This is a genomic window from Vibrio sp. 10N.222.47.A9 (genome assembly GCF_963872585.1).
Classification (GTDB): Bacteria; Pseudomonadota; Gammaproteobacteria; order Enterobacterales; family Vibrionaceae; genus Vibrio; species Vibrio splendidus.
Genome location: NZ_CAWNBB010000013.1, coordinates 230,687 through 272,364 on the forward strand (window position 1 = coordinate 230,687; position 41,678 = coordinate 272,364).

The 41,678-nt window shown below is 44.5% G+C and carries 44 protein-coding genes and 1 pseudogene (1 of these 45 cut by a window edge); 17 read left to right on the forward strand and 28 right to left on the reverse strand.

The window, feature by feature from the left end; genetic code table 11:
* Nucleotides 1-1,629: the 5' portion of an alkyl sulfatase dimerization domain-containing protein gene (locus tag AACT19_RS02605; RefSeq protein ID WP_237296603.1), read on the reverse strand. It extends 399 nt beyond the left edge of the window; only the first 1,629 of its 2,028 coding nucleotides appear in the window; the start codon lies at nt 1,627-1,629; its stop codon lies beyond the left edge, outside the window.
* Nucleotides 1,630-1,866: 237 nt separating this feature from the next.
* On the reverse strand, nt 1,867-2,706 hold the full coding sequence (locus AACT19_RS02610) for a LysR family transcriptional regulator (RefSeq protein ID WP_009846071.1): 840 nt from the start codon (nt 2,704-2,706) through the stop codon (nt 1,867-1,869).
* A gap of 221 nt (nt 2,707-2,927) precedes the next feature.
* On the opposite strand from AACT19_RS02610, the gene AACT19_RS02615 reads away from it, so the two are divergent.
* The 3 genes from AACT19_RS02615 (at nt 2,928) to AACT19_RS02625 (ending at nt 4,330) form a co-directional block, all read left to right on the forward strand.
* Nucleotides 2,928-3,320 (forward strand): GFA family protein, encoded by a 393-nt coding sequence (locus AACT19_RS02615; RefSeq protein ID WP_076645047.1) that lies wholly within the window; start codon nt 2,928-2,930, stop codon nt 3,318-3,320.
* Nucleotides 3,321-3,349: 29 nt separating this feature from the next.
* Entirely contained in the window at nt 3,350-3,817 is a 468-nt protein-coding gene (locus AACT19_RS02620) for an OsmC family protein (RefSeq protein WP_076645049.1), read from the forward strand.
* Between the two features lie 168 nt (nt 3,818-3,985).
* Nucleotides 3,986-4,330 carry a ribosome recycling factor family protein gene (locus AACT19_RS02625; RefSeq protein WP_076645051.1) on the forward strand — a complete coding sequence of 115 codons (345 nt, stop codon included), beginning with the start codon at nt 3,986-3,988 and terminating at the stop codon, nt 4,328-4,330.
* Nucleotides 4,331-4,478: 148 nt separating this feature from the next.
* Here the strand turns inward: AACT19_RS02625 and AACT19_RS02630 are convergent, their stop codons facing one another.
* The 16 genes from AACT19_RS02630 to AACT19_RS02705 form a co-directional block, all read right to left on the reverse strand.
* Nucleotides 4,479-4,718: an RNA recognition motif domain-containing protein gene (locus tag AACT19_RS02630; RefSeq protein ID WP_017084996.1), complete on the reverse strand. Its 240-nt coding sequence runs from the start codon at nt 4,716-4,718 to the stop codon at nt 4,479-4,481.
* A gap of 112 nt (nt 4,719-4,830) precedes the next feature.
* On the reverse strand, nt 4,831-5,505 hold the full coding sequence (locus AACT19_RS02635) for an SDR family NAD(P)-dependent oxidoreductase (protein WP_076645053.1): 675 nt from the start codon (nt 5,503-5,505) through the stop codon (nt 4,831-4,833).
* A 238-nt stretch (nt 5,506-5,743) separates the two neighbouring features.
* On the reverse strand, nt 5,744-6,007 hold the full coding sequence (locus tag AACT19_RS02640) for a hypothetical protein (protein WP_004732701.1): 264 nt from the start codon (nt 6,005-6,007) through the stop codon (nt 5,744-5,746).
* Between the two features lie 330 nt (nt 6,008-6,337).
* Nucleotides 6,338-6,880 (reverse strand): DUF3833 domain-containing protein, encoded by a 543-nt coding sequence (locus AACT19_RS02645; RefSeq protein WP_017077073.1) that lies wholly within the window; start codon nt 6,878-6,880, stop codon nt 6,338-6,340.
* Nucleotides 6,877-7,464 (reverse strand): chalcone isomerase family protein, encoded by a 588-nt coding sequence (locus AACT19_RS02650; RefSeq protein WP_076645055.1) that lies wholly within the window; start codon nt 7,462-7,464, stop codon nt 6,877-6,879. Before AACT19_RS02650 ends, AACT19_RS02645 begins: the two co-directional genes overlap by 4 nt.
* Before the next feature lie 3 nt (nt 7,465-7,467).
* Nucleotides 7,468-7,989: a DUF2878 domain-containing protein gene (locus AACT19_RS02655; RefSeq protein ID WP_076645057.1), complete on the reverse strand. Its 522-nt coding sequence runs from the start codon at nt 7,987-7,989 to the stop codon at nt 7,468-7,470.
* Nucleotides 7,967-9,247: an SAM-dependent methyltransferase gene (locus AACT19_RS02660; protein WP_076645059.1), complete on the reverse strand. Its 1,281-nt coding sequence runs from the start codon at nt 9,245-9,247 to the stop codon at nt 7,967-7,969. Before AACT19_RS02660 ends, AACT19_RS02655 begins: the two co-directional genes overlap by 23 nt.
* Before the next feature lie 118 nt (nt 9,248-9,365).
* Nucleotides 9,366-10,172, reverse strand: a complete 807-nt coding sequence (locus tag AACT19_RS02665) for a DUF1365 domain-containing protein (protein ID WP_065206478.1) — start codon at nt 10,170-10,172, stop codon at nt 9,366-9,368.
* On the reverse strand, nt 10,169-11,440 hold the full coding sequence (locus AACT19_RS02670; protein WP_076645061.1) for an NAD(P)/FAD-dependent oxidoreductase: 1,272 nt from the start codon (nt 11,438-11,440) through the stop codon (nt 10,169-10,171). Before AACT19_RS02670 ends, AACT19_RS02665 begins: the two co-directional genes overlap by 4 nt.
* A 2-nt stretch (nt 11,441-11,442) precedes the next feature.
* Nucleotides 11,443-12,174: an SDR family NAD(P)-dependent oxidoreductase gene (locus AACT19_RS02675; protein ID WP_076645063.1), complete on the reverse strand. Its 732-nt coding sequence runs from the start codon at nt 12,172-12,174 to the stop codon at nt 11,443-11,445.
* Nucleotides 12,174-12,605 (reverse strand): nuclear transport factor 2 family protein, encoded by a 432-nt coding sequence (locus AACT19_RS02680; RefSeq protein WP_065583941.1) that lies wholly within the window; start codon nt 12,603-12,605, stop codon nt 12,174-12,176. The genes AACT19_RS02675 and AACT19_RS02680 overlap by 1 nt, the downstream gene beginning before the upstream one ends.
* Before the next feature lie 14 nt (nt 12,606-12,619).
* Nucleotides 12,620-14,065: a deoxyribodipyrimidine photo-lyase gene (phrB, locus tag AACT19_RS02685; RefSeq protein WP_076645065.1), complete on the reverse strand. Its 1,446-nt coding sequence runs from the start codon at nt 14,063-14,065 to the stop codon at nt 12,620-12,622.
* Complete coding sequence (locus tag AACT19_RS02690) at nt 14,062-15,009, reverse strand: YbgA family protein (RefSeq protein ID WP_017094205.1); 948 nt, start codon at nt 15,007-15,009, stop codon at nt 14,062-14,064. The genes phrB and AACT19_RS02690 overlap by 4 nt, the downstream gene beginning before the upstream one ends.
* A gap of 176 nt (nt 15,010-15,185) precedes the next feature.
* Nucleotides 15,186-15,896 (reverse strand): ChrR family anti-sigma-E factor, encoded by a 711-nt coding sequence (locus AACT19_RS02695; RefSeq protein ID WP_076645068.1) that lies wholly within the window; start codon nt 15,894-15,896, stop codon nt 15,186-15,188.
* Nucleotides 15,889-16,536, reverse strand: coding sequence for a sigma-70 family RNA polymerase sigma factor (locus AACT19_RS02700; protein WP_017077063.1), 648 nt, complete (start codon nt 16,534-16,536; stop codon nt 15,889-15,891). The genes AACT19_RS02695 and AACT19_RS02700 overlap by 8 nt, the downstream gene beginning before the upstream one ends.
* Before the next feature lie 110 nt (nt 16,537-16,646).
* On the reverse strand, nt 16,647-17,267 hold the full coding sequence (locus tag AACT19_RS02705) for an LON peptidase substrate-binding domain-containing protein (RefSeq protein WP_076645070.1): 621 nt from the start codon (nt 17,265-17,267) through the stop codon (nt 16,647-16,649).
* A 277-nt stretch (nt 17,268-17,544) separates the two neighbouring features.
* Between AACT19_RS02705 and AACT19_RS02710 the strand changes: the two genes are divergently transcribed.
* Nucleotides 17,545-17,931 (forward strand): tautomerase family protein, encoded by a 387-nt coding sequence (locus tag AACT19_RS02710; RefSeq protein ID WP_004732720.1) that lies wholly within the window; start codon nt 17,545-17,547, stop codon nt 17,929-17,931.
* A gap of 126 nt (nt 17,932-18,057) precedes the next feature.
* On the opposite strand, the gene AACT19_RS02715 is transcribed toward AACT19_RS02710, so the two are convergent.
* A complete protein-coding gene (locus AACT19_RS02715) occupies nt 18,058-18,855 on the reverse strand; it encodes a DUF4344 domain-containing metallopeptidase (protein ID WP_076645072.1) in 798 nt (265 codons plus the stop codon).
* A gap of 383 nt (nt 18,856-19,238) precedes the next feature.
* Here AACT19_RS02715 and AACT19_RS02720 point away from each other — a divergent pair, with 383 nt between their 5' ends.
* Nucleotides 19,239-19,595 carry a YibL family ribosome-associated protein gene (locus AACT19_RS02720; RefSeq protein ID WP_004732722.1) on the forward strand — a complete coding sequence of 119 codons (357 nt, stop codon included), beginning with the start codon at nt 19,239-19,241 and terminating at the stop codon, nt 19,593-19,595.
* A 316-nt stretch (nt 19,596-19,911) separates the two neighbouring features.
* Complete coding sequence (gene gltS / locus AACT19_RS02725; protein ID WP_004732723.1) at nt 19,912-21,138, forward strand: sodium/glutamate symporter; 1,227 nt, start codon at nt 19,912-19,914, stop codon at nt 21,136-21,138.
* Between the two features lie 99 nt (nt 21,139-21,237).
* Here gltS and norW read toward each other — a convergent pair whose 3' ends face one another.
* The 4 genes from norW to AACT19_RS02745 all read right to left on the reverse strand — a co-directional run bounded on the left by norW (nt 21,238) and on the right by AACT19_RS02745 (nt 26,091).
* Nucleotides 21,238-22,407, reverse strand: a complete 1,170-nt coding sequence (norW, locus tag AACT19_RS02730; RefSeq protein WP_076645074.1) for an NADH:flavorubredoxin reductase NorW — start codon at nt 22,405-22,407, stop codon at nt 21,238-21,240.
* 1 nt (nt 22,408) lies between these two features.
* Nucleotides 22,409-23,914: an anaerobic nitric oxide reductase flavorubredoxin gene (gene norV, locus AACT19_RS02735; RefSeq protein ID WP_076645076.1), complete on the reverse strand. Its 1,506-nt coding sequence runs from the start codon at nt 23,912-23,914 to the stop codon at nt 22,409-22,411.
* A 329-nt stretch (nt 23,915-24,243) separates the two neighbouring features.
* A complete protein-coding gene (locus AACT19_RS02740; RefSeq protein ID WP_004732726.1) occupies nt 24,244-24,900 on the reverse strand; it encodes an NAD(P)H-dependent oxidoreductase in 657 nt (218 codons plus the stop codon).
* A gap of 324 nt (nt 24,901-25,224) precedes the next feature.
* Nucleotides 25,225-26,091, reverse strand: a complete 867-nt coding sequence (locus AACT19_RS02745) for a hypothetical protein (RefSeq protein ID WP_017077056.1) — start codon at nt 26,089-26,091, stop codon at nt 25,225-25,227.
* Between the two features lie 570 nt (nt 26,092-26,661).
* Here AACT19_RS02745 and AACT19_RS02750 point away from each other — a divergent pair.
* From AACT19_RS02750 to AACT19_RS02760, 3 genes are all read left to right on the forward strand, one after another.
* Nucleotides 26,662-28,554 (forward strand): PTS mannitol transporter subunit IICBA, encoded by a 1,893-nt coding sequence (locus AACT19_RS02750; protein ID WP_076645079.1) that lies wholly within the window; start codon nt 26,662-26,664, stop codon nt 28,552-28,554.
* A 182-nt stretch (nt 28,555-28,736) separates the two neighbouring features.
* Nucleotides 28,737-29,885, forward strand: a complete 1,149-nt coding sequence (locus tag AACT19_RS02755; protein WP_017077054.1) for a mannitol-1-phosphate 5-dehydrogenase — start codon at nt 28,737-28,739, stop codon at nt 29,883-29,885.
* Nucleotides 29,886-29,935: 50 nt separating this feature from the next.
* Nucleotides 29,936-30,472, forward strand: a complete 537-nt coding sequence (locus AACT19_RS02760) for an MltR family transcriptional regulator (protein WP_207551950.1) — start codon at nt 29,936-29,938, stop codon at nt 30,470-30,472.
* Between the two features lie 259 nt (nt 30,473-30,731).
* Here the strand turns inward: AACT19_RS02760 and nagB are convergent, their stop codons facing one another.
* Together nagB and AACT19_RS02770 are read right to left on the reverse strand one after the other, a co-directional pair.
* Nucleotides 30,732-31,532 carry a glucosamine-6-phosphate deaminase gene (nagB, locus tag AACT19_RS02765; RefSeq protein WP_004732731.1) on the reverse strand — a complete coding sequence of 267 codons (801 nt, stop codon included), beginning with the start codon at nt 31,530-31,532 and terminating at the stop codon, nt 30,732-30,734.
* A gap of 568 nt (nt 31,533-32,100) precedes the next feature.
* Nucleotides 32,101-32,454 (reverse strand): DUF413 domain-containing protein, encoded by a 354-nt coding sequence (locus AACT19_RS02770; protein WP_009846107.1) that lies wholly within the window; start codon nt 32,452-32,454, stop codon nt 32,101-32,103.
* 156 nt (nt 32,455-32,610) lie between these two features.
* Between AACT19_RS02770 and AACT19_RS02775 the strand changes: the two genes are divergently transcribed.
* Entirely contained in the window at nt 32,611-33,501 is an 891-nt protein-coding gene (locus tag AACT19_RS02775) for a LysR family transcriptional regulator (protein WP_004732733.1), read from the forward strand.
* Nucleotides 33,502-33,713: 212 nt separating this feature from the next.
* Here the strand turns inward: AACT19_RS02775 and AACT19_RS02780 are convergent, their stop codons facing one another.
* Complete coding sequence (locus tag AACT19_RS02780) at nt 33,714-33,917, reverse strand: hypothetical protein (protein WP_004732734.1); 204 nt, start codon at nt 33,915-33,917, stop codon at nt 33,714-33,716.
* 236 nt (nt 33,918-34,153) lie between these two features.
* Between AACT19_RS02780 and AACT19_RS02785 the strand changes: the two genes are divergently transcribed.
* The 3 genes from AACT19_RS02785 to AACT19_RS02795 all read left to right on the forward strand — a co-directional run bounded on the left by AACT19_RS02785 (nt 34,154) and on the right by AACT19_RS02795 (nt 36,622).
* Nucleotides 34,154-35,530 carry an AlkA N-terminal domain-containing protein gene (locus AACT19_RS02785; protein ID WP_076645083.1) on the forward strand — a complete coding sequence of 459 codons (1,377 nt, stop codon included), beginning with the start codon at nt 34,154-34,156 and terminating at the stop codon, nt 35,528-35,530.
* 64 nt (nt 35,531-35,594) lie between these two features.
* Entirely contained in the window at nt 35,595-36,077 is a 483-nt protein-coding gene (locus AACT19_RS02790; RefSeq protein WP_076645085.1) for a methylated-DNA--[protein]-cysteine S-methyltransferase, read from the forward strand.
* 158 nt (nt 36,078-36,235) lie between these two features.
* Nucleotides 36,236-36,622 carry a hypothetical protein gene (locus AACT19_RS02795; protein WP_076645087.1) on the forward strand — a complete coding sequence of 129 codons (387 nt, stop codon included), beginning with the start codon at nt 36,236-36,238 and terminating at the stop codon, nt 36,620-36,622.
* 14 nt (nt 36,623-36,636) lie between these two features.
* Here the strand turns inward: AACT19_RS02795 and nhaD are convergent, their stop codons facing one another.
* Complete coding sequence (nhaD, locus tag AACT19_RS02800) at nt 36,637-38,076, reverse strand: sodium:proton antiporter NhaD (protein WP_065607865.1); 1,440 nt, start codon at nt 38,074-38,076, stop codon at nt 36,637-36,639.
* Nucleotides 38,077-38,374: 298 nt separating this feature from the next.
* Complete coding sequence (locus AACT19_RS02805) at nt 38,375-38,554, reverse strand: hypothetical protein (RefSeq protein ID WP_131825217.1); 180 nt, start codon at nt 38,552-38,554, stop codon at nt 38,375-38,377.
* Between the two features lie 525 nt (nt 38,555-39,079).
* On the opposite strand from AACT19_RS02805, the gene AACT19_RS02810 reads away from it, so the two are divergent.
* From AACT19_RS02810 to AACT19_RS02825, 4 genes and pseudogenes are all read left to right on the forward strand, one after another.
* On the forward strand, nt 39,080-39,817 hold the full coding sequence (locus tag AACT19_RS02810) for a nucleoside recognition domain-containing protein (RefSeq protein ID WP_017077048.1): 738 nt from the start codon (nt 39,080-39,082) through the stop codon (nt 39,815-39,817).
* Nucleotides 39,817-40,284, forward strand: coding sequence for a YjiG family protein (locus AACT19_RS02815; protein WP_004737023.1), 468 nt, complete (start codon nt 39,817-39,819; stop codon nt 40,282-40,284). The genes AACT19_RS02810 and AACT19_RS02815 overlap by 1 nt, the downstream gene beginning before the upstream one ends.
* A gap of 643 nt (nt 40,285-40,927) precedes the next feature.
* The gene (locus AACT19_RS02820; RefSeq protein ID WP_004732742.1) at nt 40,928-41,314 is read left to right on the forward strand and encodes an MAPEG family protein; all 387 of its coding nucleotides are present in this window, start codon (nt 40,928-40,930) and stop codon (nt 41,312-41,314) included.
* An 8-nt stretch (nt 41,315-41,322) separates the two neighbouring features.
* A pseudogene (locus AACT19_RS02825) lies at nt 41,323-41,678 on the forward strand (DNA mismatch repair protein); the annotation flags it as partial.

Genomic DNA, 41,678 nt, shown 5'->3' on the forward strand with positions numbered 1-41,678 from the left:
GCGAAGCTCTGCTGCACCTGTGAGTGCCCAGTGACGCCAACCCGGGGTCGATTGTTCCCAACCCCAACGCTCTAGCGCAACGGCTTTTTGTCCACGAGCATACATATCGTTGTGATCGACTCGGATAACATGCGTTAGGATCTGCATCGCTTCACCGTACTGTTGTTTCTCGATCATGCGATCCGCAGCCTTTCTAATGGCGTCTGAGCCACCCATCATATCAACGTAAAGTTGCGCCATGTCTTTGTGTGCAGGCTTCGCAAGCTCACTGGCATCACCATTGAACCAACCAACATTACCCGCATAGATATTGGCAACATTTTGATATTCTGAGCCACGCAACGGGCGAAGGTAATCGTGATCTTTGAGTTCTTCAGGCAGACGGATACTGTCCGAAAGCTCATGCATGGTATAGCCTTTGTTGATATGGCGAACCGTTTGATCTTGCATGTAGCGCAGTGAATCCGCGTAGGCTTTCATTACATCTTCAACACGCTCTTGGCTTACTGCAGAACGGCCGTGGTGTAGGGAAAGCGTTTTTGGCTGATAGCGGCGCATACGGTCTATAGAGTCTGCCCATTCAAGGCCGTCACGGTACTCGGTACCACGAATGGTGTAGAGGTTTGGAATGGTTTCACCTTGAATGGTATCGCCACCGACCATGTCTCCCGTTTCATGTACATAGAGTGCAACACCATCTGGCGCTTCTCCTGGGGTGTGGAAAAACTCCAATGTAAGGCCATCTACCTTCATGATCATCAGATCGTCGACTAAGATATTTGGCGCGAAGAAGGATTTGTTTTGTGATTGCATCACGATGTCTGCTGGGTAGCCAACACCTTGGTTTACCCCTTTATCGTAGTCATTGTTATGAGGGATAAAGGCACCAAATGCATACGCGGTTCGAATCGACTGTTGATTAAGATAAATGCCAGACTCTTCATTCATTTTCTTCTGGAAATCAACATGAGCGATGACATTAATTTTGCCAGATTCGAAGTCTTCACGCGTTGCTAGCCCCTCGGTGCCTGCCCATTGATCTGGGTGGTGGTGAGTATAGAAAATCGTATGAACCTCACGTTCGTCTCCAGTTGCGTCACGGTAAGCCGACAGCATGGCTTCACCGGTTTCAGCCGTTGAACCAGCGTCGATAATGATCAGTCCTTTGTCACCCTGAAGGAAGGTGATCGAAGCTCCCTCAAAGCCAAATGCGTTGTACATGCGGTCTGATAGCTTAAAGATCACAGGGTTGGTCATTGCTTCTTCCATCGCTGCTAACTCTGGATGAATTTTGCCTTCTTGCAGCGCCTTTTCCATGTTTTCTTTGTTGTATTCCGGCGTGAATAGAGGTTCACCTCGCCAGATTATTTCTGGGAATGACCCCGCTAGTTTTGTCGAGGCATTTTCAGATAAAGGGAAGTAACTTTGCTGCTCAGCAGACATGGTTGGAGAGAGAAACTCAATGCCATTAGCAAACGGGTCATAGTTATTAGAAAGCACAACATCGTACTCGCTCATATCGAATGAGTGGTCATGGTCGCCGTGAGTTAAACGCTCTGATGCGTGATGAGAGTGAGCCATCACATTGCAAGACGCTAAGATTGAGAGAGCAATAATGGTTTTTTTCATAGTGTTACCCTGGTTCTGTATTTCGTATGAATCAGACTCAGAATCCATCCTGTTTCGTCGTTCTTCAAAAGTTGAAGGATACGAGGGTGTGTAATAGGCCTCGTTGATGACGATATCTTAGGCAGTTTTTAAGCGGCGAACCATTGGGTAGTAACTATAAAACACATAGATTTTTTCTATGTAATTTGGTTTATTTTGCCTTTATTTACGAATTATCATTGCTTGCATAGTTTTTGTTTATTTCTTGGAAGGTGGCGTTAGATGCTTTTTGATGTGTTCTCGAACTTGAGCATGTCGCTGATCTTGAATACTGCGTTTGTGATAAATCATTTTCATTTCGTAGTTACGCAACGCAAATGGCGGTTCGAGGACTTTTAGCCCTAGCTCTTCTGCTAAATTAAACATGGACTCACTGACAATGCACACCGCGTCAGAGTTACGAGCGTTCAGCAGTAGATTCGATTGACCGGAAACTTCTCGAACCACGTTACGCTCAAATGCTTCTTCAGTTCGGGTTTCTAGTGCGCTTACATTTTTGTCTTTTAGGCGCAGCATGATGTGCTCGGCGTTTTTGAACTGCTCAAGGGAGATGGTATCGCCAATCGTTGGGTGGTCTTTACGACACGCAAGTGCGAGCTTTTGGGAGCCGATCGATTCGACAATAAAGGAGTGATCAGTAACAGAGATGTCGTCGACAACAATATCCACCTCTCCGGTTCTTAGTTTGTCCAAAATGCTGTATTCGATGGCGGGAGTTTCAACAAAGTAGACGCCTTCATAGCCAGGGAGTGCTTGCATGATCACTTCTGGGCAGCAGATTTTTAGCTTTCTCTCTTCTTCAAATACTGAGTCGAGCCGACCTAATATTTCTCGGCATTGCTCAGCAAGATAATGCGCATCTTCTGTCGGCTGAATTGAACGACTGGTGCGATAAAACATGATCTTTCCGCTCTGCTCTTCAAAGTTTTTTATCGCGGCGGTCATTGATGGCTGAGTCATATTCATATGTTCTGCTGCCTTAGAAATACTCTTGAAGTCATAGGCTGCGAGAAAGTGTTTAATCAGATTGAGATTCATATAGGTGTGCCCTGTAGAAAGAGATTAAATAGTTTGAATACGACTCAGTGATCGTTGTGTCGATGATGGTAGAGTCAGTGGTGCCGAGATTTAGCTTAAATTATGTGTTGAGAACATGCGCTATATATTTGTTGGAAAACACATTTTTTTACCAAAATAACAAATCAGGATATGATGGGCAAAAAGTAACCAGTAACCAGTAACTAGAACAAGGAGTGCTCATGAAACAGGTCGGAGATACGGTTATCAAACCTTTTCATAAGGCAACCTGCCATTGTGGTGCGGTTGAATTAGAGCTCAGCTTACCTAACGGGATAGAAAAACCACGTCGTTGTGATTGTTCTATCTGCCGTCGTAGAGGGGCAATTGTGGGTTCTTTGGCGTTGGATGGTATTAAGATTTTGAAAGGCGCTGAGCATCTTAAGCTTTATCAATTCAATACCAACACCGCGAAGCATTACTTCTGCTCAAACTGCGGTATCTATACCCATCACCAACGCCGCTCAAGCCCAAATGAATACGGTTTTAACATCGGTTGTTTGGAAGGGGTAAACCCGTTTGATATTGGTGATGTGGTGACCAATGATGGCGTTAATCATCCTGCTGACCGCTAAGTCGTTACACAATATAAAAGGAATTAATTATGTCTGAATATGGAGCGGTCATTCGCTGGCAAAAAGTGGAAGATGAAGCCTTTAGCGACAACCAATACAGTCGCGCTCATACGTGGGAGTTCGATGGTGGTATCACTGTACCTGCTTCGTCTTCTCCTCATGTTGTGCCACTGCCGTTTTCGGTGGAAGCGAATGTCGACCCAGAAGAAGCGTTTATCGCGGCGCTTTCTAGCTGCCATATGCTGACGTTTTTGGGCATTGCTGCAAAGCAGAAGTACGTGATCGACTCTTATGTGGATGATGCGATTGGTGTGCTGGAAGAAGATGAATCAGGCCGCTCGTCTATCACTAAGGTGACTCTGCGACCTGATATTGTGTTCTTAGGCACTAAGAAGCCAACTGCCAAACAGCTCGACAAACTGCATCATTTAGCGCACAAAAACTGCTTTATCGCGAACTCGGTCAAGACTGAGATTGTGGTAGAAACTAAAGCGTAAACAACACACGTTAACATCGAAAAACCGCGAGGCTGCTTAGTGCATCACTGGCGGTTTTTTTATGTCTGTGTAATCCTACGTACGGTTTTATTGAGTGACAGTTAGAAAGTACTGAGAGATAGGTAGCGATCTCTTGAATGGTTGGAATAGATTGGTTAGCAGAGAGTTATGTTTAGCGTCCCACTGAATAGTTTTGTACATCGTGTGAGTGATAAAAGCCAAGTGATGGCGCATGCTGCAGAATGTGGATGTCAGTTGAAACGAGTTCGTCGTTCGCGTAATTGGCTTTTGGTCGCTCAAGAGCATCAACTCGTTGAATTTAAAACGATGTTAACTCACGAAAAAGACGATTGGATAGCAATCGCTATCGACAAAGTGCTGCCTAAACCGGTGGTGTGTTTGGCATCTCTGTTGGCCGCGACACCTTCAATGACCGTCGCTCAATTGGTGATGGAATCTGGATGTTCAATGGCAGAAGCAAGGCGTGCCATTGATGAACATGAAGGGCTGTAGGCGTATTCGAATTGTGTGAAAAGAGAATCGCGAGCAGCAAAAAGCCCGTAACGATATTACGTTTTTCAGCGCAATATCGTTACGGGCTTTATCATCTGTGCTTGTGCTGCTTAAGCTAAGCCATGTGGCTTATAAAGCGTTTACTCGATTAAGAGTTAGCTACTTTTACACGAATCGTGTTGCTGCCAAGCTTTGACAAGTTCAGCTTGTTTAGTGCCGCTTTAGCTTCTTCGTGCTCTGGCATTTCAACAAATGCAAAGCCTTTAGATTCGCCAGTTTCTTGGTCTAAAACTAGGCTGCACTCTTTTACTGAGCCGAACTCAGAAAATAGAACACGGATGTCTTGCTCTGCAGTAGAGCGCGATAGGTTACGAACTAGAAGTTTCATAATAAACCTTGAATATGAATTTACGCTGAGCATTGTCGCACACTTTCGTGCTCACCCTCACAAATAATTAGCGGAATAGCTCGGTTTACCTGTTCGCTGCTCTCATTAGCCGTTAACCGCGGTTTATCGTGATATCTGACACATATCCATGCTCGGTACTGGTTAACGCCTGCTGCAGCATTTGAGCGGCTTCTTGTGCACTCATAAAGCTTGAGGTGTTCATGTCTTTACCGCTGGTATTCCAGAACTCGGTTGCCATCCCGCCGGGGTAAACTGCAACGATCTTCATCGGGTGACCTTTGAGTTCCAACCTGACCGATTCAATAAAGCCCTTAACGGCCCATTTGGCTGCGCAGTAAGTAGACTCTTCTGCTTTAGCGCCTTGAGCCGCGGTCGACATCACAACAGCAATGGTGACGGGTTGTTCTTTGTAGCGTTGAACAAGCTCGCGAATCAAAAAGATCGAAGACTCGATGTTGTTTTTCAGCATGTCGCTGATGGCGGCGGGATCTTGTTGTTCAATTTTACCGAAGTACCCACTGCCTGCGCTATGAACCACCAGCTTTGGTGTTTCAGGCAATGCATCCAATAACTCGCTCACTGATTGTGGATCACACAAGTCACAGGCTTGGCTAACAGTATTCGCTGGCAGGCTTTTTGCTAATTCAGCTAAACGTTGGGAGCTGCGGCCAGTGATCATTAAGCGCTGACGGCTGTTCGATGTGTTCGCATATTGCTTGGCTAAAGCTGCGCCTAAACCGCTGCTTGATCCGGTGATTAAAATCATGGTGACTCGGAATTGTTGAATTGAATCGAGATAGTAAGGCTTTGAATACCTGTTTGCTGAGATCTAAGACCAAGATGCAGAGATCCATGAGTAAGATCGATAAAACAGAGGTTTGAGAAAGTCGTAGGAAGATAGGAAGATAGGAAGATAACAAGAAAAGCAGAAAGGAAAAAATGCCTAAAGGTAAAGCGCGTAAAGGTAAAAGCGCCGGCATAGAGCCAGCGCTTTTGAAATCAGATTACTCTTCGTCGAACTGTTTGGTCGTGAATGAGTCTTCGATTCTGTTGAGTTCTTCTTGATCTTTCACTCGCTGTTCTTCTTGGCGAATGACTTTTGCTTCATTGAAGCGTTTCTTTTCCGACTTAGTCAGAAATTTTACAGCTTTCTTGTTGGTCAGTGCGTAAGCAACTACGTCTTCGCCTTTTTCTCTGCGGTCGTTTACACGTTGTGAGAAACGTTCATTGTCGCGAGCTTTACGCTCCGCTGAGGTCAACTTGCTCATGCTTTAAAGCCTTTTCAATTATTCATGGTAGGGAATCTACGCTTAGCGAAACAATGGGGAAGTGCTCTGAATTGGTGGAACTGTGTATCACATCCGCTCAACTGAGTTTAGCCCATTTGTATGCTGGTGGCGCATCTTAGCACAAAGGCTTGAGCATACAGGTATGCTATTCGAGAGATTAAACAGAACAACCCACAATTTTCTGTTGTGGGTTGAGATTGCATTGTGGGCTGAGATTGTTTGCGGGCTGAGATTATATGGTGGGCTGAAAGTGTCTTTTGGGGTAACGGTTACCGTTGATGAAAATGGGAACAGGAAAGAGTGGTTAAATTAAATCTTCTCGATATATAAGATCACTTCGCCTACTTTAAAACCAAATTTAGACATCTCAGTTTTGTTGAACAAGCGTTTGTCGTCCATCAAGAACATCCAGTCGTCTAGCACCACTTCATAGGTGCTGCCGTCGACTTCTATTTCTAAGTCGTATTTCCAATACAGAGCAGAACCTAGAGTCTCGCCATAAGCGGTACCGACTACATCATTAGCTGTGCCCGAATAGGTGTTTTCGCCGGTTTTTAACAGGTTCCAAACACGTGTTGAGCGCTCGCCATCAGCAAAAGAGAACCACTCTTTGATTTCTCCTTTGTCACCGTCCCAAGTCGCGACAAGCTTAGCGTCAAAACGGCGTAGTAGATTACCAGAACGGTCTAGTACCATGCCGTATGCCATTAGCTCGCCGTTGAAAAAGGTTTCAAGCTTGAGCTCTGGCGTAGTGTCTACGTGGTTTTCTAAACTTGCAGAGCCACAACCCGCTAGCCAAGTGAGTGAAAACAGTGCCAAAGCAAATTTTATTATTGTTGTTTTTGGATTCATTTGTTCAAACCTAATAGTTGTTTGCGTAGACCGGGCTCAGATGTGTTTTCAGATAACCAAATCGCGAGAAAGGCTTCACCAAATTGCTTGTCTTGGATGGTGCCGATGGGTTGCTCATCGAAATAGAAGCGACTTACGTTGTCTTCAGCAACTCGGATAGTCAGCGTGCTGCCTTCCTCAACGTTGGGCCACATTGCGTACAAAGGCTTCAACCAACGTTGGATATTGTTGTTGGAGTAACCAAGTTTGCTCCACTGGTCTTTGGTTGCGTCTACAAGGTCTTTGCTGTCAATTGCTCGGTAGTACTCAAGTTTCAAAGCACGCTCAGAGTTAGATGGAGTGGTGTAAAACTCTGCAGAATACAAAGTCCAAAACAAGTAACTCATTTCTCCTTGGCCACGCTTGTTTAAATCATCGACAGCAGAAGCTTTGGCAGTCCCGGTAAATAGGAGTGCTGCGCAAATGAGGGTTAGGGTGACTAAGCTAAATAGTCGGTTTCTTGATTGCTCGCTTGTTTGAGTGCGAACGCGACTAACATCGCTCTCAGATTTGAACGCTTGCGTAGGGTTGCGTGGAAAAGCCATAAGTCACCTCGTTGTTGCTATTTTGGGTTGTATTAAGTTGGAGTAAGCGGCCACCAGTAAGGGCAACAAAATCCCCCAACTTATTGCAAGGGCAGCTAACACCGATGCGTCTGGCCAAGTAGTCAGAAGGGCTCCTGCTTTGATGCCTCCCCAATAACTACTAGTACCTGCTACGAACCCTATGACAAACAAGATCACTTTCGAGCATTTTAAAAGCCAATTTAGGCTGTGGTTAAAACTGATTAAGAACATGATCCACAGGCAGACTAGCCACACTGGGAACCAAGATTGATTTGCAATTTCAGAGTCGACGGCAAACACGCCGAAGTGAAGTAAGAGGCTATCAAGCAACAGCCCCAATGGTAATAAAATGAGTATTTTCAGATCGCTACTGCGAGTAGGGGAGAGAAGGAAGTGAACGACCACAATCAGTGGCGCCACGAACGGGGCTTGCGCGGTAAAGAACGCGCTGCAAACCCAGGTCGCTTGAAACAGAACGAGATTAATAATCCAAAACCGTTTCATCTTTTGCTCCAAAGTAACGAGGTTTTCTAGCAACTAAGTGATGAGTACTGATCACGCGCTCTTTGAATGCACCTTCACAGTAGCAGAAGTAGAAGATCCACAAGCGCTTAAACTCTTCTGAATAGCCGAGAGAATCTAACTCTTCCCAACTGTTTTCAAAGGCAACATTCCAATCATTAAGCGTTCGAGCGTAGTGCAGGCCAATGTCATCAATTTCTTGAACCACAAGATCTGTACTGGTCGCAAGGTGTTGGGTCATCACTGAGACCGAAGGTAGGCAACCGCCTGGGAAAATGTACTTCTGAATAAAGTCGACGCCTTTGCGGTATTTGTCATAACGACTGTCGGCAATGGTAATTGCTTGAATCAGCATTTTGCCTGATGGTTTCAACAGAGAAGAACATTTCTCAAAGAAGGTCTGGAGATATTCATGGCCGACCGCCTCAATCATCTCGATAGAAACCAACTTGTCATACTCACCAGTGAGGTTGCGATAATCTTGTTTAAGCAGGGTGATTTTGTCGGTTAAGCCAAGCGCTTTTACTCTCTGTTCTGCAAGCGCGTGTTGAGCATCTGAGATTGTGGTAGTGGTGACATGGCATCCGTAGTGTTGCGCCATGAATATAGCTAAGCCACCCCAGCCTGTGCCTATCTCGACCACGTTATCTTTCTCTGACAGCTCTAATCGCTCACAGATGGTTTTCATTTTGTTTTGCTGAGCTTTGGATAGGGTTTCTGCTTCTTCGCTGTAGATAGCGGAAGAGTATTGCATCGAGCTGTCTAGGAAGCGCTCGTACAGTTCGTTGCCAATATCGTAGTGCGCAAGAATATTACGTTTAGAGCCTTGCTCGGTGTTAGCATTCTTACGACGCAGCAATAGATTTTTGATGCGAGAAATCCATTGCGTTTTATCGTCAAGCTCGTCGAGTTGAGATTGATTTCGAGCCATGATTTGAATCACTTTGGTGAGATCTGGGCTTGTCCATTTTCCATCAATGTAGGCCTCAGATGCGCCAATACTGCCGTCAATCACGACATCTCTAAAAAAGGTTGCATCGTGAATCACGATTCGACCTTTCAAGTCGGCTTCTCGATCGCCGAACACCGAATGCTGGTCGCGCTCAATAATCTCAAGCGTCGCGAATTGCAGGCTTTCTAGAACCTTAAAGATTAAAGCTCGATATTTACAGTTGCTTGAAACAGCAACGGCTTTAGCTTGTTGTTCAATGTTGTTGTTTTGTTTGGCAAGCTGTTCCATGTAAACCTCGCTGATAACTCATTCTAATATTTTGTGCCAACTAAGCTGGGTTGTGCCCCTTAGTTGGAGCGAACCCAAGCTTGGGTCGAGTTCTATTATTTAGTTGCTGTGAAGACACTTAAGATGTTGAGTCTGGATGCCCCACAAACGGTACTTTTTTCAGGAATAATTTGAGAGCCTGATAATAAATTCCCATCACGACTTTGATCGTCATCGCCGGAATCTTAAATACCGTTCGTCTAATGTTTGTCTTGGTTACTGACTGTTTCGTCAAGGCCAGTGTCGCATCGAAAAGCTTGTCGTCTCGGCGGCTTTCAATGTGGACCAAGGTGCGTTTCGCTGGTGGCTTAATCTTCCAAAAATAAGTCATATTCAAATCCATGAACGGCGAAACGTGAAACTCTTTCTTAACCTTTAATTCTTGGTGCATGTCGATCAGGTAGTAGTGTCTTTCTCGCCAAGGCGTGTTACTCACTTCAGCCAACATGTACTTACAATCTCCTGTTTCGTCGTAACAGAAGAAACAGTTGATTGGGCTGAAATAGATACCTAAACAGCGGCACTGAGCCAGCATCGTCACACGGTTTGAATCAGACCAAACCCCACCAAGTTTTTGCACTTTGGAAGCTATACGTTGTTTAAGTGATTTTGGTTCATCCGTGGTGGCATTTTCTTTTTTTTCAGCGAGATAATCCGATTCGACAAAGCGAATTGGGTTGTACCATCGAGTTCCGAACAGCGCACTACGCGCTGTGGTTTGGGGCAGTTCATCAAGATCTAACCCCATCATATACAGCTGATAGCTGAACTCATGAGTGATGTCGCCAAAGCGGCGGTGTCTGACGTTGCCCCAATAGATCCCGCTGAGCTCTTCACTCTTTTCGGATGCGATCTCCATTTCGGATGTCAGGGTTTGACTGTTCATAGCGCTGAACTCGTACTCAAATCTAAACCGAAGCGTTTGGTCACATCGAGTGCACTGTGGACACCGTCTTCATGGAACCCGTTATACCAGTATGCGCCGGCGAAGTGAGTCTGGTTTTTGCCACAGATCTGTTCGCGCTTGTGCTGAGCCTCTACTGTGTTCGAGTTAAGTACCGGGTGATGATAAACAAAGCTGCGAATGATTTTTTCTGGGTCGATGGCTTCGCTCTGATTCAAGGTGACGCAGAAGGTGTCCTGGCTTTCGATGCCTTGCAGAATGTTCATGTTGTAAGTCACACAAGCAGGTCGTTTACTGTCGCCATCCAACATGTAGTTCCAACTTGCCCATGCAAGCTTTCTGTCTGGTAACAATCGGGTATCAGTGTGCAGAACCACTTCATTGCGGCTGTATGGGATCTCGCCCAGTACCTGCTTCTCTTGCTCTGTTGCATCGCCGAGTAAACGTAACGCTTGGTCTGAGTGACAAGCAAAGATTACTTCGTCGAAGTCTTGTGTGCCGCCATCTTCAAATTCAATCGTGACTCCCGCTTCATGGCGAGTGACTTGTTTGATTGATGTGTTCAAAGCGACGGATTTGTTCAAGCGTGAAAGGATGATTTCAACGTAAGAGCGCGACCCTTTAGGAATTACATACCATTGTGGACGGTTCGCGATGTCGAGTAGCCCGTGGTTGTAGAAGAATTGAATGAAGAATTTAAGCTCAAATTCTTCCATTTCCTCTAAGCTTGTCGACCAAATTGCTGCGCCCATCGGTAGGATATAGTGCTGGCTGAAAAAATCGGAAAATTGATTATCGCGTAGGAAACTGCCAAGGGTAACGTCTGGTGTGAATTCATTGCTTTCAAACTGAGCCTTACACAGTTTGTTGAACTTGAGAATGTCTGACACTAAAGACCAGAACTGAGGTTTGAAAATATTGCTTCGCTGAGCAAACAACGAATTAATGCTGTGACCGTTGTACTCAAACTTAGTGGTGGTGTTGTGGACGCTGAAACTCATCTCGGTAGGTTGCCTTTCAACACCGAGTTGTACGAGTAGCTGATTGAAGTTTGGGTAGGTTCGATCGTTGAATACGATGAAACCTGTATCTATCGAAAACGCCGAGCCTTGATGTTCAATATCAACGGTCGCGGTGTGCCCCCCAACGTAATCATTCTTTTCGAATACTGTTACGTCGTGGTGCTTATCTAATATATGCGCGCAAGTGAGTCCAGAGATGCCTGAACCAATAATGGCGATTTTCTTCATTGTTATACCATCCTTGAAGCGAGTTTTTGCCAAACTGGAGTTGGAAGCATTCTTAGTAGCTTCATCAACATGATGAATCGTCTTGGGAAATCGATTTCACTCTTTCCTTGAGCGATACCATTTACGATTCGCTGAGTTGCGGCCTCACTACTAATAATCATAGGCATAGAGAACGTATTTCGCTCGGTTAATGGCGTTTCAACAAAGCCTGGGTGCACAATTGAGACATGAATGTTGTGCGTTGCCAGATCAACCGAAAGTGTTCTGCCTAAGTAGGTGAGGGCTGCCTTTGAAGCGCCATAAGCCTCGGCTCTTGGCAAAGGTAAAAAGCTGGCGCTGGAGCTTACTAAAACCAAACGGCCGCCCGGCTTAATGTTTTTTAGCCAAGCCTTAAGGGCGTAGCCAATTGAAATCAGGTTTATGTTGATGACGCGCTCGAAAAGCTCAGCATCAAAATTCACTGGGTCGTTGATGTATTCACAATCACCCGCATTTAAAATCAGCAGATCGAGCGGCTTGTCTTGGTCGAGCTCTGGGAAGTTGTGGTAATCGGTCAGATCGAAACAGAGCGGCGTAATGGATGAATGCGCGATGTCTGTCTCGTGAGAATCAACCAAGGCTTGCAGCTTGTCTGGGTTACGGCCACAAGCAATCACCTGATGCCCTTGTTGAGCGTAATCGATAGCGAGTGATTGGCCGATACCTGAGGTCGCGCCTGTGATCATAATACGCATTATTGGCTCGCTCTCTTTTTGATGGATTTGATGGCGCAGCCCAGAACTGGAATGTGTTCATACAACATAGAGCCGACATCAAGATAGTCTCTGTGATAGACCACTTGACCGTCGAGCATCTTAAGGTGGCTGTGTCCTTGCACTTCGATTGGCTTTTGCCCATTTAATTGCTTGTGAGCAAACTGCATCGTCCAGTAAACAGAAGCTTCGTCGTTCGCTTCGAAAGTGTGTTCGATATGAAAGTAACAGCTCGTTACCTGGGTGTAGAGGTTCTCGAAGTAGTGGGTAAGCGCCGAAATACCGCTGACATGATGCAGCGGATCTTGGAATTCAATATCAGGGTGATAAACCGTCTTAAGCACGTCGAAATTGTCGGTTCCGAGTTCTCGATACATGTTGAGAAAGTTATCAAGCCATAGAGAGTTATCCATAATATTCACTCTAATTATTTGAAGAAGGCTAAGGCTCTCAATCGTGCTTCTTTGTGCTCAACGATGGGTTGCCAGTATTCGCTGTCTATTCCGTTTTTAGCGATAAAGTCATGTGGGAAATGAACATGTTTATCTGGGATATTTTGCAGCTCTGGTATGTACTTACGAATAAAAATTCCTTTTGGATCAAACTTTTCACTCTGAGTGATTGGATTGAAAATTCGAAAGTAGGGTTGAGCATCACAGCCAGTACTTGAGGCCCACTGCCAGCCACCATTATTCGCGCTGAAATCACCATCGATAAGGTGCGACATAAAGAAACGCTCACCCCAACGCCAATCGATCAGCAGGTGCTTGGTTAGGAAGCTTGCCACCACCATTCTTAGCCTGTTGTGCATCCAGCCTGTCTCAACTAATTGACGCATTGCTGCATCAACCAATGGATATCCGGTTTTTCCTTCGCACCACGCCTTGAAGCTAGGGTTGTCGTGATACCAATCTAAGCCGTTGTATTTTTGTTGGAAGTTCGCACCTTTAACCAGTTTAGGATGATGGAACATCAAGTGCTTATAAAAATCTCGCCAAATCAATTCATTAAGCCAAGAAAAGGCTGGAAGTTGTGTATCAAACAACAAATCGGGTTGTTGCTGAATCAACTGAATCGCTAACCATCGTGGACTCACAGCGCCAATCGCCAAGTAAGGAGAAAGTCCAGATGTTCCCTTCACCGATGGAATATCTCGAAGGCGAGAATAGTCGTTAACTTTATTGGCTAAGAAATTGGGGATCACGCTCTCAAGCACGTCTTGGCTTAGTGGCCAACGCTCTGAATCGGTACGCGGAAAGTCGAAATCGTACTCGCCAGAAAAACCACTTAACGATTGTTTCAGTTGTGATGGATTCTGAAGCGAATCCGTTTCAGATGAACCTGCTTGCGCTGATCCTGTTGAATGCACTGGAGCGTGGCTGCAAATGATGCCTTTCGCTTGCACTTCTTTTAACCATGCGTTTTTGAAAGGTGTGAAAACCTTGAACATCTCACCTTGTTTATTCAGCACGCTACCTAATGGCAGAATCGTATCGCAGTCGGTTATTTTCAGATTTATACCAGTAGCGATTAAGCGTTTGTCACGTAACTGCTCGTCTACTTCAGGCTCAGAATTTGCGTAAACACACGTCGCATCAAGCTGTTTGTATAGATGAGTGAGTTGTACGGCTTGGTCGTCAAAATCGCGGGCTTTGAGGTGTAAAAGATCTATCCCGAACTCAGCGAGTTGGGATTCAAGTTGCTGCAGGTGACGATAGATTAAATCGGCTTTGATTGGCGCAAGGTGGTGTTGCTGCCATTGCTGTGGCGTTGAAATAAAAACGGCGATAGAGACGCCGTTTTCAACTGCAGAGACGATCGCTGGGTTATCGTGAATCCTCAGGTCTCGTCTTATCCATAGAATGTCGCTCAATATCCGTATCTCAGCTTAAGTTCTTGTGGGTGCGGGTTTAGGTAAACCTGTGATTCAAGGTACTCGTTTGGATATTCCATCAAGTAGTGGTTAATCAGTGTTAGTGGAACTAACAGAGGAACAAGACCTTCTCTGAATGATGAAATCTGATTGGTAAGCTCTTGCTTGTGCGCGCTACTCAATTGTTTCTTAAAGTAACCTTGCAAATGATGCAGAGTATTGGCGTGGCTACCACGGTTCGCGTGGTGAGATAATGCCGTCATCAAGCCTTCAATATATTGTTTTGCCAACTCATCGATTTCAAGATCGTTGCTTGCTAATAATTTCCCAAGTTTCTTATAGCCTTCAATGTGGTGACACATTACTAAGTACTTGTGAGCGCTGTGGAATTGAATCAGCTTGTGTTTAGTTACGCCTTCGTCAACAAGGTTGAGCCACTTCTGATAAGTGAAGACACGTGTCATGAAGTTTTCGCGTAAAATAGGGTCATTGAGGCGACCATTCTCTTCAACTGGAAGTAATGGGTTGCCTTCCATCACTTGTTTGGTGAACATGCCTACGCCTGTCGATTCAGAGCCGCGACCGTGGTGGTGGTACACTTTTACTCTTTCCATACCGCAGGTTGGGCTTTTTTGACACACAATGAATCCTGCGATGTGCTGGTTGCTCTTTGAATAGTTTTGTCCAAACTCGATCAGATCATTGGTCACATCACCAGAACCGTCAGGTCTAGAAACGTGAATGATATTGTCTTGCTGACGAACTTGGCGAATGGTTGGGCGAGGTGTTGGAAGACCCACTGCCATTTCTGGGCATACTGGTTCTAGTTCAACATAATCTGCAAGGTCATCTGTACAAAAACGAGAGCGTTTGTGACCTGTATCGAAACGTACCTTATGTCCTGCAACACAAGCACTAATGCCTATTTTAATTTTCTTTTCCATTGGCCAACTCCTTTGCTCTTGCTTTGAGCTATTTATTATATTTCAACATTGCTAATCGTACTTACAGAGCCGGGTGTGTTTTAAGTCTCAACACCGTTGATGTTTTAAGCCAGATGTATTTGACGATATACAGGATAACTTCATGCCATCCTGTATATTTATAGCGTGCAACTGGGTTAATAGATATATTTACCGAGTGGATTGAATAACTGGCTCACACCTTTTGTGAAGTAAAGCGCATCACTTGAAACAGTTAAACACACACAACCTTCTTTGGTGGCTGGTTGGTGAGTGTGGTCACCATCTAACCAGATGAAGTCGCCTTTGTTGTAGACGCCCATTTCATCTTCGAAACTGCCTTCTAAAAGAAGCGTAATCTCAAAGCCTTTGTGGGTGTGGCAAGGCACTTGTCCATCTTTGTCGATGTGCAGCAAGCTGGTGTGGTGTGCTTCGTCATCAAAATCGAGGCGCGCTCGCGAAATTTTGCCTAAGTTCATCCAGTCTTTTCTCGCCACTGAGTTCAACGCGCGAGGAATAGTGAACGTGGTGTCTGCAACCGTAACTTGCTGAACTTCGGGTGTCACTTCGATAACTTGAGATGAATCAGCAGTGATTTGAGCAATCGCATCAAAATCAAACTCCCCATCATCGGATAGGAACGCATCCATTTCGCTGTCAGAAAGTTGAAGCCCTGAGGTATCACTTTCAAAGGCAGATGTATCGCTTTCAAAGACTGAGTCAGCAGCTTGCGCCGTCAGCATGCTTACTTGTTGTTGGCAGTGTTCACACAGTTCTACATGGCTAGAGACAATCAAAGAAACTGAGTCTGCGAGTGTGCCATCGACAAAATCTTTCAAAATTGCGGCATTTGGGTGATGTTTAATCATGATCTTGTTCCCCCATGTGAACCTTAAGTTTAGCTAAAGCGAGTCTTAGACGTGATTTCACGGTTCCAAGTGGGACGCCAAGTTGTTGAGCGAGTTGCTCTTGTGACAACTCCTGAAAGTAAACGCCTTTGACAATCGTTTTCTGAGCCAAAGGCAACTTCTCTATTTGAGTCATTACATGGCGGCTCATCAAGTGATCACCAAACGGTAATTCATCGCTTTGAGATTCCGCGACCATTGCATCTATTGGCCAAATGTCGTCAGCGATGGTTTGCTCTGCTTTAGCTTTTACCTTACGTAGCATGTCGAAAGCAGCGTTTCGCATCACGGTGTAGACCCAAGTAGTCCCAGCGCCTTTCTCTTCGTTGTAGAGATGCGCTTTCTTCCAAACGTTAGTCATCGTGTCTTGGACTAGCTCGTTTGCAGCAGCTTCGCTGCCCAACTTGCTGATTCCAAAACGCTTGATCTTAGGTGCGAAGAACTTGAACAAACAGGTGAAGGCTTGTTTGTCTCGGTCTGAACCAACCAAAATCAACCAGCTTGAGAGCTCTGTAGGTACCTTATTTTCATTAGGTAGTTTGTTGTCGGGGATAATGACATGCTCCTTGCCGTTCCCTGAACTTCTGCTTTCGACTTGCATAGTACTTAACCATCATGCGAATTTGAGTGGCACTACGTGAAAGGAGAAGGTCGGGATCACTTTAATTTAAATTAATTTCCACTATACAAAATTATAGTGAAGAAAAGTGCTTATTGCCCCGTAATGATTTGATTCAAAAAAGGAACTAAAGAAGGAAAGCTAGCGGGTTCGGTAAATTCTGTTTTCTTTTCCAATGGGATAGGCATCATTTCGAGTAATCGCGCACAGATCCATCGTGGACTTTCGAAGTCTGGAGTGGGGTAGAGCGTTCTGATTGAATCGTGGTCTCGAAACAGCTGTACTAAGAATGCAGTAAATACGTTCGGTACTTTGCATTCTAGATCTGGCCAATGAGGTAACAACTTGAACTGGCTTTTTATCAGGTCATCGTCGTCTCGAAATGATCCGTGAAGCTGAACCAGTTGTTGGCCCTCGACATCGATTTCCAAAATTTGGTCGTCAGACATGTTGAAATCAACGATGGACACTTTGGTTCCCCAAGAACTGAGATGTTCAGAGTTGGTGCTGTCTTGGGTGGCAATAATGAACCCATCTCCTTGGGCCGCATGTGCAACCATAGCAAGATATTTTGGTTCAAAGATGCGTAGCCTCTGGCGACCTCCGGGCAGAAGGAATATCGGAAGGGGAAATACGGCGAGCTCGAGAGAAGACTCTATGAATGTCTCTGGTTCGGCGTCTGTCCGTGTGGTCTGGCTCGATGAATTCGGCACATAGCACTCCTTAGTTCAAATGTAATTTGAGAAGATATACGCGGAGTCGGTGGTGTTCGATCAATTGATTGTGGCTGTAGTTATTGGGTGATGAGCTACAGACACGAGCCAAAGCAGATGATTTTTTGTTGCACATGCTCATAAATTCATTGTTTTTACCTTCTTTCATACGCGTCATTAGGTAATATATGTACGAATAGTAAGCGGATGGGTAGTCGCCAGACGATGCTTCTATCTAACCTTCTTCTTTACCTGACATCGCATCAAAGGAATGGTCATGATTGTTATATATGGTATCAAAGAGTGCTTGAATCCAATTAAGTTGCAGCTCTCTAATGTGTTGCAACAGTGCTTAAACAGTGAAATGGGTTTACCCGATGACAAGCGAGCGCATCGATTTGTGCCATTGGAGCGAGATGATTTCTTTTATCCAGAAGGAAGAACAGAAGCCTATACCGTTATAGAGATCAATATGATGGAAGGTCGAGCGGTCAATACCAAGAAGCGCTTAATTAAGAAGATATTTTCTGAGATAGAGAAGCAGTTAGCTATCTCTCCTATTGATATCGAAATAACCATCAAGGAACAGCCTGCACACTGTTGGGGATTTCGAGGCATGACCGGTGATGAAGCGCAAGACCTGAAGTATAAAGTGAAGGTTTAAGGTCTCTGGTTTAAGGCCTCAGATATATTCCACTTCAAACATTGGATTTAAAGATTACTGAGAGCGGCTTTAGAAAAACACTAAGCCGCTTGTTATTGAAGAAGACCAATAGAGAAAGTTATACCATTAGCTCTCGTCGTTCTCTTTTAGGTAACGGTGCCAGTTGGCATTGATGACATCAAAGTGCTCCACACAGAACTCTCTCCTATCTTTCAAATAGTCGTTCTCCACTTCATTGAGCAAGTTATTGTAGGCATCAGGATCGCTGCCATACACCAAGCATAACGTGGAGAAGTAACGCTGTAGATCAAAGCTGTGCTCATCAATGTATTCACCCAAGTCGTAATACTCAGGGCGGTCTTCTGACTCGAAAGCGAACATGTCAGCTGCGCTGATTGCGGCATCACCTCCATGTTCTACATAGTTAAGTAAAAGCACTGTCGCGAGGTTATCAACGGCATCTTCCTCTTTGCCCAGTATGGCAATATTCTGGTCTTCGATATAAGCATGCCCAGCTTCGTGCAGTAGAGTATGAAGCAAGGTATCGATAGCACCAGTTTGCGCGGTCTTTCCATACTCTTTTTCGTATTGATTCTTTTCAAAGTAATTAAGCGACTCAGAGTAGAAGCTATACGGGATAAGCACTTGATGCGTTTGTGGATCGTAGAGTGGACCTTCTTCCCCGCCGTATTGAATGGTTAATGGCTTTTCAAACATGAAGAGTTGGTTTGACAGGTCAATCACAGTGTCATTGACGCCACTGTTTTGAATTTCACGTTTGAGCTGCTCTTCTTCAGTATTTTGTGGTGAAGAGAACTCAACGATCAGGTTATTTTGGGTTGTTTGTTCACTAGATGCATAAGTGGCGGCAAACACTGAGCTAAGGGCTAGGCTGTAGATCAGTGTTCGTTTCAATAATGTCATCGGCTATCCTTGTGATTATGCTGCGATTCAGGCTCGGTGTTAAGGTGATCCCCCTAAGTCATGTAACTCAAGTTACGCGATCCAAGTTATGTACCTTACGCTGTTTAAGCCGTTTAAGTTAATTGAGTTAATTACGGTGGTTAGATTACAAGTTTAGACTGAATTTTGAAGCATCGAGGACAGCAATTTTTGAAGTCGACACTCGCTGATTAATGAGTGACCCGCTTTGAGGTTCGGCTACAAAGAATTGGCGAGCTGAATGACCAGCGTTGATGTGATTCGTTTCTGTTGGTAATTGATAGATAAATTTCGGTTCAAGTGAACCCTTGTGCTATACTCCGCGCCCCAATCCGAATTGGCTTGTTAAATCTTAGGAAATTATTATGAGTGTTAAAAACGAACTTCAACAAATTAACAACCGTCTAGACAAATGTCGCAACAAGTTAGCGGCTGCTAAAACTCGTAATGATCGTCCTGTTGTTCGTCAATTTGAAGACGAGATTAAGAAGCTAACCAAGAAAATTGCTCAGTTGAAACACAAAGAAAGCTTCGATGTAAATCAAGAGCGTAAGTCTTTGGTTGATATGCCATTTAGCCGTGAGATTACAAAAGCTGAGCAAGCGGATATGGGTAAACTTAAGAAGTCTGTAAAAGGGCTCGTAATTGTTCACCCAATGACGAAGATCGGCAAAGAGCTTCGCATTGAGGTTATGACTGGTTACGCACCGAAAAAATTCTAATTACCAGTGATGGTGATGAAAGAGGAGCTAGTAATAGCTCCTTTTTGCTTTTTTAGGTATTAAAAAAGCAGAGTCAGCGGCAAGGATACTCACGCCGTTATCAACTTTTTGGAGGTGATTGTTGTCACAAATCCTTTTATCTCCTATAAAAGTTAACGTGTCACTAACATGGCACTAAGTGAACGCAGTAATGTGTTCGCTTTTCGAATCTACAATTTCTCTCCAGTTTGTATAAATATAGGTAGAGCAGCACAGATAATTACAGATAAAACTAGACTCATTAAGGAAGATGAGAACGTAAAAAAATAGAGGTTATATGAATCAATTAATTTCAATTGGACCACTAGAATCCTTCCTAATCGCGATTAGTGTTTTGTTTCTAGGTCATTTCGTCAATGCAAAGCTTCCGGTTCTCAAAAAGTACAATATTCCAGAGCCCATTGTCGGCGGCTTGATTGTCGCTTTTGCTATTACAGCCCTGCACTTTAACGGCCTTGATCTTGAGTTTTCCTTGCCCCTGCAGAACACGTTTATGTTGATGTTCTTTGCAACGGTCGGCCTTGCGGCTAACTACACGCAGCTGATAAAAGGTGGTGCTAAGGTATTCCTATTCTTAGGGGTGGCTTCGGTTTACATCATTATCCAAAACGGTGTAGGCGTAACACTTGCGACGGCACTAGGCCTTGAACCCTTAATGGGTTTGATTGCTGGATCTATCACGCTTTCGGGTGGTCACGGCACGGGCGCAGCTTGGTCTCAAACTTTTTCAGACACGTTTGGCATTGCCAATACTCTAGAAATCGCGATGGCTTCAGCGACGTTTGGTTTGATTATCGGTGGTATTATCGGTAGCCCAGTAGCACAAAAGCTGATTGATAAAAATCAGCTTGAATCTGAGTACGGCACTGGCACACAAACCCACGAGCGTTTTCCTGAACTTGTTACTTACAACGAGTATGAAGAAGACAAAGTAACAGCGAAGAAGGTGATTGAAGTATTGTTCATTCTTCTTATCTGTATCTCGGGGGCGAAATACCTAGAAGAGTGGGTGGCGACTTTTGAAATTTCTTGGTTGATGATTCCTGACTTCGTTTACGCGTTGTTTATCGGTGTGTTCATCACTAATGTTTTTGAAGTGACTAAGCTGCATAAAACCGACAGTGAAACGGTCGATATTCTTGGTACGGTGTCATTGTCACTGTTCCTAGCGATGGCGCTAATGAGCCTTAAGCTTTGGAATATCTTTGACCTTGCGATTCCGTTCTTGGTTATCCTTGCGGTTCAGGCTGTGGTGTTGGGTATCTTCTCTTACTTTGTGACGTTCAAAGTAATGGGTTCTAACTACGACGCAGCGGTTATGGCGGGTGGTCACTGTGGTTTCGGCCTAGGTGCAACACCAACAGCGGTAATGAACATGGGTTCTTTGGTGAACCGATTCGGTCCGTCGCCACAAGCCTTCATGGTTGTGCCAATCGTTGGTGCCTTCTTTATCGATATCGTTAACCTGATCATCCTTCAAGGTTACATATCGTTTATCGGTTAATGTTCGCCTGTGCTTAAATGCGATGAGCTAATCGCACTAAGATGAATACAAGAAAGCCAGTCTGTTGACTGGCTTTTTTTGTATTAGCGCCTCTAGAACTTATGCGGGTGAGCTTGCTTGTAGCTCTTTAAGAAGAGGGAACGCGGCTTTGGTGTGTTCTCCAGTGACAATGAATCCAACCAACTGATCATCTTCATTGAAGCCTTTAGCGACAATACCTTTCGGGTCGAATCGAGTTTCCCAGCTCTGAGCAGTGTGAATATCGCGCCCTGCGAGCTGAATAGGATAACTCGGTGTTTTCACCTTGGTGATCATATGAGGCAAGCTGAGCTTCCCTTCGCCCACTTTGATGTCTCCTTTATCCTTAGTCAGCTGCTTCGCCAACACGTTTGCCGACAAAATGGCTGGCTGCAAATAGGCCATTACACGTCCTTCAATTTCAGCGCAATCACCAATCGCATACACATTGTTAGCACTGGTTTTCAGGGTGTCATCGACCACAACGCCTCTGTTTACTTCTATTCCCGCTTGCGTGGCTAACTGCGCGTTTGGTCTTAGCCCTGCTGCGGCAATCACGATATCTGCTCGTATTAGCCGAGAAGAGGTGGTTTGTAGCCTAACTCCATCAGACAGGTAAGTCGCTCGGCAAATCGCAGAGTCGGTTTCGACGGTAACCCCCGCTTTTGTCAGTTCCCTTTCCAACTCAAGCGAAACGAAAGGTGGCACAAGGCTATTCAACAGATAACTTGCAGGTTCGATAATCGTGACATCTTTGCCCGCAGTTTGAAGGTCGAATGCGAGCTCTACCCCAATCAAGCCTCCCCCCATTACGGTGATGCGTTGAGCGTCATCGATCTGAGCTTTGTGTTTCTCGAACTCTTCCAAACTATTTAACGTAATGGTCGCGCTGCGTTTAAGCCCTTCCGCTGGTGGTATAAAAGGCGTCGCGCCCGTTGCTAATACCAACTTCGAATAATGGATAGTTTGTCCATCAACACGAACACACTGCTGCTTGGTATCGATTTCGCTGACTAAAGCCTTGGTTTTGACGACTACGTTGTACTGCTCTGCTAATTGCTGAGCGTTATTAACGGCTAAGGCTTGTGGTGTTTGAGCCTGGCTGAATACGTGTGAAAGATTCGGCTTACTGTACTCAACTCCCGCATCTGCCGTGATCATGGTTATCGCGATATCTTGGTCAATTTTACGTACCATCTTTATGGTTTGTAGGGCGGCGAAACCACCACCCACAATCACAATGTTCGACATGTTACTTCTCCACAAATACTTCTTTGCCTAAATGGCATTCTGGGCAAAGGAAGTCATCCGGCACTTGTGCCCAAGGTGTTCCTGGTTCAACGCCTTGGTAGGGTTCACCCAATTGTGGGTCGTACACCCATTCACACACTGTGCAGCGCCAGCAAGTGCAATCTGCGCTGTGGTTTGACTTATCTTGAGCTACTTCTGTTTCCTGCTCTGTCGTGTCTTTGAGCTCGCCAGTGGTGTTTGCCGGTGCTGGTGTGGCTTCAAGCGGTGTAACATTGCGTGATACTTGCTTTGGTGCGCTGACTTCGTCTGGATTCACACGCCAAACCTCGGCCAGTGTCATGCCGTAATCAATACATTGACGAAGTGCGTCTGTATCTGGTTTCCAGTGGATATGCTGAGGTGCGCTCACTTCGAAGTTGGCTTCACGTAAGCGAGCGTCGATACGTTTTACCGCGCCGCCAGTCCACCCTGAAGAACCAAATGCTGCGGCTCTTTTACCAGCAAAGCGAAGTCCGTGTATTTCTTCTAGTAGCGCGGCGATTTGCGGCATCATCACATTGTTCATGGTCGATGATCCAACAAGCACGCCCTTTGAACGGAAGATATTGGCAAGGATGTCATTCTTATCGTGCTTAGAGATATTGAAGACCTTGATGGCTGTTTCTGGGCTGCCTTTACGGATACCTTTTGCGATTGCGTCAGCCATCATGCGAGTGTTGTTCGACATGGTGTCGTAGACAATGGTGATACGATCTTCTTTGTAGGCTTTAGACCACTCGTAGTATTGCTCAACAATTTGCGTCGCGTTGTCGCGCCAAATACAGCCATGAGAGGTTGCGATAACATCGATAGGCACACCTAAGCTCAATACTTCTTCTATCTTCGCTTTCACCAAAGGCGCGAAAGGCGTCAGGATGTTTGAGAAGTAACGCAGACATTGGTCATGCAGCTCTACTTGGTCTAGTTGGTCATTGAATAGGTTCTCGTCGCAGTAGTGTTGGCCGAAAGCATCGTTACTAAACAGGATTTCATCACCGGTTAGGTAAGTCGCCATTGAGTCTGGCCAGTGCAGCATTTTCATCTCTACAAAGATCAGTTGTTTTCCGTTACCGACGTCAAGAGTGTCACCGGTTTTGACGGTTCTGAAGTTCCAATCAGGCTGATGGTGATGGCCAACAATAGAGTTAACGCCAGCTTCTGTGCAGTAGACGGGTGTGTTCGGAATTTTAGCCAGTAGCGCAGAGAGGGCGCCTGAGTGATCTTCTTCTGCATGCTGACAAATGATGTAGTCGATCTCGTTGATGTCGATTTCCATCTCTAGGTTTGCAAGGAATTGTTCAGTAAAGCGATGATCGACAGTATCGACAAGCACTGTCTTCTCTTCACGGATCAGATACGAGTTATAGCTGGTACCTTTGTTCATGTGGTATTCCTTACCGTGGAAGTGTTCTGTTTCCCAATCGTGGACGCCGACCCAATGAACATTTGATTTAACGTGAATAGTCATAATGATAATACCTTATTTAAATATCTAAGGCTCTCATTGCACTAGTTGTGCCATGTTTTTAAGTATTTGTTTTTATGGTGTTTGTTTGGTTTTTAATCGCTATGGTGTGTCTTTATGACATTGTGATTTATGTAATCAAAATAAACGCAGTGTGTCTTTATGACTAAATGTTTGATGTTTGATGCTTGATGCTTGATGCTTGATGGTTGGTAATTGCTTGGATAAATAACAGATACAAAAAAGGCCAGACGAGAGTCTGGCCAAATAAAGCAGTGCGATTTGTTTGTTTTAGCTATTACAGCGTAGTGACTGTTATAGCTTAGTAGCTGTTATAACGTAGTAACCACTTCATCAAGCGCTAGACGCGCTTTTGGTTTACCGTGGTTGTAGTCTTCGCCGTCTTTGTGGTAGCCGATAGCCAGTGCTACATCAACAACGTGACCTTCCAGTTCGTCAGCAAACTCTTCGCCGATCATAGCGGCATCTACGCCTTCCATCGGTGTTGATGCAATACCAAGACGAGCCAGTGTGTGCATTGTGTTACCTAGTGCGATGTACACTTGAGACTTAGTCCAGTTACCGTTGAAACCCGTTTCGTCTGTGTTCATTTCTGCGAATGCGTAAGCACCTAAGAATTGCTCGTACATTTCAGCAGGTAGGTGACCAGAGCTTACTTCTGTATCAGCACGCTTCGCGAATTTCTCTTTAGTGTATTTAGGATCGTGAGCAAACAGGATCGTGTGTGACGCTTCTTTCGCATGTGGTTGGTTAAACTGGAACATGTTTTCGAAAGTATTGTGGAAGCGTTGTTTTGCTGCGTCACTCTCAATGATGATGAATTTCCAAGGCTGAGAGTTGATAGAAGAAGCTGATAAACGAAGTGCTTCTTTGATTACTTCCATGTCTTCCGCAGAGATGCGTTTGTCGGCATCGTATTTTTTAGCTGTATAACGAGTGTTTAGATCAGTAATGATTGGATGAGTCATGTTGAATCCTAATATCTATCAATAATAAATGTTGTAGGGTTTTATGTTCGGTAACGTCAACAATAAACGGATAACGCATTTAGGCAGTATCTCTATCAAAATCGTTGCTAGAACCGTCAATTTCTAAAAGACCTAACGCTTAAATGGCTATCGAACATGCCCCCATAAATCGAGTATCTGCGGTAGCTCAAGTCGATGGGTGTAAGATAATAGAAGAATGGCTTGGGAAAAATAGCGAACACATCAAATCACTATGGTTGGTAATGTCCATAATGATTTAATTAGTGTGATCTGGATGTGTGTTGGTTTTCGAAAATCAGCCAGTTAGTACGCTTTTATTCCATATTGGCGTAATAAAGAGGGAAGTACGCTGTCGAGGTTTGGGATATCTTCAGGGTTAAGTTCAATCAAGCTAAAACCGTGCTCTTGGTAAATTTTCTTGGTCGCATTTCGTTTGTCTTCTTCTATAGGGCCTGAATCTGTTCCCCAGAACTGAATGTATACCTTGCCGCTTGGCAGGTAGAAATCGCTCATTACTTCTTTTGATATCGGGAGCGGACGCTCGTACGCATGAACCACTCCTGCCATATAAAGCCAGTTATCGATGATCAGCTCTCCCTTTGAACGAACATAATGCCCATCTAAGCTTCGGTGCTTCGCTTCGAATTTCTGACGAAAACTGGAAAATGACACATCAGTAGAGTGGCTTTCAGCATCATGCCCTAGGAATTCAACAACAGACTGCTTCAAACGTTTATTGCGAACCAGTGAGTCGTGCCATACCACGAATAAGTTTTGAGTCGCTTTATCTTCTCTTTGTTCACCACCGGCTTTTAAGCCTGTAGAGGTGACATGCCAGCCGTCGTCTTCTTTTGTTATCCAGCCAAGTTCATTGAGCAATAAGTTGATTTTCTTTGCGCTGAGTTGAAAGGCACCGCCGAGCTGAGTGGCGGTCAATGTGTTTCCTGAGAATGAATCCAAATCGATAAGCAGTTTCTCTGGCCAGACAATAAAGACACCGAACTTCTTATGTTCGACATATTCCCCACCAAAGCTTTCTCCTCGTTCTGTAAGAACCCAGCGCTCTTGTGAGCGCACGATATAACCCGCTGTTTTTAGATCGCTAAATAAAGTTTTAGCTTCTATGCCTTTTTGTTTAGCGAGTGCGGATGTGGAAATTTTGTCTGACATAGTCTTTTCTCAAATAGCAGAGTGATCCGCTGATGGGTTTTGGAGAGATACATGATGTGATAGCACTGGTGAATACCATATCACATCTACTAATGCCAACTGCAGCTCACTGGTCTATGTTTTTAGTAGAAAGTCATGTCTGGTTTTGATTTTGTGGTAAATGTGGTTGTTTTTGTAATTAAATTACACAATTAGCGGTTCTGCTCATCTGGGTGCATATTTTCTATACGTGACACGATGTTCTTTTATACGGTTTATATAGATCTTAGATGCTATATTTTATTAAGTGTGATTTTGATCACTATTTATTTTTAAGTATTACAAAATAAAGTGTGATATAGATCTTGTGTTAATGATATTTATTCTCATTAAATTGGCTTTGTAATTTAAATTCATGGTGTTTTTGTGATCTAAGGTGCTCTTGTTAACCCTAAAGTGTTTTTCGTGTGTGATGGTTGTCACGAAAGCTGGGCTAAGGTGCATTTTGGAAATGTTGTGATACATTTTAATCGACTTTTGAGTACACACTTTCGGTCATTTGACCAACCAATACATTACGGGGTTCTACCTATGTTATCACCAGAAGCAAAGATTAAGGTTCAAAACTTTGGTCGTTTCTTATCCAATATGGTAATGCCAAACATCGGCGCATTTATTGCGTGGGGTTTCATTACTGCACTATTCATCCCAACCGGTTGGTGGCCTAACGAAACGTTAGCATCAATGGTTGGCCCTATGATTACATACCTACTGCCACTATTGATTGGTTACACCGGTGGTAAAATGGTTGGTGGTGACCGCGGTGCGGTAGTGGGTGCCATCACGACAATGGGTGTTATCGTTGGTACTGATATCCCAATGTTCATGGGTGCAATGATTGTGGGTCCACTAGGTGGTATCGCAATTAAGAAATTCGATGAAGCTGTTCACGGTAAAGTGAAGAGTGGTTTCGAAATGCTAGTGAACAACTTCTCTGCGGGTATCATCGGCATGATCTGTGCGATCATCGCGTTCATCGTGATTGGTCCTGCGGTTAAGATTCTATCTGGCGGACTTGCTGCTGGCGTAAACGCAATGGTAGAAGCAGGTGCATTACCTCTAGCATCTATTTTTGTTGAACCTGCGAAAATTCTATTCCTAAATAACGCAATCAACCACGGTATCTTCTCTCCACTAGGTATCCAGCAATCTGAAGAGATTGGTCGTTCAATCTTCTTCTTAATCGAAGCAAACCCAGGTCCTGGTTTTGGTCTTCTACTTGCTTACATGGTGTTTGGTAAAGGTAGCGCGAAGCAATCTGCTGCTGGTGCATCTATCATCCACTTCCTAGGTGGTATCCACGAAATTTACTTCCCTTACGTTCTAATGAACCCACGTCTAATTCTTGCGGTAATCGCAGGTGGTATGGCGGGTGTATTCACTAACGTAGTGTTCGATTCTGGCCTTATCTCTCCAGCATCTCCAGGTTCTATCTTCGCAGTCTTACTGATGACGCCAAAAGGCTCTTACATCGGCGTGATTCTATCGGTTATCGCAGCAACGGCAGTATCGTTTGTTGTAGCGTCAATCCTTCTTAAAACATCAGCGCAAGATGATGAGGAAGATTCACTAGAGAAAGCTTCTGCACAAATGAAAGACATGAAAGCGTCTTCTAAAGGTGCAGCATCAGAAGCAAACGTAAACCTAGCGGATGTAAAAGCAGTTTATGTAGCGTGTGATGCGGGTATGGGTTCAAGTGCAATGGGTGCAGGTCTACTACGTAAGAAAGTAGCAACAGCTGGCCTAGACATTGAAGTGACCAACTACGCAATCAACAACCTACCGGCTGATTCGCAAATCGTTATTACGCATAAAGACCTAACAGACCGTGCTCGTAGCACTGTGCCAGGTGCGATGCATATGTCTCTAAGCAACTTCCTAGACGGCGGCGTATACGACCAACTAGTTGCTGAGCTTGTCGATGCTCAAAGTGGTGAAGCGAAAGTAGAAGCTCCGGCGCCTGCTGCAGCTCCAGCACAAGAAGGCAACAAGCTTGCACTCACTGACGACAGCATCTTCCTTGGCCTTAAAGCGACTCAAAAAGAAGACGCAATCAAGTTTGCTGGCGAACAATTAGTAAAACTTGGCAACGTATCACCGGAATACGTAGACGGCATGTTTGCTCGTGAAGAGCTTGTGTCTACTTACCTAGGTGAGTTTATCGCTGTGCCACACGGGACAATCGAAGCGAAACAATATGTACAAAAAACCGGCATTGTTTTCTGTCAGTACCCTGAAGGTATTCAGTGGGGCGAAGATGAAGATGATATCGCGAAGATGGTTATCGGTATTGCCGCACAAGGCGATGAGCACAACATGGTGCTGATGGCTATTACCAATTCACTCGATGATGAAGAAGCTGTGGAATGCTTACAGAACACAACAAACCCTGCTGATGTTCTACGTATTCTCAACGGAAACTAAAAAGCTCTAGTCAAGCTCCTGAGTGAAGGAGGCCAGTATCCCCCTACTGGCCTCATTTCGGTCTTAATCTTTCTTACAAGATTCAGTCTGAATAGCTTACTGCTTAATGCCTAAGGCACATCGTCAAGGTATGTTGTTGAGCCGTTAGCTATCTAGATTCAAATATTTATAAGGTCAAAATTATGAAAGCGTTACATTTTGGTGCAGGTAATATCGGTCGTGGTTTCATTGGTAAGCTTCTTTCTGATGCAGGTATGAAGGTTACGTTTGCTGACGTAAATGAAACGGTTGTAAATGCGTTAATTGAACGCCAAGAATACCCAGTTAAGATTGTTGGCGAAGAGTGTGTTGTAGAAGTGGTTAAGAACGTGACAGCAGTAAACTCAGCGACAAGCGCTGTAGTAGATTGCATCGCTGAGTCTGATCTTGTGACGACAGCCGTTGGCCCTACTGTTCTTAAAATCATCTCTAAATCTATCGCTCAAGGCATTGAAAAGCGTGCAGCAGCAAACAACACGGCACCAATGAACATTATCGCGGCAGAGAACATGGTTCGCGGTACTAGCCAATTAAAAGCAGCAGTGTTAGAGCACCTTTCTGATGAAATGAAAGCCTTCACTGAAGAGCACATTGGCTTTGTTGATTCAGCGGTCGACCGTATTGTGCCGCCGGCAGAAGCGGGCGAAACGGACCCTCTAGCCGTAACCGTTGAAACGTTCAGCGAGTGGATCGTAGATCAAACACAATTTAAGGGTGAGATTCCAAACATCCCAGGTATGGAATGCACTGACAACCTAATGGCTTTCGTTGAGCGTAAATTGTTCACGCTAAATACGGGTCACTTGGTAACGGCATACCTTGGTGTACTTGCGGGTCATGAGACAATCAAAGACTCTATCGAAGATGACGTAATCCGAGCTGAAGTAACAGCAACGATGGAAGAGAGTGGTGCGGTTCTGATTAAGCGTTACGGCTTTGATCCAGAAGCTCACGCTGCCTACATCCAAAAGATTCTTGGTCGTTTTGCTAACCCGTTCCTGCGTGATGAAGTAGACCGTGTTGGTCGTCAGCCAATTCGTAAACTGAGCCCACAAGACCGCCTAGTTAAGCCTCTGAATGGCACATTAGAGTACGGCCTACCGAATGTTCACTTAGTAAAAGCAATCGCAGCTGCGTTCCATTACAAGAATGAAGACGACCCACAAGCGGTTGAACTTCAAGCAATGTTCGCAGAAAAAGGGTTTGCTGAGACATTAGCGCATTATTCTGAGCTGAATAGTGACTCAGAAGTTGTTAAACTAGCGGAAGAAGCTTATCTAGCATTGAAATGATAAACCATCAAAGTGCCACACCAGTGGCACTTTCTTATTGTCGAGCCGTTATGCCAATACAAACTAGCCACGAAACTGAATTACTCGAAGCCCTATCTGAAGCTGAGAGCGCTAGCGCCTGTCTAATGGCGGCTTACGATGCATTGGACGACACGGTAGATGCCGTATTAAAAAACATTTTCAAGAAAGACGACACGGCAATTAAATTTGTTGTTGAACCACTTCTCAACAGTGGCGGTCCGTTGGGCGAAATTATGATCCGCGCTAAGCTGCTATTAGGGCTTGGTGTGATCAGTAAAGAGCTCTACGATGATTTAGAGATTTTCGTTACCTTGAAAGAGTGGGCGAAAATACAGGGTGAAGATACCAGTTTCACAGAAGTCGACGTTATATTTGAGCTCAACAAGGTGAAGGCGATTCAACGCATAATGCCTATCGAATATGACTCGGAGATGGTGGAAACCATGTCGGGCCCAATGCTTCAAATGTTCTTGGGTCGACACAATCAAAAAGTGAAGTCGACGATCGTTTTGGCTATCACTGACATTATCACGACCTTATGCCGAGATAACGCACTGAGTTCTTAGTTCTAGTTTGCAGTCCTGCTTATCTTGTTTCACATCCTACATATCTTGTAGCTGTTCGTTCGTTTCAATCCAAAGCTTAAAATGATGGCGGTTTCTCTCGTTGGGGAAATCGCTTTGTTGTTTTTGTGCCTCTTAAAATGCTCGAAAGTTCTCCCCATTAAATACAAAAGCAGCAGATACAAAAAAAGCCACACTCAGTGGCTTTTTCTATTCAAGACGCTCTTTCTATTAAAAATGCCTTTTTATTCAAGACAATCGATTATAGGTCTTGGATGTTCTCAGCTTCTAGCTCTTGGAAGTAGCGTAGAGTCTTAACTTTTAGCTCTTGTTGAGCTGGCTCATCAGCAACGATGATAGCTTTACGGTGCATCTGTAGAGCGGTAACAGTCCACATGTGGTTTACAGAACCTTCGATAGCCATTTGAAGCGCTTGCGCTTTGTTGTGGCCTAGAGAAAGGATCATTACTTCTTCAGAATCTAGAAGAGTAGCAACACCGATAGTTAGTGCGTATTTAGGAACTTGGTTGATGTCGCCATCGAAGAAACGAGAGTTCGCGATACGAGTGTCTTCAGTCAACGTTTTGATACGAGTGCGTGAAGATAGAGAAGAACCTGGCTCATTGAATGCGATGTGACCGTCGATGCCTACGCCGCCCATGAACAGGTTGATTTTGCCGTATGAACGGATTTTCTCTTCGTATGCTGCACAGTGAGCATCGATGTCTTCAGCCTTGCCGTCTAGCAGGTTGATGTTTTCTGCTTGGATATCAACGTGGTTGAAAAAGTTCTCGTGCATGAATGTGCGGTAAGACTCTGGGTGGTTAGGGTCGATACCAACGTACTCATCCATGTTGAATGTTACAACGTGCTTGAAGCTTACTTCGCCAGCTTTGTGTAGCTCAATTAGCGCAGCGTAAGTAGTTAGAGGTGTGCTACCAGTAGGAAGACCTAGTACAAATGGACGCTCAGCAGTAGGAGCGAATTTGTTGATAGAATCTGCGATGTGACGAGCAGCCCATTTACCTACTTTAGCTTTGTTGCTTAATGGAATAAGTCTCATTGATTTTGCCCCTAGAAATAAAATTTTATAGTGTTCTGAAACATTAATTCGCATTATAAAATAAGTTATCAAATTCCGCTATTGTTTTAGGTCAAGTTTTTGCTTTTTTCGTCGTATCTGTGACTAGAACTCTCAAATTTGCACAGTTATTGTATGGATATTTGGTAGCGTTAAACAAGATTAATACGTTTGTCATATATCGTCCGGTGGGTTTGATTCAGGGTCTGAAAGGCCAACAAGCTTTGTTGAGTGGATGAGTGGATGAGTGGATGGTTGGTCAGGAGTGCAGTGGACGTATGGTCAAAGAGTGATGCTTATGTGGTACTGCCGTGCAAAAAAGAGGAGAAAAAGTGAGGAAGTATCACCGACAGGCGTGAATGAGCATGGGTATATTTAAGAATAGTGATTATTCAAAGCTATCACTATGAATTTTCTATAAATATTGGTAAAACTGGACAGGTTGGCTAAACTTACTAATTACGAAGAAGATGCGTGTTTTTTTAAAGTTGCTGCTAATAAGCTATGAAAAAAAGCCCAAAGTGATTAGGTATCACTTTGAGCCGTTTTACTAATCTTCTAACACTAACTCTCTTTCGTATTCTTCCCTAGGCACTTCTCCGCGTTTGCAGCCGTTTAGGGTATGAAAGCGACGGCGTCCACGAGCCAGTTGAATGTACTTCAACCAAACACGGTCTAACTTGGACTTAGCCTTATGAGGGTGAGCCAATACTTTGATGAAATGTCTTTCTTCAGCATTGGTCGGTGTTAGTTCACCAGTCTCAAGTGCAAGCATAGTGTCACCAAACAAGGTTAGGATTTCTTCTTCTGAAAGAGTAAAATCACCTGACTTAGCGAACCCTCGTGGGAATTTAATGGTGTCATAAAAACGTTTTTTTCCGTGTCGGAATTCGGTCTCAGACATATCAGCCTCAGTAATGTGGTTAGATAGAAATTAGTGTTTATTGCTCACGCGAAAATATTGTTAAAAGGCTAAAATAGGAAACAAAACGTTTTTGCCTTTACGATAAACAATCCTAGATCGGCTAGTTAGCAGATTTATTACAGAGATGTATTTTTGATGGATGTGAAAGTATTTAGAACCTTTCTTGAGGTTGCAAGGGTGCGCCACTTTGGGCGCGCAGCTGAAAACTTGTATTTAACACAAGCAGCGGTGAGTGCGCGGATCAAACAGCTTGAAGGCTATTTTGATACTCAGCTCTTCATTCGTGACCGCAATAACATCAAGCTTACCTCTTCCGGTGAGCGTTTGATTGGTTATGCTGAAGTGATGGTATCCACCTTACAACAAGCCAAGTTTGAGCTGTCGTTAGAGAGTGGAAAAGCCTTGCAGTTAACACTAGGTGGCACTCCGAATATTTGGGATGCGTATCTGCAAAACTGTTTAAGCGTAGTGACCGATTCGTTTGGTGGTTATGGCTTTATGGCTGAGGTGATGGGGCGCGAGCAACTGAACCGTAATTTGCTAGAGCGAACCTTAGATATGGCTTTCGCCTTCGATCAGATTAAAGCGGAAGAGCTAAACTGTAAAAAAGTCGCTGATTTGGTTTTGGTGTTGGTATCAACGCAGCAAGATGATCTGGAATCTGTGTTCCAACATAAGTATGTGTATGTCGACTGGGGAACGCGCTTCGGTTCAGAACACGCAGAACGTCACCCAAAAGTTCCAGCTCCGTATTTACGTACCTCTACGGCTCGTATTGCCCTCGATTTCATTTTAGAGAAAGGTGGCAGTGCGTATTTACCTGTTTCTATGGTTGAACCTTTTATCGATTCGGGTCAGCTGCATAAGGTGAAAGGGGTAGAAGATTGGTATCGCCCAATTTATCTCAGCTACCGCAAAAGCAGCACCTCGGTTGATGCGATCATGCAGGTCGAGAAGCTGGTTAACGAGATTGATCCATCGACCGCTTATACGTTGCAACAAGCCGCTGAACAAGCACCAGAGTAACGGCATTCGCGGTAAGCAACGGCTTTGTTGATTAGATTCAATAAAAAATGGCTCCTAACTAGTTATATAGTTGGGAGCCATTTTCGTTTTAAACCAGAGATGATTTTCTTTTCCAAATCAGAGATAACCCTAACTCGGATAAAACCGTTTAAGCCTGGTATGCGTAACCTTTTAAAAGCCCTATCACTTCAAAGCACTATTCTTCGAAAATTCTAGAGATTCATTAGATTCTCAATAGACTCTTCAAGAGAGTGTGACAGGTATGAATGGATTTGATTGCCATCCGTTGCGTCAATCTCAATTTTAGAAATCCCCTTACTCGCTTCGTCTTCAAGAAAGCTGAGAGACTGCTCTACTGATTGACTGGTGAGAACCTGTTGGTTTGATAAAACAATACGACACGTGTGAAGAACCATAGCCTTTTCCTTTTTATATTCGACAGGTCTCTGCATCTTAGTGTGCTAAGTACCTATCGTTGACGTTGTGAGAAGAGTTTCTTCTCAAGGTTAAATTTAGTCGAATTGCGTAAAAAGAAAACCCTTTTTTGTGATTTATCTAACCTTCAGTTCCGAAAGTGGCTAGCGACAATGACAGTTCACGGTAAACTTTTAGGTATCGGAGTAAAAGTTATGGCAAATGGGAAGAGCACAGCATGTCGAGAAATATTCATCACAACAGTACGTTAACGAGTGAGCAGTGCCATTTGGCTCGATATGCGAGAGACGCTCGCTTTGATGGGATGTTTTTTACGGCGGTAAAAACCACCGGAATTTTTTGTCGTCCGATTTGCCCAGCAAGCCCGCCCAAAGAAGAAAATGTCGAGTATTTTTCTCATCAAGCTCAAGCCTTGAAGGCTGGGTATCGCCCATGCTTACGTTGCCGGCCAGACAGCGCACCTTTTTCTCCAGCTTGGAAAGGTGTTGAAACGACTTTCTTGCGTGCTTTACAGTTGATTGATCATGGTGCGCTGAACTCAGGGTCAATCGTCGACCTTGCCACTCGATTAGGCATTTCAGACCGCTATTTACGAACCTTATTCGATAATTATATTGGGGTGTCGCCGAAGCAATATAGCCTTTATAGCCAATTGATGTTTGCCAAGCAGTTGCTGCACACCAGTAGCATGAGCATTACCGATGTTGGCTTTGCGAGTGGTTTTAATAGCACGCGTCGTTTCAATGATGCCTTTCTAAAAGAGCTTCAGCTCTCGCCAAGCCAAATCCGACGAACAAAGCTAAGTGAAAACCTGAGCAATCATATTCAGCTAGTCTTTCACGGCCCATTAGACTGGAACCATTTGCTGGGTTTCTATCGACGAAGAATGATTGAAGGTGTAGAGGACGTTGGCGAAGATTATTACAAACGCACAGTGAATGTTAATGGGTCAAAGGGTTGGTTCAAGGCCACCTTGGCCAAAGAGAACCGCTTAGATATTGAATTTGAGTTGGAAGATATAAGCCAGTTAAGAAGCTTGATTGCTAACATTCGACGCATGTTCGACCTTGATGTTGATATTGCTAAGGTTGAGGCCTTCTTTACAACCATTGACCCCAACTTAGTGGCTAAGAGTGGCATCCGCATTCCTGGCGTGTGGAGTGCTTGGGAAGCCGGAGTAAGAGCGATTCTCGGGCAGCAAGTTTCGGTAACCGCGGCGATTGGGCAGCTTAACTTGTTGGTCAAAGAACTTTCTGATGCACATGAGAAGGTCTATTTCCCAACACCTAAAAAGATAGCGGAGGCTGATGTCAGCTTCTTAAGAATGCCGGGAAGCCGCAAAGAGACCTTAAAGCGCTTTGCCGAATACATGGTCGACAATGAAGCCGAACATCCTTCTAAGTGGATTGAGCTAAAGGGCATTGGGCCTTGGACGATTCAATACGCGCTACTTCGCGGGTTAAGTGAACCTAATCATCTGTTGGTTGGCGACCTGGTGGTGAAGAAGTTCATTGAGCATTGCCCAGCCATCAATACAGAGAGTGTTTCGCCTTGGGGAAGTTACGCCACGTTCCATTGTTGGAATCAGTCTTAATAGAAAGAGCACCCACAAACATCTGCAACCCACAAACACATGCAGTAGCAGGCTAGGAGATATTATGGCTAACCGATTTACTTATTATGAGAGCCCATTGGGAACCGTGACTTTACAGGCGAACGATGAAGGACTGCTCGGCCTTTGGTTTGAAACATACACCACCAAGCCAGAACAGTTAGGCGTTCAAGATGATGGCTTTCCGATCTTTGAATTGGTCGCCGACCAGCTCAATCGTTATTTTGCTGGTGAATCAATCCAGTTTTCTGTGCCGATCGCCGCAAAGGGCACGCCATTTCAGCAATCGGTTTGGCAAGCGCTCATGACTATTCCTTATGGAGAAACATGGAGCTATGCACAACTGGCTGATGCGATTGGTAACCCCAAAGCGGTGCGAGCCGTGGGTTTAGCGAATGGAAAAAATCCGGTGTCAGTGATTGTGCCGTGTCACCGTGTGATTGGTAAAAATGGCAAGCTGACCGGGTATGCGGGTGGTGTAGAACGTAAACAGCGCTTATTGGTTATTGAGGGAAGAGAAGAAGATTAAAGAGTCTTTTTCGGAATGTTTGTTGAAAATTGTGTATCAATTATTGGTGAACGTTAAGGGTTCTTAAAGTGTGACTTTGCAATAAAACTGCCGCTTTCTGGAAAATACTTATTTGGTTGCATATCCTTTAACCATGCTCTCTAGGCAAGGATGCCCAAATGAATAGCCATCATTTACTTATACTCTGCTGCAGTAGCGCACTATTGCTGACGGGTTGTTTAACTGATACCAGTCGACCTTTCGAGCTTCCACAGCTTGCTCTGTTCAAAGGTATGTATGAGAACGTAGATAATGACAGTTATCTACTTTTTGAATCCGGGCAAGTGACTTATCAAACAACGGATAAGTCCGTGACTCGAACCTATCGTGTTGATGATGACTTGATCACCATTGAGTTCAATTCTGGAAGCAGTCGAACTGACTCTAGACTAGTGATGCGCATTCAACAACAGGGCGAGATGCTAACTTGCAACCAATGTCCAGCGATACAATTGAGTAACGTCTGGACACTTGTGGAGAAGCCTTTGAAAGACAGTTCGAATTAGAAAAGATCTCCGAATTAGAAAAGATCGCCATTCAGCCATAGGTGAGCGGCGATACTGACGGCATAGCCAATCATGATCACTGGCATCCATTTTAAGTGGCCAAAGAAGGTGTATTTTCCATGCGCTGCCCCCATCAACGCCACACCTGCTGCACTGCCTATAGATAACAAGCTACCACCGACACCTGCGGTTAAGGTGATCAGTAGCCAGTTGCCCATCGACATTTGGGGTTCCATGGATAACACGGCAAACATCACCGGAATGTTATCGACAATAGCCGATAAGATTCCCACCATGACGTTGGCCCAAATTGGATCCCATTGGCTATACATCACGCCCGAGGCTAATTCCAAGTATCCAAGTAAACTCAAGCCACCGACACACATTACGACGCCGTAGAAGAACAGCAACGTGTCCCATTCGGCATGCGAAACTCTTCGAAATACATCGAATGGCACAACAGAACCGAGTCGTTTCAGGGCGCCTTCATCGTTATTGGCGATCGCCACCGCTTTTTTCTTCGCGAGTGAGTTGGGTAAAGTCTTACGTAAGTAATAACCAAAGAACTGCAGGTAGGCGAGTCCCATCATCATCCCCATCACAGGAGGGAAGTGGAGTACGGCATGGAAAGCAACCGCGGTCGCTATTGTCATGATGAACAAGAATACGATTCGTCTTGCACCACGTTTTAATTCAACGTGTTGATGAACCGTGTCGGGCTGAGTCGTGGGTACAAAATAAGACATGATCAACGCAGGGACGAGGTAATTCATCACCGAAGGGATAAACAAAGGAATGAACTCACTAAAACTCACATAACCAGCCTGCCACACCATTAGCGTTGTGATGTCACCGAATGGACTGAACGCGCCGCCAGCATTGGCGGCTATCACGATATTCACACAAGCGAGGTTAACGAATTTAGGGTTAGAGCCTGCAACCTTGAGAACAACGGCACACATCAATAGAGCTGTCGTGAGGTTGTCGGCAATAGGTGAGATAAAGAAGGCCAGAATACCGGTTATCCAGAACAGAGAGCGGAAATTGAAGCCTTTGCCTACCATCCACGCTTGCAGCGCATCAAACAGTCTTCTCTCTTCCATGGCGCTAATGTATGTCATGGCGACGAGTAGAAAGAGTAATAGCTCGGCATATTCCAGCAGGTTGTGTTCGAGCGCTTGTTTCGCTACCTCAGTGAGGTTGTGTTCTTGGTAGGTGAAGCCAATGATGATCCAGATGAGACCAGCAGCAAGTAAAACCGGCTTGGATTTTCGGAGCTTTAGGTATTCTTCCATCATCACAACTATGTAAGCGACAACGAAAATGGTCAGCGATAGGTAGCCAACAAATGAATTGGTGAGCTTGAGCGGTTCTCCCAACTGAGCAGTAGCAGCGCCCGCCACAGTAGAAAAAAACAAGAAAGAGAGAACAACTGAAAGCTGGATACCTAGCATGGATTACGCTCCGAAGTTAATAAGTTATTAACACGGGTAAAAGCGTAGACCTAAATAACCATGTGCAGTGTGATAGATATCTTAATAATTCAATAGATTATATAGAAAACAGTAGATTGGGTGAAAACGTGAGGTGACAGTGAAAGCCGTTGATCATAGGACCCCCGTCGTTCATAGGAAAACGGTCGACCATAGGAGCCGTCAATTATAGGGAAATAGAAATTATAGAGAAAATAGAGGTTAGGGAAAAAGCCCTACCGGGTTTAGTACCGATTGAGCTTATTCGCCATTGCCAATATTATGCAGCATTGAGATCAAACGTCAGTGTTTGTTCTGCGGCACATACTTCAACAGGCCAGCCGTAGGATTGATATTCCAGCGCAAGTTTGTCCGCTACTGCGCGAGATACCGTTGCAGTGATCCACATGCCTTTGCCCATTACTTGATATTTAAGCGTTCTCATTTCCATCATCATCACCACCGTTCTCCTTCGATATTGGCAGCGCGAAGTCTATAGCACCTCTAAGGGCTGAAATTTCGAATTAAGCTCAAATTCTTTATAAAATGGCTCACGGTTTAGCCATGGTTCAAAACTCAACCAATAATAGGTAAACGATTGCATTTTTGAAGCGTAACCACGATTTAAGCCGCTGTATTATAATCGAATTAAAATTGAACAAAAAAACATGTAAGAGATCACTTACATCATTATCAGAGATCAGACTAGGTAAAAACCTATCATTTGAAACCTTACTTGTGTGGTGAGTGTGTGCGTTTTTGGTTGCGCTGTTGAAGCGAATTTTGTTTAGTTTTGTATGTGAAATATTCTAATTATTTTAGCGTATACCTCTGCTTTTAAATCTAAATCACAGTTTTATATGTTGCTGTGGTTCTTTTGTTCAAACCGATACGCTATTTGATTTTGGTCATTAACCTATTGCTCATTAGTTTGCACTATCTATACGTGTTCTGTTCCACATAAACGAGATGTATAGAGGTCCTTATGACTAATCCAACTAAAACCGATCGTAAAGTCACGATCGGCAGCTATATCGCACTCGCATTCGCGATTGTGTTCTTTTCAGGCTTAATGCAGTCCAATGAATGGTATGGAGTGCTCGATTTTACAACGCTCAACGGTTCATTTGGTAAGGTCGCTTACGATGTCAGTGAGACGGCTGATGGTATACAAGCGGCAACGACGTCATTGCGCGGTAAAGGCGGTAGTGGTGCTCGCGACGGTTTCATTTTTGCTTTGACACTTATTCCGACCGTGATGTTTGCACTGGGTATGATCAACGTACTTGAGCACTACGGTGCACTGGACGCGGCTCGTAAACTACTGACACCTCTGCTTCGCCCTCTAATGGGTATTCCGGGTAACTCAGGCTTGGCACTGATTGCTTCTTTGCAAAGTACCGATGCGGGTGCAGCGATGACGAGGCAGCTGAAAGACGAAGGGCATTTGACTAAGCGTGAAACCGATGTCTTCACCATGTTCCAGTTTACGGCGGGTGCGGCGATCGTTAACTTTTTCTCTTCAGGTGCGGTGCTGTTCACTCTAACGGCGATGGATGGTTCATTGGCGGTGACATCATCAATTGGTTTGGCTGTGGCTGTGATGTTCATCTTCAAGTTTGTCGGTGCGAACCTGTTTCGTATTTACCTCAACATTACTGAAGGCAAAGAAGACAAACCAAAATCAGACAAAGAACAAAAACTGGCAGAGGAAGTAGCATAATGAGCGAAGTTAAAGCAAAGAAACCAATGGTTACTGATATTTTCGTTGAAGGTGCTAAGAAAGGCTGGGTTATTGCGACTACCTCTACGGTACCGAATGTTCTGATGGCATTTGTGATTATCAAGGCATTGCAGATCACCGGTGCGCTGGATTTGATGGGCAGTGTATTTGCTCCAATCATGGCGGTATTTGGTTTACCTGGTGAAGCGGCAGCAGTATTGATTGGCGCTTGGATGTCGATGGGTGGCGCTGTGGGTGTGGTTATCACGCTGTTTGACCAAGGCATTCTGAACGGCAACCATATCGCTATCTTGGCGCCAGCTATCTACTTGATGGGCTCTCAGGTGCAATACATGGGTCGTATTATGGGACCAATTGGTACTGAAGGTCGTTATATCCCGGTGATGATCGCGATTTCGGTATTGAATGCCTTTGGTGCAATGTTCTTGATGAACATTATTTTGTAACGTGACTATTAACGGTTAGCTACTATTAACGGTTAGCTGCTAACAGCTTTTAGACGTTACAAAAAAGGAAACCCCGTTTGGCTTTCACCAAACGGGGTCTATTCTTTTCGTAGCCATCCTGCTACTGCGCGTTACTTATCTTTCAATAGGTAACTGGTGCTCCCTGCATCGTTCCTTGACGTGGCTAAATCCTTTAACCTATCCAATTCATCGCCTTCCTAGCGGTGTCCTTGCTAACTCATCATCCTGACAAGCGACTCTATCCTAGAGCAAAACTTCCTTGCTGATAACTCATCCTAAGCCATCAAATCTTCATCCTGAAGATACCTAATCCGTTAGGCTTTTTCCTGTTCCTGCCAACTCCCTGTCGACATGTGTATTAAACACTGCAGAGGCTTTACTCACAATCCACCTCAAGAAATAAATGTACTCACTAACCGAAAGAAATATGCGTGGATTCATACAAAACAAGGGGTTGGGTTTGTATTTTAGGAATTTTCTGCGAAGCTTGATTGTGATCTCTTACGTTCGGTGTGAGAGATCTCTTACAAGTGCTCGGGCGTGATTATCATTTTATCTTGGCGGTTAATGTCGAAAAGATAGAAAAGAACACTGAATTAAGACAAAACAATAGGGAAATATGATGGTTACAGCACTTTACGCAGCTCTGCTGACGGTAGTAATGATTTGGTTGGCGATTGAAGTTATTAAGCAAAGACGAATCAATCTTGTTGCTCATGCCGATGGCGGTGTTGAGTCGTTACAGATAGCACGTTCGGCACAAAGTAACGCGATGGATTACATCCCAATCACGGTGATTTTGATGGGGTTGCTAGAGATGAATGGGGCTGGTGTGTGGCTTATTCATGTCATTGGTGTGGCGTTTATTCTGGGGCGAGTGATTCACGCTAAAGGGATCTTAGCGAAGAACTTCAAAGGCAGAAAAGTGGGTATGGTGTTAACGCTTATCTGCATGATCTCTTTGATTGTCCTAAACTTAGCTTACCTACCTTTTGATAAAATGTTCTAGGGAGCAGTATGGCATTGCGCCTTCCTCCTGCTTGGGCGATTGTCCTTGCAGGGCTAATACTCAACATCATGGCGATTGTCATGTCGAGCTTGGTGTTGGACAAAATTGAAGCGGAGAAATCGGAATACAACGATCGTAAATACGGCAATGTGTACTCTATACAACTGTCCTGGAATACGATCGAAACCTTAGAGCGTAAGCGTGAAGCGATTCTGATTCACCTTGATAAGCTATCCCCAGAAATCGCTCAACCTGCCACTGTTCTTGATGAAGCGCTTCGCGGCCAACTTCGGAGTTGGGTGAGTGACGAGGTGCCGGCCATCTCGTTGGCTAATTTACCTAAGCTTATACCAATTCCATTAAT

Excerpts from the sequence above, each read along its gene's own strand:
- AACT19_RS02655 (WP_076645057.1), bottom strand. The coding sequence starts at position 7,989 with ATGAAACGGTTTTGGATTATTAATCTCGTTCTGTTTCAAGCGACCTGG.
- AACT19_RS02625 (WP_076645051.1), top strand. The coding sequence starts at position 3,986 with ATGTTTAGCGTCCCACTGAATAGTTTTGTACATCGTGTGAGTGATAAA.
- AACT19_RS02715 (WP_076645072.1), bottom strand. The coding sequence starts at position 18,855 with ATGACATTATTGAAACGAACACTGATCTACAGCCTAGCCCTTAGCTCA.
- AACT19_RS02665 (WP_065206478.1), bottom strand. The coding sequence starts at position 10,172 with ATGAACAGTCAAACCCTGACATCCGAAATGGAGATCGCATCCGAAAAG.
- nagB (WP_004732731.1), bottom strand. The coding sequence starts at position 31,532 with ATGAGACTTATTCCATTAAGCAACAAAGCTAAAGTAGGTAAATGGGCT.
- norV (WP_076645076.1), bottom strand. The coding sequence starts at position 23,914 with ATGACTATTCACGTTAAATCAAATGTTCATTGGGTCGGCGTCCACGAT.
- AACT19_RS02640 (WP_004732701.1), bottom strand. The coding sequence starts at position 6,007 with ATGAGCAAGTTGACCTCAGCGGAGCGTAAAGCTCGCGACAATGAACGT.
- AACT19_RS02810 (WP_017077048.1), top strand. The coding sequence starts at position 39,080 with ATGACTAATCCAACTAAAACCGATCGTAAAGTCACGATCGGCAGCTAT.
- AACT19_RS02815 (WP_004737023.1), top strand. The coding sequence starts at position 39,817 with ATGAGCGAAGTTAAAGCAAAGAAACCAATGGTTACTGATATTTTCGTT.
- AACT19_RS02785 (WP_076645083.1), top strand. The coding sequence starts at position 34,154 with ATGTCGAGAAATATTCATCACAACAGTACGTTAACGAGTGAGCAGTGC.
- AACT19_RS02755 (WP_017077054.1), top strand. The coding sequence starts at position 28,737 with ATGAAAGCGTTACATTTTGGTGCAGGTAATATCGGTCGTGGTTTCATT.
- AACT19_RS02695 (WP_076645068.1), bottom strand. The coding sequence starts at position 15,896 with ATGATTAAACATCACCCAAATGCCGCAATTTTGAAAGATTTTGTCGAT.
- AACT19_RS02750 (WP_076645079.1), top strand. The coding sequence starts at position 26,662 with ATGTTATCACCAGAAGCAAAGATTAAGGTTCAAAACTTTGGTCGTTTC.
- AACT19_RS02720 (WP_004732722.1), top strand. The coding sequence starts at position 19,239 with ATGAGTGTTAAAAACGAACTTCAACAAATTAACAACCGTCTAGACAAA.
- AACT19_RS02650 (WP_076645055.1), bottom strand. The coding sequence starts at position 7,464 with ATGGCTTTTCCACGCAACCCTACGCAAGCGTTCAAATCTGAGAGCGAT.
- AACT19_RS02790 (WP_076645085.1), top strand. The coding sequence starts at position 35,595 with ATGGCTAACCGATTTACTTATTATGAGAGCCCATTGGGAACCGTGACT.
- AACT19_RS02635 (WP_076645053.1), bottom strand. The coding sequence starts at position 5,505 with ATGATTTTAATCACCGGATCAAGCAGCGGTTTAGGCGCAGCTTTAGCC.
- AACT19_RS02780 (WP_004732734.1), bottom strand. The coding sequence starts at position 33,917 with ATGGTTCTTCACACGTGTCGTATTGTTTTATCAAACCAACAGGTTCTC.
- gltS (WP_004732723.1), top strand. The coding sequence starts at position 19,912 with ATGAATCAATTAATTTCAATTGGACCACTAGAATCCTTCCTAATCGCG.
- AACT19_RS02680 (WP_065583941.1), bottom strand. The coding sequence starts at position 12,605 with ATGGATAACTCTCTATGGCTTGATAACTTTCTCAACATGTATCGAGAA.
- AACT19_RS02770 (WP_009846107.1), bottom strand. The coding sequence starts at position 32,454 with ATGTCTGAGACCGAATTCCGACACGGAAAAAAACGTTTTTATGACACC.
- AACT19_RS02645 (WP_017077073.1), bottom strand. The coding sequence starts at position 6,880 with ATGAATCCAAAAACAACAATAATAAAATTTGCTTTGGCACTGTTTTCA.
- AACT19_RS02700 (WP_017077063.1), bottom strand. The coding sequence starts at position 16,536 with ATGCAAGTCGAAAGCAGAAGTTCAGGGAACGGCAAGGAGCATGTCATT.
- AACT19_RS02760 (WP_207551950.1), top strand. The coding sequence starts at position 29,936 with ATGCCAATACAAACTAGCCACGAAACTGAATTACTCGAAGCCCTATCT.
- AACT19_RS02660 (WP_076645059.1), bottom strand. The coding sequence starts at position 9,247 with ATGGAACAGCTTGCCAAACAAAACAACAACATTGAACAACAAGCTAAA.
- nhaD (WP_065607865.1), bottom strand. The coding sequence starts at position 38,076 with ATGCTAGGTATCCAGCTTTCAGTTGTTCTCTCTTTCTTGTTTTTTTCT.
- AACT19_RS02795 (WP_076645087.1), top strand. The coding sequence starts at position 36,236 with ATGAATAGCCATCATTTACTTATACTCTGCTGCAGTAGCGCACTATTG.
- AACT19_RS02690 (WP_017094205.1), bottom strand. The coding sequence starts at position 15,009 with ATGGAAAAGAAAATTAAAATAGGCATTAGTGCTTGTGTTGCAGGACAT.
- AACT19_RS02745 (WP_017077056.1), bottom strand. The coding sequence starts at position 26,091 with ATGTCAGACAAAATTTCCACATCCGCACTCGCTAAACAAAAAGGCATA.
- AACT19_RS02610 (WP_009846071.1), bottom strand. The coding sequence starts at position 2,706 with ATGAATCTCAATCTGATTAAACACTTTCTCGCAGCCTATGACTTCAAG.
- AACT19_RS02820 (WP_004732742.1), top strand. The coding sequence starts at position 40,928 with ATGGTTACAGCACTTTACGCAGCTCTGCTGACGGTAGTAATGATTTGG.
- norW (WP_076645074.1), bottom strand. The coding sequence starts at position 22,407 with ATGTCGAACATTGTGATTGTGGGTGGTGGTTTCGCCGCCCTACAAACC.
- AACT19_RS02775 (WP_004732733.1), top strand. The coding sequence starts at position 32,611 with ATGGATGTGAAAGTATTTAGAACCTTTCTTGAGGTTGCAAGGGTGCGC.
- AACT19_RS02620 (WP_076645049.1), top strand. The coding sequence starts at position 3,350 with ATGTCTGAATATGGAGCGGTCATTCGCTGGCAAAAAGTGGAAGATGAA.
- AACT19_RS02710 (WP_004732720.1), top strand. The coding sequence starts at position 17,545 with ATGATTGTTATATATGGTATCAAAGAGTGCTTGAATCCAATTAAGTTG.
- AACT19_RS02675 (WP_076645063.1), bottom strand. The coding sequence starts at position 12,174 with ATGCGTATTATGATCACAGGCGCGACCTCAGGTATCGGCCAATCACTC.
- AACT19_RS02615 (WP_076645047.1), top strand. The coding sequence starts at position 2,928 with ATGAAACAGGTCGGAGATACGGTTATCAAACCTTTTCATAAGGCAACC.
- AACT19_RS02740 (WP_004732726.1), bottom strand. The coding sequence starts at position 24,900 with ATGACTCATCCAATCATTACTGATCTAAACACTCGTTATACAGCTAAA.
- AACT19_RS02630 (WP_017084996.1), bottom strand. The coding sequence starts at position 4,718 with ATGAAACTTCTAGTTCGTAACCTATCGCGCTCTACTGCAGAGCAAGAC.
- AACT19_RS02670 (WP_076645061.1), bottom strand. The coding sequence starts at position 11,440 with ATGAAGAAAATCGCCATTATTGGTTCAGGCATCTCTGGACTCACTTGC.